Annotated in this window: 54 protein-coding genes (1 of these 54 running past the window's edge); 40 read left to right on the top strand and 14 right to left on the bottom strand. The window is 45.0% G+C overall.

Features of this window, described 5'->3' with window-relative positions:
• The 10 genes in view from AAAY30_RS03820 to AAAY30_RS03775 are tightly spaced (at most 28 nt apart) and all read left to right on the top strand, a layout consistent with a single transcriptional unit that may run on beyond the window.
• Positions 1-369, top strand: the end of a protein-coding gene (locus tag AAAY30_RS03820) for a VirB4-like conjugal transfer ATPase, CD1110 family (protein ID WP_499215835.1). It extends 2,034 nt beyond the left edge of the window; only the last 369 of its 2,403 coding nucleotides appear in the window; its start codon lies beyond the left edge, outside the window; it ends in the stop codon at positions 367-369.
• Complete coding sequence (locus tag AAAY30_RS03815; RefSeq protein ID WP_044024583.1) at positions 366-749, top strand: DUF3851 domain-containing protein; 384 nt, start codon at positions 366-368, stop codon at positions 747-749. The genes AAAY30_RS03820 and AAAY30_RS03815 overlap by 4 nt, the downstream gene beginning before the upstream one ends.
• A complete protein-coding gene (locus AAAY30_RS03810) occupies positions 742-2,478 on the top strand; it encodes a C40 family peptidase (RefSeq protein ID WP_499215817.1) in 1,737 nt (578 codons plus the stop codon). Before AAAY30_RS03815 ends, AAAY30_RS03810 begins: the two co-directional genes overlap by 8 nt.
• Before the next feature lie 28 nt (positions 2,479-2,506).
• On the top strand, positions 2,507-2,764 hold the full coding sequence (locus AAAY30_RS03805; RefSeq protein ID WP_002576231.1) for a DUF4315 family protein: 258 nt from the start codon (positions 2,507-2,509) through the stop codon (positions 2,762-2,764).
• Positions 2,754-3,518: a DUF4366 domain-containing protein gene (locus tag AAAY30_RS03800; protein WP_215650766.1), complete on the top strand. Its 765-nt coding sequence runs from the start codon at positions 2,754-2,756 to the stop codon at positions 3,516-3,518. Before AAAY30_RS03805 ends, AAAY30_RS03800 begins: the two co-directional genes overlap by 11 nt.
• On the top strand, positions 3,515-3,718 hold the full coding sequence (locus AAAY30_RS03795) for a hypothetical protein (RefSeq protein WP_009003368.1): 204 nt from the start codon (positions 3,515-3,517) through the stop codon (positions 3,716-3,718). Before AAAY30_RS03800 ends, AAAY30_RS03795 begins: the two co-directional genes overlap by 4 nt.
• Positions 3,705-5,813 carry a type IA DNA topoisomerase gene (locus AAAY30_RS03790; protein ID WP_499215818.1) on the top strand — a complete coding sequence of 703 codons (2,109 nt, stop codon included), beginning with the start codon at positions 3,705-3,707 and terminating at the stop codon, positions 5,811-5,813. Before AAAY30_RS03795 ends, AAAY30_RS03790 begins: the two co-directional genes overlap by 14 nt.
• Complete coding sequence (locus AAAY30_RS03785; RefSeq protein WP_097785476.1) at positions 5,810-6,088, top strand: immunoglobulin; 279 nt, start codon at positions 5,810-5,812, stop codon at positions 6,086-6,088. Before AAAY30_RS03790 ends, AAAY30_RS03785 begins: the two co-directional genes overlap by 4 nt.
• A 6-nt stretch (positions 6,089-6,094) precedes the next feature.
• Complete coding sequence (locus AAAY30_RS03780) at positions 6,095-9,379, top strand: YodL domain-containing protein (protein ID WP_499215819.1); 3,285 nt, start codon at positions 6,095-6,097, stop codon at positions 9,377-9,379.
• Position 9,380: 1 nt separating this feature from the next.
• The gene (locus tag AAAY30_RS03775; protein ID WP_055200194.1) at positions 9,381-9,596 is read left to right on the top strand and encodes a transposon-transfer assisting family protein; all 216 of its coding nucleotides are present in this window, start codon (positions 9,381-9,383) and stop codon (positions 9,594-9,596) included.
• A gap of 96 nt (positions 9,597-9,692) precedes the next feature.
• Here the strand turns inward: AAAY30_RS03775 and AAAY30_RS03770 are convergent, their stop codons facing one another.
• Positions 9,693-10,460: a hypothetical protein gene (locus AAAY30_RS03770; protein WP_227970470.1), complete on the bottom strand. Its 768-nt coding sequence runs from the start codon at positions 10,458-10,460 to the stop codon at positions 9,693-9,695.
• Here AAAY30_RS03770 and AAAY30_RS03765 point away from each other — a divergent pair.
• From AAAY30_RS03765 to AAAY30_RS03740, 6 genes are all read left to right on the top strand, one after another.
• On the top strand, positions 10,447-10,803 hold the full coding sequence (locus AAAY30_RS03765) for a TnpV protein (protein WP_242828620.1): 357 nt from the start codon (positions 10,447-10,449) through the stop codon (positions 10,801-10,803). The genes AAAY30_RS03770 and AAAY30_RS03765 overlap by 14 nt on opposite strands.
• Before the next feature lie 545 nt (positions 10,804-11,348).
• Positions 11,349-18,464 (top strand): helicase-like domain-containing protein, encoded by a 7,116-nt coding sequence (locus tag AAAY30_RS03760; protein WP_499222345.1) that lies wholly within the window; start codon positions 11,349-11,351, stop codon positions 18,462-18,464.
• Between the two features lies 1 nt (position 18,465).
• Positions 18,466-19,284: a DUF3848 domain-containing protein gene (locus tag AAAY30_RS03755; protein ID WP_066562204.1), complete on the top strand. Its 819-nt coding sequence runs from the start codon at positions 18,466-18,468 to the stop codon at positions 19,282-19,284.
• Positions 19,281-19,625, top strand: a complete 345-nt coding sequence (locus tag AAAY30_RS03750; protein ID WP_425518628.1) for a plasmid mobilization protein — start codon at positions 19,281-19,283, stop codon at positions 19,623-19,625. Before AAAY30_RS03755 ends, AAAY30_RS03750 begins: the two co-directional genes overlap by 4 nt.
• Positions 19,626-19,776: 151 nt before the next feature.
• Positions 19,777-20,079 carry a hypothetical protein gene (locus tag AAAY30_RS03745; RefSeq protein ID WP_007886654.1) on the top strand — a complete coding sequence of 101 codons (303 nt, stop codon included), beginning with the start codon at positions 19,777-19,779 and terminating at the stop codon, positions 20,077-20,079.
• Complete coding sequence (locus AAAY30_RS03740) at positions 20,076-20,375, top strand: CD1845 family protein (protein ID WP_499215820.1); 300 nt, start codon at positions 20,076-20,078, stop codon at positions 20,373-20,375. Before AAAY30_RS03745 ends, AAAY30_RS03740 begins: the two co-directional genes overlap by 4 nt.
• A 74-nt stretch (positions 20,376-20,449) precedes the next feature.
• Here the strand turns inward: AAAY30_RS03740 and AAAY30_RS03735 are convergent, their stop codons facing one another.
• Positions 20,450-21,862, bottom strand: a complete 1,413-nt coding sequence (locus AAAY30_RS03735; RefSeq protein WP_373595282.1) for an ATP-binding protein — start codon at positions 21,860-21,862, stop codon at positions 20,450-20,452.
• 126 nt (positions 21,863-21,988) lie between these two features.
• Here AAAY30_RS03735 and AAAY30_RS03730 point away from each other — a divergent pair, with 126 nt between their 5' ends.
• Positions 21,989-23,401, top strand: a complete 1,413-nt coding sequence (locus tag AAAY30_RS03730) for a relaxase/mobilization nuclease domain-containing protein (RefSeq protein WP_499215821.1) — start codon at positions 21,989-21,991, stop codon at positions 23,399-23,401.
• Between the two features lie 222 nt (positions 23,402-23,623).
• Here AAAY30_RS03730 and AAAY30_RS03725 read toward each other — a convergent pair whose 3' ends face one another.
• The gene (locus tag AAAY30_RS03725; protein ID WP_005335798.1) at positions 23,624-23,980 is read right to left on the bottom strand and encodes a helix-turn-helix domain-containing protein; all 357 of its coding nucleotides are present in this window, start codon (positions 23,978-23,980) and stop codon (positions 23,624-23,626) included.
• A 162-nt stretch (positions 23,981-24,142) separates the two neighbouring features.
• Between AAAY30_RS03725 and AAAY30_RS03720 the strand changes: the two genes are divergently transcribed.
• The 5 genes from AAAY30_RS03720 (at position 24,143) to AAAY30_RS03700 (ending at position 29,417) form a co-directional block, all read left to right on the top strand.
• On the top strand, positions 24,143-24,322 hold the full coding sequence (locus AAAY30_RS03720; RefSeq protein ID WP_005335797.1) for a hypothetical protein: 180 nt from the start codon (positions 24,143-24,145) through the stop codon (positions 24,320-24,322).
• A 32-nt stretch (positions 24,323-24,354) separates the two neighbouring features.
• The gene (locus AAAY30_RS03715) at positions 24,355-25,056 is read left to right on the top strand and encodes a response regulator transcription factor (protein WP_005335794.1); all 702 of its coding nucleotides are present in this window, start codon (positions 24,355-24,357) and stop codon (positions 25,054-25,056) included.
• Positions 25,053-26,084: a sensor histidine kinase gene (locus tag AAAY30_RS03710; protein ID WP_117461331.1), complete on the top strand. Its 1,032-nt coding sequence runs from the start codon at positions 25,053-25,055 to the stop codon at positions 26,082-26,084. The genes AAAY30_RS03715 and AAAY30_RS03710 overlap by 4 nt, the downstream gene beginning before the upstream one ends.
• A 141-nt stretch (positions 26,085-26,225) precedes the next feature.
• A complete protein-coding gene (locus AAAY30_RS03705) occupies positions 26,226-26,891 on the top strand; it encodes an ABC transporter ATP-binding protein (RefSeq protein ID WP_005335790.1) in 666 nt (221 codons plus the stop codon).
• 15 nt (positions 26,892-26,906) lie between these two features.
• Positions 26,907-29,417 (top strand): ABC transporter permease, encoded by a 2,511-nt coding sequence (locus AAAY30_RS03700; RefSeq protein WP_499215822.1) that lies wholly within the window; start codon positions 26,907-26,909, stop codon positions 29,415-29,417.
• Between the two features lie 65 nt (positions 29,418-29,482).
• On the opposite strand, the gene AAAY30_RS03695 is transcribed toward AAAY30_RS03700, so the two are convergent.
• Positions 29,483-29,677 carry a hypothetical protein gene (locus AAAY30_RS03695; RefSeq protein ID WP_443719239.1) on the bottom strand — a complete coding sequence of 65 codons (195 nt, stop codon included), beginning with the start codon at positions 29,675-29,677 and terminating at the stop codon, positions 29,483-29,485.
• Between the two features lie 323 nt (positions 29,678-30,000).
• Between AAAY30_RS03695 and AAAY30_RS03690 the strand changes: the two genes are divergently transcribed.
• The 12 genes from AAAY30_RS03690 to AAAY30_RS03635 all read left to right on the top strand — a co-directional run bounded on the left by AAAY30_RS03690 (position 30,001) and on the right by AAAY30_RS03635 (position 40,519).
• Complete coding sequence (locus AAAY30_RS03690) at positions 30,001-30,414, top strand: sigma-70 family RNA polymerase sigma factor (protein WP_014078571.1); 414 nt, start codon at positions 30,001-30,003, stop codon at positions 30,412-30,414.
• A 551-nt stretch (positions 30,415-30,965) separates the two neighbouring features.
• Positions 30,966-31,196 carry a helix-turn-helix domain-containing protein gene (locus AAAY30_RS03685; RefSeq protein ID WP_009321998.1) on the top strand — a complete coding sequence of 77 codons (231 nt, stop codon included), beginning with the start codon at positions 30,966-30,968 and terminating at the stop codon, positions 31,194-31,196.
• Between the two features lie 84 nt (positions 31,197-31,280).
• On the top strand, positions 31,281-32,498 hold the full coding sequence (locus tag AAAY30_RS03680; protein WP_044926716.1) for a tyrosine-type recombinase/integrase: 1,218 nt from the start codon (positions 31,281-31,283) through the stop codon (positions 32,496-32,498).
• 147 nt (positions 32,499-32,645) lie between these two features.
• The gene (locus AAAY30_RS03675) at positions 32,646-33,857 is read left to right on the top strand and encodes a tyrosine-type recombinase/integrase (protein WP_003526283.1); all 1,212 of its coding nucleotides are present in this window, start codon (positions 32,646-32,648) and stop codon (positions 33,855-33,857) included.
• A gap of 693 nt (positions 33,858-34,550) precedes the next feature.
• Positions 34,551-35,132: a xanthine phosphoribosyltransferase gene (locus tag AAAY30_RS03670; protein ID WP_186936139.1), complete on the top strand. Its 582-nt coding sequence runs from the start codon at positions 34,551-34,553 to the stop codon at positions 35,130-35,132.
• A 158-nt stretch (positions 35,133-35,290) separates the two neighbouring features.
• Positions 35,291-35,776, top strand: coding sequence for a pyridoxamine 5'-phosphate oxidase family protein (locus tag AAAY30_RS03665; RefSeq protein ID WP_249375779.1), 486 nt, complete (start codon positions 35,291-35,293; stop codon positions 35,774-35,776).
• A 27-nt stretch (positions 35,777-35,803) separates the two neighbouring features.
• Positions 35,804-36,280 carry an LURP-one-related/scramblase family protein gene (locus AAAY30_RS03660; protein ID WP_499215823.1) on the top strand — a complete coding sequence of 159 codons (477 nt, stop codon included), beginning with the start codon at positions 35,804-35,806 and terminating at the stop codon, positions 36,278-36,280.
• A 12-nt stretch (positions 36,281-36,292) separates the two neighbouring features.
• Positions 36,293-36,871: a DUF6434 domain-containing protein gene (locus tag AAAY30_RS03655; protein ID WP_499215824.1), complete on the top strand. Its 579-nt coding sequence runs from the start codon at positions 36,293-36,295 to the stop codon at positions 36,869-36,871.
• Positions 36,872-36,879: 8 nt separating this feature from the next.
• Positions 36,880-37,509 (top strand): hypothetical protein, encoded by a 630-nt coding sequence (locus AAAY30_RS03650; protein ID WP_499215825.1) that lies wholly within the window; start codon positions 36,880-36,882, stop codon positions 37,507-37,509.
• 144 nt (positions 37,510-37,653) lie between these two features.
• The gene (locus AAAY30_RS03645; RefSeq protein WP_195410421.1) at positions 37,654-38,415 is read left to right on the top strand and encodes a tRNA1(Val) (adenine(37)-N6)-methyltransferase; all 762 of its coding nucleotides are present in this window, start codon (positions 37,654-37,656) and stop codon (positions 38,413-38,415) included.
• Positions 38,412-39,236, top strand: coding sequence for a 16S rRNA (cytidine(1402)-2'-O)-methyltransferase (gene rsmI / locus AAAY30_RS03640; RefSeq protein ID WP_252558776.1), 825 nt, complete (start codon positions 38,412-38,414; stop codon positions 39,234-39,236). The genes AAAY30_RS03645 and rsmI overlap by 4 nt, the downstream gene beginning before the upstream one ends.
• The gene (locus AAAY30_RS03635; protein WP_186936124.1) at positions 39,236-40,519 is read left to right on the top strand and encodes a bifunctional folylpolyglutamate synthase/dihydrofolate synthase; all 1,284 of its coding nucleotides are present in this window, start codon (positions 39,236-39,238) and stop codon (positions 40,517-40,519) included. The genes rsmI and AAAY30_RS03635 overlap by 1 nt, the downstream gene beginning before the upstream one ends.
• Positions 40,520-40,566: 47 nt before the next feature.
• On the opposite strand, the gene AAAY30_RS03630 is transcribed toward AAAY30_RS03635, so the two are convergent.
• The 4 genes from AAAY30_RS03630 to AAAY30_RS03615 form a co-directional block, all read right to left on the bottom strand.
• Positions 40,567-40,752 (bottom strand): DUF4250 domain-containing protein, encoded by a 186-nt coding sequence (locus AAAY30_RS03630; protein ID WP_499215826.1) that lies wholly within the window; start codon positions 40,750-40,752, stop codon positions 40,567-40,569.
• Between the two features lie 12 nt (positions 40,753-40,764).
• Entirely contained in the window at positions 40,765-41,622 is an 858-nt protein-coding gene (locus tag AAAY30_RS03625) for a helix-turn-helix domain-containing protein (RefSeq protein ID WP_499215827.1), read from the bottom strand.
• Between the two features lie 335 nt (positions 41,623-41,957).
• A complete protein-coding gene (locus tag AAAY30_RS03620) occupies positions 41,958-43,868 on the bottom strand; it encodes a glycoside hydrolase family 31 protein (protein WP_499215828.1) in 1,911 nt (636 codons plus the stop codon).
• Positions 43,869-44,062: 194 nt separating this feature from the next.
• Entirely contained in the window at positions 44,063-44,470 is a 408-nt protein-coding gene (locus AAAY30_RS03615) for a DUF6465 family protein (protein WP_499215829.1), read from the bottom strand.
• A gap of 338 nt (positions 44,471-44,808) precedes the next feature.
• Here AAAY30_RS03615 and AAAY30_RS03610 point away from each other — a divergent pair, with 338 nt between their 5' ends.
• The 3 genes from AAAY30_RS03610 to AAAY30_RS03600 all read left to right on the top strand — a co-directional run bounded on the left by AAAY30_RS03610 (position 44,809) and on the right by AAAY30_RS03600 (position 47,959).
• Positions 44,809-45,735, top strand: coding sequence for an AEC family transporter (locus tag AAAY30_RS03610; protein ID WP_302186815.1), 927 nt, complete (start codon positions 44,809-44,811; stop codon positions 45,733-45,735).
• A 12-nt stretch (positions 45,736-45,747) separates the two neighbouring features.
• A complete protein-coding gene (locus AAAY30_RS03605; protein ID WP_482643445.1) occupies positions 45,748-46,764 on the top strand; it encodes a helix-turn-helix transcriptional regulator in 1,017 nt (338 codons plus the stop codon).
• 331 nt (positions 46,765-47,095) lie between these two features.
• Complete coding sequence (locus AAAY30_RS03600; protein ID WP_295053322.1) at positions 47,096-47,959, top strand: helix-turn-helix domain-containing protein; 864 nt, start codon at positions 47,096-47,098, stop codon at positions 47,957-47,959.
• A gap of 332 nt (positions 47,960-48,291) precedes the next feature.
• Here AAAY30_RS03600 and AAAY30_RS03595 read toward each other — a convergent pair whose 3' ends face one another.
• The 4 genes from AAAY30_RS03595 to AAAY30_RS03580 all read right to left on the bottom strand — a co-directional run bounded on the left by AAAY30_RS03595 (position 48,292) and on the right by AAAY30_RS03580 (position 52,110).
• Positions 48,292-48,996, bottom strand: a complete 705-nt coding sequence (locus tag AAAY30_RS03595; protein ID WP_186936111.1) for a DUF421 domain-containing protein — start codon at positions 48,994-48,996, stop codon at positions 48,292-48,294.
• Positions 48,997-49,153: 157 nt separating this feature from the next.
• On the bottom strand, positions 49,154-50,065 hold the full coding sequence (locus tag AAAY30_RS03590) for a dihydroorotate dehydrogenase (RefSeq protein ID WP_252558787.1): 912 nt from the start codon (positions 50,063-50,065) through the stop codon (positions 49,154-49,156).
• Complete coding sequence (locus tag AAAY30_RS03585; protein ID WP_418525761.1) at positions 50,065-50,817, bottom strand: dihydroorotate dehydrogenase electron transfer subunit; 753 nt, start codon at positions 50,815-50,817, stop codon at positions 50,065-50,067. The genes AAAY30_RS03590 and AAAY30_RS03585 overlap by 1 nt, the downstream gene beginning before the upstream one ends.
• Before the next feature lie 33 nt (positions 50,818-50,850).
• Positions 50,851-52,110 (bottom strand): transglutaminase domain-containing protein, encoded by a 1,260-nt coding sequence (locus AAAY30_RS03580; protein ID WP_295053326.1) that lies wholly within the window; start codon positions 52,108-52,110, stop codon positions 50,851-50,853.
• A gap of 144 nt (positions 52,111-52,254) precedes the next feature.
• Here AAAY30_RS03580 and AAAY30_RS03575 point away from each other — a divergent pair, with 144 nt between their 5' ends.
• A complete protein-coding gene (locus tag AAAY30_RS03575; RefSeq protein ID WP_295053328.1) occupies positions 52,255-53,469 on the top strand; it encodes a hypothetical protein in 1,215 nt (404 codons plus the stop codon).
• Positions 53,470-53,479: 10 nt separating this feature from the next.
• Positions 53,480-53,692 carry a hypothetical protein gene (locus tag AAAY30_RS03570; RefSeq protein WP_022234557.1) on the top strand — a complete coding sequence of 71 codons (213 nt, stop codon included), beginning with the start codon at positions 53,480-53,482 and terminating at the stop codon, positions 53,690-53,692.
• An 89-nt stretch (positions 53,693-53,781) separates the two neighbouring features.
• Here AAAY30_RS03570 and AAAY30_RS03565 read toward each other — a convergent pair whose 3' ends face one another.
• Positions 53,782-54,336, bottom strand: a complete 555-nt coding sequence (locus AAAY30_RS03565) for an adaptor protein MecA (RefSeq protein ID WP_295057081.1) — start codon at positions 54,334-54,336, stop codon at positions 53,782-53,784.
• 214 nt (positions 54,337-54,550) lie between these two features.
• On the opposite strand from AAAY30_RS03565, the gene AAAY30_RS03560 reads away from it, so the two are divergent.
• The gene (locus tag AAAY30_RS03560; RefSeq protein ID WP_499215830.1) at positions 54,551-56,086 is read left to right on the top strand and encodes an alpha-amylase family glycosyl hydrolase; all 1,536 of its coding nucleotides are present in this window, start codon (positions 54,551-54,553) and stop codon (positions 56,084-56,086) included.
• Positions 56,087-56,253: 167 nt separating this feature from the next.
• Here AAAY30_RS03560 and AAAY30_RS03555 read toward each other — a convergent pair whose 3' ends face one another.
• Positions 56,254-57,504, bottom strand: a complete 1,251-nt coding sequence (locus AAAY30_RS03555) for a sensor histidine kinase (RefSeq protein WP_499215831.1) — start codon at positions 57,502-57,504, stop codon at positions 56,254-56,256.
• Positions 57,505-57,671: the final 167 nt, after the last annotated feature.

Genomic DNA, 57,671 nt, shown 5'->3' with positions numbered 1-57,671 from the left:
AAGGAGGAGCAGACCGCCGCCTATACGGTGGAAATCTGGAAGCGATTCCGTAAATGGGGCGGTATTCCGACAGGTATCACCCAGAATGTCAAAGACCTTTTGAGCAGCCGCGAGGTGGAAAATATCTTTGAAAATTCCGACTTCGTGTATATGCTCAACCAGGCAGGCGGAGACCGTCAGATTCTTGCTAAGCAGCTGGGTATTTCCACACACCAATTATCTTATGTGACCCACTCCGGTGAGGGCGAGGGCCTGCTGTTTTATGGCTCCACGATCCTGCCGTTTGTGGATCACTTCCCGAAGAACACCGAACTTTACCGCATTATGACTACCAAACCCCAGGAACTGAAAAAGAAGGAGGATGAATGATGATGAATCCCAACATTTTGAATAAAAATCCGCTGATGTTTTTTGACAGGGCGGTAAATGCCCAGCGCAGCCAGCTGCTTACAGTCATGGCCGATGCGGTAAGTGAGTGTCGCACGGCGGCAGACCAGGCAGCCGAACTGAATGAGACCGGTCAGGTGGGGCTGCTCCGTCTGGCAGAGGTCTGGAGCACCATCCGTGCCAAGGAAGGTATGGGTGGTCTGGTTCTGGAAGGAACCGAAGCGAAGATCCTGTCCGATGTGGTGGCACAGTTTTATGCCTACCTGTCCGGCTGTATGTTCAACGATCCTGTGGGAATGGCCATTTATGCAGAGCTGCACTACATGATGTCCTCCCTCATGCTGGGAGAATGGTTTGAATAAAGAGCCGCGCCTGCGCTTTACTGATGAGGAATGGTCTGATCCTGCACTGGAAAAGCCGATCCGTAAAGCTGAGAAAGCTGCGGCCAGAGCAGATAAGGCGCAGGCCAATATCCCAAAGAAAAAGGTCAGGCAGACGGTCATTGACCCGAATACCGGAAAAAAGACCTCGAAGCTGACCTTTGAGGACAAGAAAAAGCCACCTTCCAAAGTTTCTCAAGGAGTCAGGGAAGCTCCCGTCCATCTGGTCGCAGGCAAGCTCCACAAAGAGATCCGGGAAACAGAGCAGGACAATGTGGGCGTGGAAAGCGCCCACAAGTCCGAGGAAGCGGTGGAGACTGGCGCTTATCTGGTGCGGGAGGGCTATCGCAGCCACAAGCTGAAGTCGTACCGCAAAGCAGCACAGGCAGAGCGCCAACTGGAAAAGGCAAATGTAAATGTTCTGTACCAGAAATCTTTGCAGGAAAATCCTCAGTTTGCCAGCAATCCGCTTTCCCGCTGGCAGCAAAAGCAGGCCATCAAAAGGCAGTATGCCGCCGCCAAACACGCCGGTCAGACTGCCGGAAATACCGCCCAGGCTGCATCCAAAACCGGAAAAGCTGCAAGGACGGTAAAAGAAAAGGTACAGCAGGCAGGGGCATTCGTCATGCGCCACAAGAAGGGTTTCCTGATGGCAGGGGTTTTGTTCCTCATTACCTGTATGCTGATGAATACCATGTCCTCCTGCTCCATGATGGCGCAGAGCATCGGTTCCGTTCTCTCCGGCACCACCTATCCGTCGGATGACCTGGAAATGCTGGCGGTGGAGGCAGATTATGCAGCCAGAGAAGTCCAGTTGCAGGAGGAAATCGACAACATTGAAAGCAGCCACCCAGGGTATGACGAGTATCGCTATGACCTTGGTATGATCGGTCATGACCCTCATGAGCTGGCAGCATTTCTGTCTGCCGTTTTGCAAGGCTACACCCGGCAGAGCGCTCAGGCAGAGCTGGCGCGTGTGTTTGCAGCACAGTATCAGCTGACGCTTACTGAGGAAGTGGAGATCCGCTACCGCACGGAGACCTCCACCGACCCGGAGACCGGCGAGACCACCTCAGAAGAAGTCCCCTATGAGTATTACATTTTGAATGTGAAACTCACCAGCAAGCCCATTTCCGCTGTGGCGTCGGAGATTCTGACCCCGGAGCAGATGGAAATGTATCAGGTCTACCGACAGACCATGGGCAATAAGCCGTTGTTGTTTGGCGGCGGTTCCCCTGATACCAGCGGCTCGGAAGATCTGTCCGGTGTGCAGTTCATTAACGGTACCCGCCCCGGCAATCCTCAGCTGGTGGAACTGGCCAAGCGTCAGGTGGGCAATGTGGGCGGCTATCCTTATTGGAGCTGGTATGGCTTTGACAGCCGCGTAGAGTGGTGCGCCTGCTTTGTATCCTGGTGTTATAACCAGGCTGGAAAAAGTGAACCGCGCTTTGCAGGCTGTGAGTGGCAGGGCGTTCCGTGGTTCCAGTCTCATGGACAATGGGGTGCAAGAGGCTATAACAATCTGGCTCCCGGAGATGCAATTTTCTTTGATTGGGATTTGGATGGGACAGCAGACCATGTGGGTATCGTGATCGGTACGGATGGCAGCCGTGTTTATACGGTGGAGGGAAATTCCGGCGATGCCTGCAAGATCAAAAGTTATGACCTGAATTATCAAAGTATTAAGGGCTACGGCCTGATGAACTGGTAACAGACTTTGTGGAAAGGAGTGAACGGTTATGGCAAAAAACAAAATTGAACGTATCGACCAGGAAATTGAGAAAACCCGTGAGAAGATTGCGGAATATCAGGAAAAGCTCAAGACCCTGGAAGCACAGAAAACGGAGGCAGAGAATCTGGAAATCGTTCAGATGGTTCGTGCGTTACGCATGACTCCAGCACAGCTGAACGCTATGCTTTCCGGTGGAATGAACCACGGCAGAGATACAGCACTGTCGGAATCAAATAATCAGGAGGCTACCGCTTATGAAGAATAAAAGAATTTGCAAAACACTTTCCGCCCTTTGCCTGACAATGGTTGTGGTATTTGGCTTTACGATCCCTGCTTTTGCACAGGGGTCAGAACAGGCTCCGGCGGCACCGGCAGAGGATTCTACCAATGACAGCAATGTGATTGTGGAAGAAACAGAACCGGCACCGGCACTTACACCAGATGGCAATGCCGCTCTGGTGGATGATTTTGGTGGCAATAAGCAGCTCATTACCGTTACCACCAAGGCTGGCAACTATTTTTACATTTTGATCGACAGGGCTAATGAGGATAAAAAGACTGCTGTTCACTTTCTGAATCAGGTGGACGATGCAGACCTTGCGGCGCTGATGGAAGATGGAAAACCCAAAGAGGAGATGCCTGCGGTATGCAGCTGTTCAACAAAATGTGAAGCAGGGGCAGTCAATACGGCCTGCCCGGTCTGCGCAACTGATAAGAGTAAATGTACGGGCAAAGCACCGGAACCTCCGGCAGAAACATCGGAGCCGGAAAAGGAGAAGCCTGCCGGATTGAACCCGGCTGCGATAGTCCTTTTGCTGGCTCTGCTGGGAGGCGGTGGCGTATTTGCCTACTTGAAGCTCGTTAAGAACAAGCCTAAGACCAAGGGCAATGACAGTCTGGACGATTATGATTATGGCGAGGAGGATTCCGAGGAATGGGAAACCGAGGATGAGGAGTCGGACGAGCCGGACGCTGACGGGGGCAGCACAGAAGAAGATGATGAGGACAGTGTGAAATGACCCGATTCACAGACAGTCCCTATGAACGCATGATGACACGCAGGCCGGAGGGCGGGAAGGAAACTTCCCGTCCTCCTTCTTTACCCCACAGCCACCCCTGCTATGGTTGCGGGAATTATGGAAGACCCTGCGTAGGTATCTGTCACCGGGAAATGTCCCGATGGCTCAAAGAGAGGAGGAACCATCATGGCTCAACATAAATTGGTAATTGCCGAAAAACCATCAGTTGCCCAGAATTTGGCGGCTGTGATCGGCGCAACCGTCCGTAAGGACGGGTATCTGGAGGGCAACGGCTGGCGTGTCAGCTGGTGCGTGGGCCACCTGGCCGGTCTTGCGGATGCAGACAGCTATGACCCAAAGTATGCCAAGTGGCGATATGATGATCTGCCTATCCTGCCGGAACATTGGCAGATGGTGGTAGGAAAAGATAAGAAAAAGCAGTTTGATATTCTCAAAAAGCTGATGAATGCCCCGGATGTGACGGAAGTGGTAAATGCCTGTGATGCCGGACGCGAGGGCGAGATGATCTTCCGCAGCGTCTATGAGCTGGCAGGTTGCAAGAAGCCGATGAAAAGGCTCTGGATTTCTTCGATGGAGGACTCCGCCATAAGGGAAGGCTTTGCAAACCTGCGCCCCAGTGCGGACTATGACGGACTTCGAGATGCTGCCCTCTGCCGTGCCAAGGCCGACTGGCTGGTGGGAATCAATGCCACAAGGCTTTTTTCCGTGCTGTATCACCGTACCCTCAACATCGGGCGCGTGATGTCCCCAACACTGGCGCTTATTGTCCAGCGAGAAGCTGAGATCGACACCTTTCAGCCGATTCCCTTTTATACCGTGGCGCTGGAGCTGCCCGGTCTTACCGTATCCGGGGAGCGCATGGCGAATAAGGCCGCTGCCGAGCAGCTGAAAGAAGCCTGTCAGGGTGCAAATGTCACAATCAAAAAGGTGGAGTGCAAGGAAAAGTCCGAAAAGCCGCCTGCCCTCTATGACCTGACTACCCTGCAAAGAGATGCCAACCGCCTGCTTGGATTTACAGCCCAGCAGACCCTGGACTATCTACAAAGCCTGTATGAAAAGAAGCTCTGCACCTATCCCCGTACTGACAGCCGCTATCTGACTGGTGATATGGCAGACAGCCTGCCGGTGCTGGTGAATCTGGTTGCCAGTGCTATGCCGTTTCGCAAAGGGATCGCCATTACCTGTGATCCGCATACGGTCATCAACGATAAGAAAGTAACCGACCATCACGCAGTAATCCCTACCAGAAATCTCAAGGATGCAGACCTTTCTGCCCTTCCTGCGGGAGAAAAAGCGGTGCTGGAGCTGGTGGCCCTGCGTCTGATGTGCGCCGTAGCCCAGCCCCATATCTATTCGGAAACTGTTGTGATTGCAGCGTGTGCCGGTGGGGAGTTTACCACAAAAGGAAAAACGGTGAAGCATCCCGGATGGAAAGCACTGGAGGACGCTTACCGTGCCAAAATGAAGGATGCAGAGCCGAAAAAAGAGGGCGCAGAGAAAGCCCTGCCGGAGCTGACCGAAGGACAGACCCTTTCGGTTGCTGCGGCAATCGTCAAAGAAGGCAAAAGCAGTCCGCCTCAGCACTTTACGGAGGATACCTTGTTGTCCGCAATGGAGACTGCCAGAAAAGAGAATATGCCGGAGGACGCCGAGCGAAAAGGTCTGGGGACACCGGCCACCCGTGCCGGTATTTTGGAAAAGCTGGTATCTGCCGGTTTTCTGGAACGAAAAAAGAGCAGGAAAACGGTGCAGCTTCTCCCTTCCCACGATGCAGTTTCCCTGATCACAGTGCTGCCAGAACAACTGCAATCGCCGCTTCTGACTGCCGAGTGGGAGTACCGCCTGGGCGAGATCGAGCGCGGGCAGCTTGCCCCGGAGGAGTTTTTAGACGGGATCAGCACCATGCTGAAAGATCTGGTGGGGACTTATCAGGTCATCAAGGGAACTGAGTATCTGTTCACTCCGCCCCGTGAGGTGGTGGGCAAATGCCCTCGCTGCGGCGGTGAAGTTGCAGAACTGCAAAAAGGCTTCTTCTGTCAGAATGATTCTTGCAAATTTGCAATCTGGAAAAACAACAAATGGTGGGCTGCCAAGAAAAAACAGCCGACCAAGGCTGTGGTGTCTGCGCTACTGAACGATGGCCGTGTCCGTGTGACGGGGTTATATTCGGAGAAAACCGGCAAGACCTACGATGCCACTGTGGTTTTGGAGGACGATGGACAGTATGCCAACTTCAAGCTGGAATTTGACCAGCGGAAAGGAGGCAGCCGATGAAGCTCTCTTTAGTGGAACGGGAAACCATTCTCCTCTATAACCAGGCAGAACCAATGGCTGAGGTCTACACCCACGATCCCCGTCTGATGGAAAAGCTGGAACTGCTGGCAAAAAAGCACCCCGACCAGATCATCCGAAAGGACGCCCATAACTTTACCGTCCCCAAGCGGTGTGTATCAGTCCGGGAGCCATACAGCGCCGAGCGTCGCAAAGCTGCCAGTGAGCGTGCGAAAGCCGCCGGATACCAGCCCCCTGTGAAAAAGTCCGGCAGTTAAAGGCACATGGCAGAGAATGTATTTGAAGCGGTCAAGCAGTCGGTCAGCACCAGAGAAGCGGCAGCGTTTTATGGGATCGAGGTCAAACGAAATGGTATGGCCTGCTGTCCCTTTCACGATGATAAGAACCCCAGCATGAAGGTAGACCAGCGGTTCCACTGCTTTGGCTGCGGTGAAGATGGGGATGTGATCGACTTTACCGCAAAGCTCTTTAACCTCTCCCCAAAAGAAGCGGCGGAGAAACTGGCACAGGACTTTGGCCTGATCTATGACAGTCAGGCCCCGCCCCGCAGGAGATATGTCCGGCAAAAAACCGAGGCACAGAAGTTTCGGGAGGATCGACAGCGCTGTTACCGCGTACTGTCCGATTACTACTATCTGCTGAAAAAATGGGAAGCCGACCGTTCTCCCAGGACACCGGAGGAAGAACCGCACCCCCGCTTTGTGGAAGCAATCCAGAAGAAAACCTATGTAGAGTACCTGCTGGACCTTTTTCTTTATGAAAGTGAAGAAGAACAAAAGGCATGGATTGCAGAACACACAGCAGAAATCACACACTTGGAAAGGAGATTGAAAATCATGGCTGAGAATAAACCCACCAACCGAGAACGGCTAAGGGAAATCACAGATGGCATCGAGCAGGGCATCAAAGAACTGTTTGAAAGCGAAAAGTATATGCGCTATCTGTCCGTCATGTCCCGATTTCACCGCTATTCGGTAAACAACACCATGCTCATCTATATGCAGAAGCCGGATGCCACTTTGGTAGCCGGATACAATAAGTGGAAAGACCAGTTTGAGCGTCATGTAAAAAAGGGCGAGCATGGCATTACCATCATTGCCCCGACACCGTATAAGAAGAAAATCGAGGAGCAGAAGCTGGACCCGGATACCAAGGCTCCGATTTTGGATAAAGACGGAAAGATCGTTACAGAGGAAAAAGAAATCGAGATCCCCATGTTTCGTCCGGTCAAGGTCTTTGATGTGAGCCAGACCGACGGGAAACCTTTGCCGGAGCTTGCTTCCTCCCTTTCCGGCAATGTGCCAAATTATGAGGCATTCATGGAGGCCCTGCGCCGCAGCGCACCGGTGCCGATTACTTTTGAAGCAATGGCCGCCGATACGGACGGCTATTTTTCTGCCGATCATCAGAAAATTGCCATTCGTCAGGGCATGAGTGAGGTTCAGACGGTTTCAGCCACAGTACACGAGATTGCCCACAGCAAGCTCCATGACCCTAAAAAATATGAAATGCTACCGTCATGGAAGGTTGTGCTGGAGAGTGAAGGTGGAACTAAGCATGATTTCAAGCTGGATTTTGCCACAGAAAAAGAAGCCGAACAGTTTGCTTCTGATATGGATTGGCGCTATGTGGACGAAAATCAGTTTGAATGGCGTCTTGCAGTTGAGGAAGATGCAACCGCAGAAAAACAGGCAATCAAAAACCGTCACACGGAAGAAGTGGAGGCTGAAAGCATCTCCTATGCAGTCTGCAAATATTTTGGCATCGAGACTGGAGAAAATAGCTTTGGCTATATTGCCAGTTGGAGTCAAGGCAAGGAGCTGAAAGAACTGAGAGCCAGTTTGGAGACCATCAACAAAACCTCTGGCACTTTGATCTCCGACATTGAGCGCCACTATAAGGAAATCTGCAAAGAGCGCGGAATCGACCCTCATGCAAAGGTAGAGCCGGAAACCGCCCCGATAGAGCAGCCAGCAGATGCCATTAAGGTATCTGATAGGCTGCCGACCGGCGATCTGACCTACTATGTAGCAGAGTGCATGGAATTTCCAAACCTCGGAGAATACCACGATAACCTGTCTTTGGAGGAAGCTGTCCGCATTTATCAGGAGATTCCAGCAGAGCGAATGAACGGGATCAAGGGCATTGGTTTTGAGCTGAAAGACGGAAGCGACTATGAAGGACCTTTTCCGATTTTGACCGGCCAGACCATTGACCTGGACACCATCCAGGCAATCGACTATTACCGTGATAATCCTCTGGTGCAAAAAGCGGTAAAGGAACTGGCTGCGGCAATGCCGGAAATGGAAGTGCTGGGGGCGGATGCCAACCAGCAGGAGGCTTTGTTTCTGATTGACGATGCCACCTATCTTCATATCCAGTCCTGTGACAGCGGCTGGGACTATACCCTTTACGATGCCGCGTCCATGAAAGAGTTGGATGGTGGTCAGCTGGATATGCCGGAGATTTCCCGCATGAAGGCAGTTCTCCAGATTTGTGATGACAACGATTTGGGCAGAGACTCGGTAAAATACGCACCGTTGTCCATGATTGAGACCTTGCAGGAAGCTGCCTACCAGCAGATGCAGGCAGAGGCCAGTCAGATGGCTGCTTCTTCTCAGCTGCCGGAAGCACAAGAGCAGGCGCTGGATGAATACCCTATGCCTGATGAGCAGGTATCCACACCGGATATGCAGGAATACGGCTACTTCTATGATGGGATGCTCCCTGTCACCAGAGAACGGGCGCTGGAACTGGATGCCGCTGGTTTGACCGTCTATGTGCTGCATGAGGACAATACGGAGAGCATGGTGTTTGACCCGCAGGAAATCATGGATCATGGCGGTCTTTTTGGCGTGGACCGTGAGGAATGGGAGAAAAGCCCTCAGTTCCACGAAAAGGTCATGGAGCGTCAGGAACATCAGCAGGAACGCGAACAGGCATTTCTATCCCAGAACAGAGATTGCTTTGCTATCTATCAGGTGAGCCGTGACGATCCGCAGAATGTGCGCTTTATGAATCTGGATTGGTTAAAGTCCCATGACATTTCCATAGACCGCAGCAATTATGACCTCATTTACACAGCTTCGCTGAGGGAGTCTGGCACGGTACCGGAGCAGCTGGAAAAACTATATGAGCAGTTTAATCTGCAAAAGCCGGCGGATTTTCACAGTCCTTCTATGAGTGTCAGTGACATCGTTGCGATCAAGCAGGACGGTAAGGTATCCTGTCATTACTGTGACAGTGTTGGTTTTACCCAGATCCCCGGATTCCTGCCGGAAAATCCGCTGAAAAATGCGGAGATGGCCGTGGAGGACGATTACGGCATGATCGACGGTATCATCAACAATGGCGCAAAAGAGCCTACGGTGGCAGAGCTGGAACAGCAGGCCCGCAACGGTCAGCCCATTTCCCTCATGGATTTGGCTGCCGCTGCCCATCGGGAGGAACGGGAAAAGAAAAAGTCCGTCATGGAGCAGTTGAAAAGCCAGCCCAAGGCAGAACACAAAAAGATAGCGCCAAAAAAGAGTGCGGAAAGGGAGATTTGATATGGGAAACTTTACTTTTGAGGAAATGAACCTGATGTGCATTTACAATACCGGCAGCCGCACCGGACTGATCGACAGCCTGCGTGATATGCGCGGCGAGCTGGCCCCGGAGGAAACCGAGCTGCGGGAGTTGACAGACAGCGCACTGGGCAAGCTCCAGGCCATGAGTGATGCCGAGTTTGCCGAGCTGGAGTTGTATCCGGATTTTGACCAGTAAACACCATAATCGCAGGGATGGGGTGGCAATATGCCACCCCACCTTTTTACCCCAAAACTGAAAGGAGGACAGAACACTATGCCAACCAAAGCTGAACTATATGCACAGATGGCGGAGAAGGTGACAACGCAGCTCACGGGGAGCTGGCAGGAATGGGCAGGGTTTCTCACCACTGCTTCCCGCCTTTACAAGTACCCGTTCCATGAGCAGTTGATGATCTACGCCCAGCGTCCGGACGCCACCGCCTGTGCAGAGTACGATTTGTGGAATGAAAAGATGGGCCGGTATGTAAGGCGCGGCTCCAAGGGAATTGCTCTGGTGGACGATTCCGGGGACAGGCCCCGCCTGCGCTATGTTTTTGATATTTCCGACACCGGAACCCGTGAACATTCCCGCACTCCCTGGCTGTGGCAGCTGGAGGAGCGCCATTTGGATTCGGTGCAGGCCATGCTTGAGCGCACCTATGATGTTTCCGGTGATGACCTTGCCGGACAGCTCACCGAGGTAGCCGGAAAACTGGCTGAGGAATACTGGACGGAGCATCAGCAGGACTTCTTCTATATCGTTGACGGTTCCTTTTTGGAGGAATATGATGAGTTTAACATCGGAGTACAGTTCAAGGCAGCAGCCACCGTCAGTATCACTTATGCTTTGATGTCCCGCTGTGGACTGGAACCGGAACGCTACTTCGACCACGAAGATTTCATGGCGATCTTTGATTTCAATACTCCGGCAACCATCGGAGCGCTGGGAACAGCGGTCAGCCAGATCAACCAGCAGGTGCTGCGGCAGATCGGCGTTACCGTCCGAAATGCAGAGCGCGAAGCCAACCAAGAAAGGAGCAAACAAGATGAACAATCCCATGACCTATATCCAGAACGGAGACTATCTGATTCCCGACCTGAAGCTGAGCCAGCAGCCGGAGAAACCCCTGGGCAAGTACGGCAGGATGAGGAAAACCTACCTGAAGGAACACCGTCCCATCCTCTACAACCAGATGTTGCTGAGCGAGAAGCTGTACCCGCACCTTCTGGAGATCGACGAGACCGCCCAGAGCAGACTGGAGCAGATGATGCCCCAGCTGACGAAGGAAGCGGGAGCCACCGAGGAACTGAAAGCCAGCGATCCCATGAAGTGGGTGGGGCTGATGAACACCTGCAAAGCTCAGGCCGAGGAAATCCTGATGGCGGAGCTTATCAACAGCTGACTCTAAACCTGTTCCTCTCCGAAGCGGAACAGATCCAATCCATAGATGAAGCAGAGAATGTAGCGCATACATCCTCTGCTTTTTCTTTTACCCAAAATGACATCGACCATGTGCTGCGTTTGGGCGGCAATACAGACCGTCAAAGGGAGCGTGTGGTTGCAGCCTTTGAAAAGCAGAAAACCACCGCTGAGATTGCCGAGATACTGAAAACGCTGTACCACGGCGGCAATGGCCTTGGCAGTGTGAGCGCATGGTATGCCGAGGATGGTATCCATCTTTCACATGGGAAGTCTGTCCGTTATGACAGGTCTGCCCAGGTCATTTCCTGGGAGAGTGCCGCAGAGCGTATCGGGGAGCTTTTGGAAAGTGGTCAGTTTGCCTCCAATGTGGAGCTTGCAGAAGCGGCAGGCTATGAACGCTCCCTCCTCTCGGAAAAGCTCTGGCATCTGTATCACGATCTCAGTGAGGACGCCAGAAAAGGCGGATATTTGTCCTGCCTGTCAGAGATCAAAGGCAATGGTTTCCCGGAGGAGACCCGCCGCCTGATGGAGCAGCTGAGTGAACCGGCTTTCCGCCAGACCCTCAAGGAAGAATACGCTGCCTTCTGGACTGCCTATCAGCAGGACCGTGACCTGTTGCGTTTTCACTATCATAGACCGAGGGAGATCTGGGAGAACCTGAAGGACCTTGACCTGCCCCGCAGGACCTTTTCTTCAGAGCTTTCCCAAGTTCCAACCGTCCAGCACTTTATTACCGAGGATGAGATCGACGCCGCCATGACCGGCGGAAGCAGTTTCGCCGGAGGAAAAGGCCGTATCTATGCGTTCTTCATGGCAAACCATACGGATAAGGAGAAAGTGAGATTCCTCAAAGACGAGTATGGCATTGGCGGACGCTCTCATGCCTTGTCCGGTGCAACACACAGCGGCGAAGATCACGATGGGAAAGGACTGCACTATAAAAAGCAGGACTGCCCGGATGTTCACTTGAACTGGGAAAAGGTTGCCAAGCGCATTACCTCACTTGTCCAGAAAGACCGCTATCTTACCGAACAGGAACAGGCGCAGTATGACAAAATCCAGTCTGAAAAGGAACTGGCCGAAGAAGATGCCATTCAAGCCCAGCAGCCAGAGATGGAAGAAGAAACGCCAAAGCCTATCCTTCGGGAGCAGTTTGAGCAGTATAAGCCTGTGGTGACTGCCGCTATTTCCGAGGATGCCGCATACCGCAATGCCTGTGGGCATTCTGACCGTGAAAATGCTGTCATCGAGGGTAATGCCGCTGTGCGCCGTGCGGTCCTTGGTTCTAAGGATATGGAGCTGATCCGACTCTATTCGGATGTGCCGGAGTTCCGCCAGCGTCTGCACCGGGAAGTGATCGACGAAACCTATCCAAAGCTCCATGAACTTCTGCGCCCTCTTTCTCAGGAAGATATTGATACTGCCCTTTGTGCATGGAACGGCAATATCGAGAGTAAACACGCTGTTATCCGCTATATGAAAGACCATGCAAGAGAAAAAGATACCGCCGCATGGCTGGCTCAGGAATACGGCGGCAGTAACAGCAACAGCCTGTTCGTTGTCCGTGCCGGCAGCCCGGAGGAAACGCAGCTGCCCTGGCCGAAGGTACAGCGCAGGCTTGCCCAGCTCATTCAGGAGGACCGGTTCTATACCGAAGAAGAACAGAACCGTTTTGACGACATCGACCCAATCGCCATCCGGGAAGCTCTGGAAGAAAGAGGGATCGTCAACGGGCAGGTGACAGACCCGGAAAAACTGGACAATGCTCCGTTTATCCAACAGGTGATGTCAGATGCCGAGCAGATCGCAGAAGCCGAGACAGAGCAGACTTCCAAAGTTTCCATTTCCGATGAGGAATATGACGCAGTTCGCCGCCCAATTCCGCAAAGAACCTCCTATGACCCAGCCGCCCCGGTCTATGCCGTGGGCGATACCGTGTATATCGAGGATGATGCCTATCAGATCACCGAGCTGCGGGAGGACACCGTACAGCTTCTGCCCACCGGGATGGTATATCCCATCTACCGGGCAGAGCGCAAAGAACAGTTCGAGCAGCTGCTTCGGGCAGACCGCCGCAATGCTTACTATACCGAGTTTCTTCCTATTGACCCGGACAAGGCAGAACAAGACTTGCGGGATGTATTGGCTCATGGACTGATGGATGAAGCGGATAAAAAGCAGATTTCCACGCTGCTGCAATCCGGCAGGAGCAACAGCGAGATCGCCTACTGGCTGAGCAGAGCCTATTCCGGTGAGATTGAGACACTGAATCTGGAGACCGGCGATATTGTCGATTACCGTACCACGGCACAGGGCATAGAACTGGAAGTCATGGATGCAGAGGAAAAGCGTCTGGCTATGCTGTATTTCCGCTGGGATGAGGTTGCGCCTTTGCTGCGCGGGATGTATGCCCGTCAGCAGGACGGTTTTGGACAGGAACAGCCCCAACCGGCTACCGAATCCCCGACCTTCCATTCCGAGACCATGGCCGTCTATCCGGGCGATAAGAACAATCTGCCTTATGATGTGGTGGTGGAACGACTGCATATCGAGGAGCCGGAGCCGCCAGCCCCTGTGACTGAGCCGGAGAAAACCTTTGAGGAAGTGCTGGACGAACACCCGGTTTCCATTCAGGTCAATGGCCAGTGGCAGACCTTTCCCAATGCCAAAGCTGCCGAGGAAGCATCTTATGAGGAATACAAGGCTAACCTGCGCCGCAATGCAAAAAACTTCCGCATTACAGATGAGCATTTGGGTGAGGGCGGTCCGAAAGCCAAGTTCCAGGCAAATGTCAATGCGATTCGTTTGCTGAAAGAGCTGGAAGCTGCCGGACAGCAGGCAAGCCCCGAACAGCAGGAGGTTCTTTCTCGATATGTGGGCTGGGGCGGTCTCTCTGATGCGTTTGACCCGGAGAAACCGGCATGGGCTTTAGAGTATGCCCAGCTAAAAGAACTGCTGACCCCGGAGGAATATGCCGCCGCCAGAACCTCTACCCTCAACGCCCATTACACCAGCCCTACGGTCATTCAGGCCATCTATGAAGCGGTGGACCGTATGGGATTTGAGACCGGAAATATTCTGGAGCCGTCTATGGGTGTGGGCAATTTCTTTGGTATGCTGCCGGAGAAAATGCGAAACAGCCGTCTGTACGGCGTGGAGCTGGACCCTGTTTCCGGGCGCATCGCAAAGCAGCTCTATCCCAAGGCGGACATCACAGTAGGTGGCTTTGAGACCACCGATAGGCGTGACTTCTTTGACCTTGCCATCGGCAATGTACCTTTCGGTCAGTATCAGGTCAATGACAAAGCCTACAACAAGCTGAATTTCAGTATTCACAACTACTTTTTCACCAAAGCACTGGACCAAGTGCGTCCCGGCGGCGTGGTGGCTTTTGTAACCTCCCGATATACTATGGACGCCAAGGATTCCACCGTGCGCCGCTATCTTGCCCAGCGTGCCGAGATGCTGGGAGCTATCCGTCTGCCTAATGACGCGTTCAAAAAGAATGCCGGTGCCGAGGTGGTATCGGACATCATCTTCCTCCAAAAACGGGACCGCCCGCTGGACATCGTGCCGGAATGGACTCAAACCGGACAGACGGAGGACGGATTTGCCATCAACCGGTATTTTATCGACCACCCGGAAATGGTGCTGGGCAGACAGGAGCCGGTAAGCACTGCTCATGGTATGGACTACACCGTGAACCCTATCGAGGGACTGGAGCTTTCCGACCAGCTGCATGATGCGGTGAAGTATATTCATGGCACTTATCAGGAGGCAGAGCTGCCGGAGCTGGGCGAAGGCGAAGCTATTGACACCTCCATTCCTGCCGACCCCAATGTGAAGAACTATTCCTATGCCATTGTAGACGGGCAGGTGTACTACCGGGAAAACAGCCGTATGGTGCGCCCTGACCTCAACGCCACCGCCGAAGCCCGTGTAAAAGGTCTTGTGGGACTGCGTGATTGTGTGCAGGAACTGATCGACCTTCAGATGGATGCAGCGGTTCCGGACAGCACCATTCGGGAGAAGCAGGCGGAACTGAACAGCCTCTATGACAGCTTTTCTTCCAAATACGGTCTCATCAATGACCGTGCAAACCGTCTGGCCTATGCAGACGATTCTTCCTATTACCTGCTCTGTGCGTTGGAAGTCATCGACGAGGACGGAAAGCTGGAACGCAAGGCAGATATGTTCACCAAGCGGACCATCAAGCCCCATCAGGCGGTGGCTGTGGTGGATACGGCAAGTGAAGCACTGGCGGTGTCCATCTCGGAAAAAGCCTGCGTGGATATGGACTATATGAGCCAGCTTACCGGAAAAACAAAAGAAGAACTGGCCGGAGAGCTGCAAGGCGTAATCTTCCGTGTACCGGGACAGCTGGAGAAAGACGGCACACCCCATTATGTGACTGCTGATGAATACCTCTCCGGCAATGTACGCCGCAAACTGCGTCAGGCGCAGCGGGCCGCACAGCAGGACCCGGTTTATGCAGTCAATGTGGAAGCCCTTACCGCCGCCCAGCCCAAAGACCTGGATGCGTCGGAGATCGAGGTGCGTCTGGGCGCTACCTGGATTGACAAGGAATATATCCAGCAGTTTATGTATGAGACCTTTAATACCCCGTTTTATCTCCAGCGCAGTATCGGGGTCAACTATTCGTCCTTTACCGCTGAATGGCAGATCAAGGGGAAATCTTCTGTATCCTACAACGATGTGGCAGCTTATACCACCTACGGAACCAGCCGTGCCAATGCCTACAAGATTTTGGAGGACAGCCTGAACCTGCGGGATGTCCGTATCTATGACACCATAGAGGACGCAGACGGAAAAGAGCGCCGCGTACTGAACGCCAAGGAGACCACCCTGGCGGCTCAAAAACAGCAGGCGATCCGGGAAGCCTTTAGGGACTGGATCTGGAGAGACCCGGAGCGCCGCCAGACTTTGGTGCGCCAGTACAACGAAGAAATGAACTCTACCCGTCCCCGCGAATATGATGGCAGCCATATCACTTTTGGGGGCATGAACCCGGCCATTACCCTGCGGGAACACCAGAAAAGCGCCATTGCCCATGTGCTGTATGGAGGAAATACCCTGTTGGCACATGAAGTAGGCGCAGGCAAAACTTTTGAGATGGTAGCTGCTTCGATGGAAGCCAAACGCCTGGGCTTGTGCCAGAAATCTCTCTTTGTGGTTCCAAACCATCTGACCGAGCAGTGGGCGTCGGAGTTTCTGCGTCTCTATCCTTCCGCCAATATCTTAGTCACCACAAAAAAGGACTTTGAAACCCATAACCGAAAGAAGTTCTGCGCTCGTATTGCGACGGGTGATTATGATGCCATTATCATGGGACACAGCCAGTTTGAGCGTATCCCCATCAGCCGGGAGCGTCAGGAACGGCTTCTCTATGAACAGATCGACGAGATCACTGAGGGGATTGCAGAGGTACAGGCCAGTGGCGGCGAGCGTTTCACCGTCAAACAGCTGGAGCGTACCAGAAAGTCTCTGGAAGCCAGACTGGAAAAGCTGCAAGCCGAGGGGCGAAAAGACGATGTGGTAACCTTCGAGCAGCTGGGTGTGGACCGTTTGTTTGTGGACGAGGCCCACAACTATAAAAACCTGTTTCTATACACAAAAATGCGGAATGTGGCTGGTCTTTCCACATCGGACGCGCAGAAATCCTCCGATATGTTTGCCAAGTGCCGCTATATGGATGAGATCACTGGAAACCGTGGCGTGATTTTTGCCACCGGCACCCCGGTCAGCAACTCCATGACCGAGCTTTACACCATGCAGCGTTACCTTCAGTATGAACGCCTGCAAGAACTGAACATGACCCACTTCGACTGCTGGGCTTCCAGATTTGGGGAGACCGTCACAGCATTGGAGCTGGCACCGGAAGGCACCGGCTACCGGGCAAGAACGAGATTCAGCAAGTTCTTTAATCTGCCAGAGCTGATGAACCTGTTCAAAGAAGTGGCGGACATCAAGACCGCCGACCAACTGAACCTGCCCACCCCGGAGGTGGAATACCACAACATCGTGGCGCAGCCTACCGAACATCAGCAGGAAATGGTGAAGGCACTCTCTGAGCGCGCTTCCGAAGTACACAGAGGCAGTGTGGACCCGTCGGTGGATAATATGCTCAAAATCACCTCGGATGGCCGCAAGCTGGGACTGGACCAGAGGATCGTCAACCAGATGCTGCCGGATGAACCTGGCACAAAGGTCAATCAGTGCGTGGACAACATCATGCAGATCTGGCGGGATGGCGAAGCTGACAAGCTGACCCAGCTGGTGTTCTGCGACATTTCTACACCGCAGGCAAAAGCTACTGCAAGCAAGGCGGCGAAAACGCTGGATAATCCACTGCTTCACGCACTGGAAGGTGCCGTGCCTCTGCCGGAGCAGGAACCGGCCTTTACGGTATATGACGATATTCGTCAGAAACTCATTGCTCAGGGGATGCCTGCCGACCAGATCGCTTTTATCCATGAAGCCAACACCGAAGTGCGGAAAAAGGAGTTGTTCTCTAAAGTCCGTACCGGTCAGGTGCGTGTCCTTTTGGGCAGCACCGCCAAGATGGGCGCAGGCACCAATGTGCAGGACCGTCTGGTGGCACTTCATGACCTGGACTGTCCGTGGAGACCGGGAGACCTTGCCCAGCGCAAGGGCCGTATCGAGCGCCAGGGTAACCAGAATCCTCTTGTCCATGTGTACCGCTATGTGACCGAAGGAACCTTTGACGCATACCTCTGGCAGACGGTGGAGAATAAGCAAAAATTCATCAGCCAGATCATGACTTCTAAATCGCCGGTACGCTCCTGCGATGATGTGGATGAAACCGCCCTCAGTTTTGCAGAGATCAAGGCTTTGTGTGCCGGAGACCCACGTATCAAAGAGCGCATGGATTTGGATGTGGAGGTATCCCGCCTGAAGCTGATGAAAGCCGACCACCAGAGCAAGCAATATCGTCTGGAGGACCAGCTGCTCAAATACTTCCCGGAGGAGATTGAAAAGCACAAAGGCTTTATCAAGGGCTTTGAATCCGATCTGGAGGTTTTGGCAGCGCACCCGCACCCGGAGGACGGTTTTGCTGGTATGGAAATCCGTGGCGATCTGCTGACCGATAAGGAGAACGCCGGCGCAGCCCTTTTGGATGCCTGCAAGGAGGTCAAAACCTCCGATCCGGTGCAGATCGGCAGCTACCGGGGATATGCCATATCCGTGGAATTTTCCGCTTGGAAACAGGAGTATACGCTCCTGCTGAAAGGACAGATGACCCATCGGGCAACCCTTGGTACAGACCCTCGCGGAAATCTTACCCGTATCGACAATGCCCTCGCTCAGATGCCCCAGCGTCTGGAGGCGGCAAAGGCCCAGCTGGATAACCTCTATCAGCAGCAGGCTGCCGCAAAGGAGGAAGTCGGAAAGCTATTCCTTTATGAAGAAGAACTGCGAAGCAAAAATGCCCGTCTGGTGGAGCTGGATACTTTGCTGAACATCGACGGAAAGGGACAGGCACACGCCGAGGCTGTTGTTGCCAAAAGCGCACGGCCTTCGGTGCTGGATCATCTGAAACGTCCGGCGACGCCCCGCAGTACAGACAAGAAACCAAAACAGCATGAGGAGGTGCGATAACATGAATACCAATAATCTGAATACAGCCCTTTATGAAAAGATGGCCACTGAGCAGGAAAAATATAGGGACTGGCTGAAAAGCCAGCCCCCGGAAGAAATCCTGCACCACACCTATGAATATACTGTCCGTGAGGATATTGTGATGGCGATGGAGGAGCTGGAGCTGACCGACGCACAGGCCCAGGCGCTTTTGGAATCTCCCTCGCCGCTGGCGGATGTGTACCGTTATTTTGAAAAGCTGGAGACCGGCTATATGGATATGATCCGGGACAGCATTGAGAACCGTGCCGACGATGTGTGCAGAGCTAAAGAGGAACTGCGAACAACACCAATCTATCCCCATTCAGCTGCCTATGCGAGAGAACATGGGGAGCTGGAGCAGTACCGAGCTTCCAACAATGTAAATCTCCAATGCAAGGAGTCCATTGAAGCGGCGGTGCGGGAACACTTCGACGGAATGTATCTCAGCCACGATGCGGCAAAGGGCGTGATCGAGACCTATGGCATGGAGCGTGTATCTATGGTTCTGTCTAACACGATCCAGCTTCAGGACTGGGATGGGCGCTACTCCCGACGCAACAAAGAATGGGCCAAGACCATTCCTAATGATAATCCCGAAACCGTCCGTTGTGGTTATGCCTTAAACAGCCACCCTGCTGTGCTGGATGGTTTTATTGATCTGGTGCGTGAAGAACAGCAGCGCAGCCGTACCCAGAGAGAAAAACTGGAACCGTCCCGTCCCTCAGTACGGGATAAGCTCAAACAGGAGCTGCCCGCCAATAAGTCTGCCGCCCCGAAAAAACGGGAGCTGGAGCGATAACCATGGCAAAGCGCAAGCGGGATGTGCCGGTTCTGTTTTGGGTGTCCGCAGAAGAACTGGAACTGATCCATCAAAAGATGCAGCAATACGGGACAGAGAATTTGAGCGCTTATCTGCGGAAAATGGCGCTGGATGGTTATGTGGTCAAGCTGGAACTGCCAGAGCTGAAGGAGTTGGTCTCCCTGATGCGCCGAAGCAGCAACAACTTGAACCAGCTGACCCGCAAAGTGCATGAGACCGGGCGGGTTTATAATGCTGACTTGGAGGATATATCCCAGCGGCAGGAACAACTGTGGGAGGGTGTGAAGGAAATCCTTACCCAACTCTCCAAACTTTCATAACAGGGATAGATACTCCATTTGCGGAGGGAGGAACGGCGTTTCTTCGCCGCACCTTCCTCCGCTTTTTCTTTTTGTCTGTATCCTTGTCTTTTGCCTGTCCGTACCGGATAATATGAGTAGAATAAGAAGCGTAGCAAAGGAGTGAAAACAGATGCTGACCTTTGAAAAGGTGCTGGAGATTTTTGCGGATTACCTGACCGCAGACGAGACCATAGAAGTTTATATCAGCCGCCATGGATGTGTAAGAGTTGAATTTGACCAAGATTTTCACTATTGCTCTGGCGAGGTGTGCCATACTCCCAAGGAACTATTCAATCTCTTAGCTGATGATTACCGGACTTATGTGGAGATTGAACTGACCAAAGGCAGACGGGAGTTGACGGAAGATGATGAGAGAGAAGCGGATGCCCTGTGCAAACGGTATCTGGAGCGTTGGAGGGAGGAACTGGAATGAAGATTTTGAAATGCTTGCTGATGATTGTAACTGCACCGGTCATTTTAGTGTTGACGCTTTTTGTCTGGCTCTGCATGGGGCTGATCTACATATCTGGTCTGGTGCTTGGTCTGCTCAGCACGGTAATTGCTCTAATTGGCGTGGCTGTGCTTATTACCTATTCCCCGCAGAATGGTGCAATTTTGCTGATTATGGCATTTTTGATTAGCCCGATGGGGCTGCCGCTGGCTGCGATCTGGCTGCTGGGAAAGGTGCAGAGTTTGAAATTTGCGATCCAGGATTGGGTGTATGGGTAAATGATGTGAATATAATTTGGAATGAAAAAGAAGCAGGACAATGGGAGATGAGACCCAATGCCCTGCTTCTCTGTTTATTCGGAACGAACTGTAATATATTTTTGATTGCGACTTTTAGGTTTATCGGGAATAGTCATTTCTAATTGCCCGGATTCTAAAAGCGGATTGATATGCTTCAAGGTGAAGTTTCTTAAATCTTTGAAGCCGCAAAATACTGCAAGCTCTTTCTTGGATTTTGGTGTTGTGCAAAAAGCCAAAATCTGTTTGGATACCGTTGATAGTTCAATAACTTGGTGGGTAACTTGGTGGATAACTTGGTGGGCGTCACCCTCTAAGTTGTAGTTTACATTTTTCAAGATGACTCTGAAATCTGTCGCTGTTGAGGAAAATTCGGGCTTATATGCCTCTGTGTATCCAGGCAGCTTTTCGGTTTCACTGACGATTTTGCGTAGGCCACTTCCACGGCGTTCCATGTACTTCATGCGGTGGAACAGGTCAGCAATCACAGGGTTTCGTCGCATCGAACGGATACTGTAAATATCGTATTCCTGAATTGAGCCGCCGCCAAACATACCGCCCGGAGATGTGATTTCCACCCGATCATCAAACATATCAATATGGATTTCGCTGCCAAGCACAATATAATCACGATGGATAAGCGCATTGACAAGAGCCTCTGTCACAGCTCGTTCAGCATAATCCGGCTTGTCTACACGATACTGTGCCTCTTTGACAAAACGGACTTTGGAATTATTGCGAATAAATTCACTGCCACTTTTCAGTAGATAAATCAGATTCCCTTCGTATTCTTTATCGTCCAATGCATCATCAAAGATAGAGCCTTTTTCCAAGCCATTCCACCGGGTACAGAACATACGGGAGTTATAGACTGTGTGCTGATCGGTCATGAGCTTTCCGGCATTGGTCAAGACCCCATTTTTGTCAGCCAAACCGAAGGAGACATAATCGGATGGCTCAAAGCGGAGACCAGTCCGTTCCAGATAGGTTGCTTCCAGAAGTGTAAAGCTGTAATCCTTTTTTACCGCATCTGTTGTTAGGGTATCAAAGGACTGATTGGTTCCCTTTAAGATCAGTTCATTTACAATGTAATCCGGGGCAATTACGCTTTCATTTCCAACACGGATATATGCTTCCATCACGCCGTCTGCCTTGTAATAATATGGGGTGCTGCGGCCGGGAGAAACCTCCAGAGCTAATAGATTTTTACCATCTTCCTGTAATGGTTTTAAGATAAACTGAGGTAATGGTGTGATACGTTCTTTGATTAAGCGGCTGATCGCTTCAGCATCCTTTTGAACATCGGACAAGCCGATAGGCTCCCGGTCATCGGAGACTCCGAAAAACAGAGTGCCGCCGATTCCATTGGAAAAGGCACTGACACTTTTTAACCAGCTTTTTGGCTTTTTTGTTTCGAGAGCAACTTTGAAATCACATTCGGTTGCTTCAGCAATGAGCTGTTCTATCATAGAAATCCCTCCTTTGAGGTTGTAGAATATTCTTTTTTATTATACCCAGCGGAGAAAGTTATTGCAACGATAGAAGCAAAGAGTTCAGCGAAAACAAAAATATTTATGAGAGGAGGACCTTCTATTATGGCAACTACAAGAATCATGCCGCTTCATGTCGGCAAAGGCCGCACAGAGAGTCGGGCAATCAGTGACATCATCGACTATGTGGCCAATCCAAAGAAAACAGATAACGGCAGGCTCATTACCGGCTATGCGTGTGACAGCCGGACTGCGGATGCGGAGTTCCTTCTGGCAAAGCGGCAGTACATTGCCGCTACCGGACGAGTGCGTGGTACAGATGATGTGATTGCCTATCATGTGCGCCAGTCCTTCCGCCCTGGTGAGATTACCCAGGAAGAAGCAAACCGGCTGGGCGTAGAATTTGCAAAGCGTTTTACTAAAGGCAATCATGCCTTTGTGGTCTGCACTCACATAGACAAGTCGCACATTCATAATCACATTATCTGGTCATCGGTCAGCTTAGAATATGACCGGAAGTTCCGAAACTTTTGGGGCAGCACCAAGGCGGTTCGTCGGCTAAGTGACACCATCTGTATTGAGAATGGACTGTCCATTGTAGAGAATCCGAAACTTCACGGAAAGAGCTATAACAAATGGCTGGGCGATCAGGCAAAGCCATCTCACCGAGAGCTGCTTCGTGTGGCGATTGACAACGCATTATCACAAAGTCCTGCTGACTTTGAAGAACTGCTGAAGCTGTTGCGAGAATATGGTTGTGAAGTCTCAAAGCGCGGAAAATCGTATCGACTGAAACTCTCTGGTTGGGAGAAAGCCGCCCGCATGGACAGTCTGGGCGAAGGATATGGATTGGAAGATTTGCGGGCAGTTCTCTTAGGGAAGAAAGCACATACCCCACGAAAGAAAACAGTCACACAGGCAGAGCCGCCGAAGGTCAATCTGCTGGTGGACATTCAGGCAAAATTGCAGGCTGGAAAAGGTGCTGGCTATGCGCGATGGGCTAAAGTTTTCAATCTGAAGCAAATGGCGCAGACCATGAATTACCTGTCAGAGAATAACCTGCTGGAGTATGCGGTTTTGGAAGAAAAGGCTGCGGCTGCCACGGCACATCACAATGAACTTTCGGCGCACATCAAAGCGGCTGAAAAGCGCATGGCAGAGATTGCTGTTCTGCGTACTCACATCGTAAATTATGCCAAGACCCGTGAGGTCTATGTGGCATACCGCAAGGCGGGCTACTCTAAGAAATTCCGGGAGGAACATGAGGAAGAAATTCTGCTCCACCAGGCTGCTAAGAATGCCTTTGATGAGATGGGCGTCAAGAAGCTGCCAAAGGTCAAAGAGTTACAGACAGAGTACGCAAAATTGCTGGAAGAAAAGAAAAAGACTTATTCCGAGTATCGGCGCTCCCGTGAAGAAATGAGGGAGCTTTTGACTGCAAAAGCGAATGTAGATCGAGTGCTGAAAATGGAGGTAGAACAGGATGTTGAAAAAGAAAAAGACCACGGCCAGCGGTAAGCTGGTCCTGGTCAAAAGCGTTCGCAGAACGCGCAGCCACAGAATGAAATTCTGTGTTCAAAGGGGCTTGGGGGCGCTGCCCTCAACAAGCAAGCGGAGAGGAAAATCACGGAGGGATTTTCTTCTCTGCGGGCCTGTGTGTATTAACACAGGCATTGCTTGCCTCTTTTCTCCGAAAATGAAAAGAGCCAGTGAGAGAATCTTTAAATTTCACTCACTGGCTCAATTCGTTTCAAATTTTTTTGACAACTCTGTCAGTTCTTTCACCGTTTCCTGGGTGTGATGCAGCAGGGTGTCACGCATTTCTGGCGGACAGCTGGAATAAAGCATTTTCATCTGATTGACACCTTCATCCTCCAGAGAAACATCTGGATTTATAAGTGTATCTAAAGAGATATGCAGGACCTTGGCCAATGCTCTCAAAATCAAATAAGAAGGATTCATTTTCCCCTTTTCGATATTGGCGATTTGCTTTACAGAAACATGGCTCAAATCAGATAGCTCCTGTTGTGTTAGCTCTTTATTCTTTCGGGCTTCCCGCATTTTCTGCCCTAAAGCAGTTAAATCATCAATCGGCATAATCGTTCACCTCAATAACATTGTATCGTTCTGGTTTATGCAAAGGAATAACCTAATTATGCCTGATGAACGGTAAGATTATGCTGATTTTTGTAGAGTAATAGGTAGGGATAAACTTGTATTCTTCGAGAAGACGAAATATAATATTTTAGGAGGTGCAAAATGGACTACATAACATTAAAAGAGGCAAGCCAAAAATGGAATGTTACGCCGCGCCAGATAAATTATTTGTGTACATCTGGGCGCATCCCCGGTGCTGTAAAAATGGCGACGATTTGGCTTATTCCTAAAAATGCAGAGAAGCCAGTAGACAGGCGGAGAAAAGAAAACAAATCTCAGTGAGGTTTCTGTGACATTTGGGTGATACACTGAAAATGAAGGAGTGTGATACCATGCGAATTTTAGTAGTCGAGGATGATCGACTTTTGAATAATACTTTATGCTATAACTTGAATACTGCGGGCTATACGGTTGATTCTGCACTGACAAAATCAGTGGCCAGTAGTTTCTTGACAAAGCAGGACTATGACCTGATTGTGCTGGATGTAAATTTGCCGGACGGGAACGGTTTTGACTTCTGCCGGGAAATAAAAGAGCGTCGCCCTGATACCGTTATTATTTTTCTGACCGCAAATGATATGGAAAGCGATATGCTCAAAGGGTATGAACTGGGCGCAGAGGATTATGTGACAAAACCTTTCCCTATGAGCGTCTTTCAAAAGAAATTAGCGGTAGTGCTGGGTAGGCTGACAAAACAATATGGTGGTGATACTTATGAGGATGGCACACTGACCATCAATTTTTCAGAAATGAGTGCTACTCTATCAGGAAAGCCACTTACATTCACCCCACTGGAATATCGACTTTTGAAAATCCTGATGAAAAATCCGCAGATTGTTTTGACCCGGCAAGTCTTGTTGGAAAAGCTGTGGGACGCAGACGAAAATTTTGTGGATGAACACGCTCTGACTGCGGCGATCAGCCGGGTACGAAACAAAATCGAAACACCTGACCGTCAGTATATCAAAACGGTATATGGTATGGGCTATATGTGGATCGGAGGAGCGCTGAAATGAATGTGCGAAAACTTTCCGTCAACAAAGCCTGTATCTTTTTTGCTGTTCTCCTGCTGGTGGCAATGGGGACGGTTTCAGCAGCTTTGTATGGGCTGACCCAAAATATAACCGCTGTCTGGTATGTATTATTGTTCGGCATTTTTGTGCTGGTTTGCGCTGTTTGTTTTATGGTGCTGGTTCGCCGCAAACTGGCAATGTTCTCCGATGCTTTTTGCAGTTTAATGGATGATATGTTATCCGGGAATATGCAGCCGAAACAGACTGTGGAAGAAGAAAGTCTTTTCTATAAAATTGAATATCGGCTGAACCGTTTATATGAAGTCATGCAGGAAAACAAGAACGGCATTGCACAAGAGCGGGCTGACCTGCAAGAACTGATTTCCGACATCTCCCATCAGGTCAAGACCCCGATTGCGAACTTGAAAATGATTAACAGCACTCTGCTTGAAAATGAAGTCCCTGTGCAAAAACAAAAAGAGTTTCTAACGGCACAGGCCAGCCAGCTTGATAAACTGGATTTTCTCATGCAGGCTATGATTAAAACCTCTCGTTTGGAAACAGGTGTTATTTCTCTGGAAAAGAAAAGCCAGCCGCTTTATGACACGCTTGCCGCCGCATTGGGAGGTATTCTTCTGAACGCCGAGAAAAAACAGATCAATGTTCAAGTGGACTGCCCGGAGAACTTGGTCGTTTCCCATGACAGAAAATGGACAAGCGAAGCACTGTTCAATATTTTGGACAATGCAGTGAAATATACGCCGGAGGGCGGTCAAATCCGTGTTTCGGTTGAAAGTTGGGAAATGTATGTGAAAATCGACATTGCAGATACAGGCATTGGCATTTCAGAACAGCATCAGGGAGCAATTTTCAAGCGTTTCTATCGAGAGGACATCGTACATGATGTAGATGGAATTGGTATTGGTCTATATCTGGCTCGTGAGATCGTAACCTTGCAAGGCGGTTATATCCGGGTAACATCCGAGGTTGGGAGGGGTTCAACTTTTTCCGTCTTTCTGCCTCGACAATAAAATAAGTACGCTAAAAAACAAAATGTCACAGGCCTATGACATTTGAGATTTAATTAAACAGAGGTATTTTGTTTCCCGTGACATTTCTGTGAGGTTTACCTTTTATGATAGAGCCATCAAAAAGAAAGGGTGGTGTTCTATATGAACATATTACAAACGACAGATTTGAAGAAATATTACGGCACCGAACCGAACATTACAAAAGCATTGGATGGCGTGACCCTATCCATTGAGGAAGGTGAATTTGTTGCCATTGTTGGTACTTCCGGCAGCGGTAAGTCTACTTTGCTGAACATGATGGGCGGGTTAGATACGCCAACTTCCGGCAGTATTAAAGTAAAAGGGAAAGAATTATCGAAACTCAAGGATGAACAGCTTACCATCTTCCGCAGACGTAACATCGGGTTTATCTTTCAGAATTACAATCTTGTTCCTGTGCTGAATGTCTATGAAAATATTGTCCTGCCGGTGGAGCTGGATGGTGATACCGTGGACAAGCGGTTTATGGATGAAGTCGTGAAAATGTTGGCTCTCGATGGGAAGCTGAACAGTATGCCTAACAATCTGTCCGGCGGCCAGCAGCAGCGTGTAGCGATTGCCCGCGCCCTTGTTTCCAAACCAGCTATTATACTTGCAGATGAACCGACAGGCAATTTGGATAGCCGGACAAGTAGTGATGTCCTTGGTTTGCTGAAAGTTACAAGTCAGAAGTTCCATCAAACGCTTGTAATGATTACCCATAACAATGAAATTGCCCAGCTTGCCGACCGAATTATCCGTATTGAGGACGGAAAAATCGCACAGTGACAGGAGGTGACATTGATGGATGATATTTTATTTGGGAACAATAATCAGGCAACAATCAATCGTCTTGCCAAAAGAAGCTACCGCGCTAATAAGCAGAGAAATGTTTTCGTTACCATCGCATTATTCTTGACCGCCTTTATGATTACATCTGTATTTAGTTTGGGGTGCAGTTATTTTGAAACCTATCAAATGCAGCAAATTCGTGCGATGGGCACGACTGCGGATGTGGCAATTACAAGCCTCTCAGAAGAACAATATGAAGAATTGAGCCGATCCAGCTTGGTATCCGTAGTTGGTGTCAGTCAGAGATTGGGCAGCATTGATACATCTGGAATGGACGATGCCCTGCTGAGTATTACTTGGATAGACGAAACAGAATGGCAAGAACACCGTGTACCAACAATTTCGGATATACACGGAGATTATCCGCAAGCAAAAAATGAAATTATGCTCCCTACATGGGCTTTGCGTGCAATGGGGATTGATGATCCACAGATAGGGATGAATATTTCCCTTTCCTATCAACTCGGAACGGATTATCAATATATCTCCGATGAATTTGTTTTGTCGGGCTATTACACAGATTATTCGGCTTCACGTGCAGGCAACCGTGGTGCCGCTTATGTTTCGGAGCTTTTTGCAACACAAACAGGGCTTCCCTTTGATAGTGTGTCTACCGCAATGATTTCTTTTTCTGATGACAGTAATGCCCTGCGATCCTGTGAAAAACTAAAACGGAAGATTTCGTTTACAGAAAGTCAGTCCTTTGAAATTGTACCTATTGCTCAGAGCAATTCCACCACCATTGTTCTTCCACTGGCTGCTATTATCGTCTTTATCATTATCAGCGGCTATTTGCTGATTTATAACATTCTGTATATCTCAATTTCAAGAGATACACAATTCTATGGACAGCTTAAAACGATAGGCACGACAAAAAGACAAATCAAGCAGATCGTGCGTTCTCAAATATTCAGAACGGCGGTGATCGGTATTCCCAGCGGCCTGATTGTCGGTGGTATTGTTTCGCTTGGACTTGTTCCGTTTGCCATGAATATGATGTACTCAAGCGATACAGACCTTGGGGAGATAGTGTCCTTTTCCCCCATTATTTTTGCGGGTGCCGCAATCTTCACATTTTTTACTGCAATCATCGGCAGCATGAAACCAGCGAAAATAGCTGCAAGTATTTCTCCTGTTGCGGCTTCACGCTATACGGAGGCAAATACAAGGAGTTACCGAGATCATAAGAGCCATAGAACAAAATTATCTCGGATGGCACGAGATAATATTTTTAGAAACCCTAAAAGCGCTTTCCTTACTTTTGCGTCCTTATTTTTAGGCTTAATATTGTTTTTGGTTTCTGCTGGTCTACTATCAAGCCTAAGTCCCGACAATTTTGTAAATCAATGGGGAGAAAGTGATTTCGCATTGACTTACAGCATTTTCGAAGAAGGAAACCTGCTCTCTGATGAAATGTTGCAGCAAATTGAAACAATGCAGGGAATTGAAAATCTGCGCGTCACTTATTCTGCTTCACCGTGGCCCACTATGGATGTCATTTACGACGAAAATGTATTCGGGAAATATATTGATTCCTTGGATGGCGTATCAGGTCTTGATTTTTCAAATGCGGAAACACGAAAAAACTATACAGATAATTTTTGGAGCGGCGTTTACGGAATAGATTCCAGATATATCGAAGAACTTAATAAAACGCTTGATAAGCCTATTGACTTAACCGCCTTTGAAAAGGGAGAGTTGGTGGTTTTGTCCGCTATGACGGATGATGAGGGAAAACTATTGATTCAGCCAGGGCAAGCAATCACCGTTGTCGGTGAGTCCGGGGAACAGGTCTTTACAGTGGCAACTGGCTTTCTGGACGCTGATTTTCAGAGTGGTCGAGGAAATGAGAGAGGTACTGCCCCTGATTTGTATATCAGTGAGCAGGCAATAGAGAAGTTGTCTGGAGAAACCAAAATCTTTCGGATTGCTTTTGATACGATTGATAGCAGTTATGACAAAGGGATTATGGAGCAGCTTCAATCCATTACTGCTTCGTCACCGGGCATTACGATTCTGTCACGATATGAAAAGCAGCAAGAAATGGCCGGATATTTGCTGACCTCAAGGATTATAGCCGCAGGGTTGTCCGCTGTATTTTTGCTGATAGGAATTATGAATTTCATTAACACAATGGTTGTTAGTGTAAATACTCGGAAACATGAATTTGCAACACTTGAAAGTATAGGAATGACGAAAAAGCAAATTAGAAATGTATTGCTTTGGGAAGGCGGGTATTATTGGAGTATTTCTTTCCTACTGCTTGCCACACTGGGAACAGCGATATATATTCCAATATACTCAGCCTTTAGAAGAATGGTTCCTTATGCAGCTTTTCACTATCCTGTAATTTCTCTGTTGGTTGTCGCAGCTATTGTTTTGCTGGTCTGCTTGGCAACCCCCGTCATAACTTTCATGCAAAATGTTAAGCAAAGCGTTGTAGAGAGACTGCGGCAGAATTAAATATTTGCGATGAAAACCGGGAGATTATTCTCCCGGTTTTTCAAATCTCACAGGTTCGTGAGATTTCAGCCCATTATTCTGTCGAAACAGCGTGTGTCAGTGACATTTCTGTGAGGATTGCTTGTTAAGATAAGCGCAAAAGGAACAAGCTGCCGCACGACGGCAAAAGAAAAAAAGCCGTCGTACAGCAGCCTATCAACACGCCCATTTGAAACGGCGGCTTTGATTTTCAGAGCCGCCGTTTCTTTGCGATTGCACAAACCAATGACGACTTGCAGGGACACGGTAGCCGATTGGAGGTTAATTTACCGTGTCCCGTTTGCTTTTTCAAAGCTCACATGATCTACATCAGTTAAAAAAAGCATTGCTCCTCCTCCGGGCAAGTATAATATTGTATCGGCATTATCGTTCTATGTAATTCGGTATAATAGTGGTTGTTTTTGGCGCGCCAGTTTTCCATCGCGGAAATCTGGCGTTTTCTGTTGCCATTTTTTCGGAGACGATCCGGTTGTTTGCCGGTGCCGTTCCCCGCCTCCATTCGATTCACCCGTTAATCACCCGTGAATCGAAATGGAGGTACATAATGAAGAAAATTAACCTTCGGGAACTTTATCCTGATGTTTATACAACAGACTTTTTTGTAGATGTGACAGAGGAAGTAATAGAGACTATTCGGGCAGCTGAACGTGCGGAGGCTGCGTATGAGCGAAAGATGTATCGTTATAAATCACAGTATTCTCTGGATTGCGAGAATGGCATTGAAAATGCGGTGCTGTTGAAGCCGCAAACACCGGAGATGGTTCTGGAGGAAAAACAGTTCCAGGAGCAGGTCTATGCCGCTGTGATGAAACTGCCAGAGAAACAGGCAAAGCGGATTTATGCCCGATACTACCTGGGAATGACGGTAAATGAAATTGCCGAAGTAGAAGGTGTAGACCCAAGCCGTGTTCGCGACAGTATCCGCCGTGGATTAAAGCGGCTTGGAAAATATTTTTGATAAAATTTCATTTGATGCGCCTGTTTTTTGCCTTTTTTGTCAGTGTTAATAAGAAGGACAAGTTTTCCTCCTTCATTCGTACATTGACAATCGAATAGACAGCACAACAGGTACATAACCCATGTACGAGCGAATATGAAGCGCCGCGAAGATGGAGCAGTCAGGGAGGTGATGAAAAGACTGCTTCGGAGCGATCTACGATTTCATAAAACGGATTGTGGCAGATTCGGCGCGATGACTGCATGGGGGCTTAAAGATACTTCCTCACGGCCCGCCAAAGACTTGGGGGGAACCCTGCGGCGCACGAGTAAAACGACGCCGCGGAGTTATGACAACCGCGCCAGCGGAGACCTGTTATGTTCCCATCGTCAGGGTTGCGTGGCAAATGTGACGAGAATTGAGTCATATTGAAATAGGAAGCGACTGCTCTTTTGGGTGGCCGCTTTCTATTCAAAATCAGATACCATGCGCTGGCAGTTTCGGCTGCCAGCGTATTCATGTGATTTTGAAAGCACGATGATAACCTTGACAGATTGGAGGGAATATAGTCTATGGAAAAGCTCATTACACGAAAAGAAGCTGCTGAAATCTTAGGAATCAGCATAGCAACGCTGGATGCCGCCCGTAACAACGGCTTGATCTCTTATGTGCAGTATGTTCAGAATGGCTGTGTGTATTTTACTGCGGCAGGTCTCCAGGAGTATATCGCAAAATGCACGCACAGAGCAAAACCAGTTGAGAGAAGCGCAACTTACCGTAAACCTCGAAGCGGAAGATCGTGAGCCGGTCCGTATCCTTGATGGAATCAGAGAGGTCTGATAAAACAAAGGTACAGCGCTGGAGATTATTCTTAGGAGGTGGAGGAATTGGCAAATAGAAAAATAATACTTCCTCAATATGGCACAGTCATGAAAAGAGGTGTCCTATATTATAGGACCAGAATCAAAGACGCGAATGGTAAGCTCGTAGCTATCTACGCAAAAACACCTGAAGAACTATATAACAAAGAAACGCTTGCGTTGGAACAGATTGAGAATGCTACTTTTCATCGGAAAACGCCCACAGTTGCAGAGTATTGTGAAAAGTGGCTGCTGATGCAGTCGGTTCATGTACGAGCCACTACCTTGACGGATTACACCTCAAAGGTCAGGCGGCATATTATAGCGGAATTGGGAGATAAACGGATGGGAGAGGTTAGTCTGGATGATATTCAACTTGCCCTTGTTCCGGTTTCCAAGAAATCTGCATCGGTTTATAAATCTGTGGTGATCCTTTACAAGTCTATCTTTCGCGCAGCGATGGAAAGCAGGATCATTGACCATAACCCAACGATTTATCTGACAACAAAAGGTGGCGGTGTTCCTCAAGAGGAGCGTCAGGCTTTGACAGATGAACAGGTGGAGCGACTTTTGGATGCTATCCGAGATTTGCCGCCTTATGTCTTTGTCATGATCGGTTTGTATGCGGGTCTGCGCCGGGAAGAAATTCTTGCTCTGCAATGGGATTCAGTATATCTGGATACGGATACTCCATATCTGACGGTAAGGCGGGCATGGCATACAGAACACAACAGACCGGTGATTTCGGATGAATTGAAAACCAAGGCTGCGGAGAGAAATATCCCCCTTCCTGTTTGCTTGGCTGAGTGTTTGAAAGCAGCAAAGGAAACTTCGACTTCGGAGTACGTGGTTTCAAACCGGGATGGCGAACCGCTGTCCTACACGCAGTTTAAGCGACTTTGGCAGTATATTGTTACGAGGACGGTCAAGGAGCGGAGCTATTATCGGTATGAAGATGGAAAAAGAGTAAAGCATACTGTCACACCTGTCTTGGGAGAAAAGGCTGCTCATAACGGAAAAGTGGTTTACAGTCTGGACTTTGAAGTAACACCCCATCAGCTGCGGCATACTTACATTACCAATCTCATTCATGCATCGGTAGATCCCAAAACGGTTCAATACCTGGCAGGCCATGAAAGCAGCAAGATTACCATGGACATTTATGCAAAGGTTAAGTACAACAGACCAGATGAGCTGGTCAGATCAATGAACTGTGCGTTTGCAAGCTGGGATGCAGCACAGTAATAACAAATAGGAAATGAAGAAGGAGCGAGGCAAGGATGTCTCGCTCTTTGTTTTACCTCAGCCGTATCTTTGATTAAATCGGGGCTTTCTGATAAAAAGAGAGTGTAGATACGGAGACTACACATTATCAAGAAAGGACGATCAAAGATGGCAAAAAAGAAAACACAGATCCCGAAGTACGGGACCATTACATTGAAAGGAATCCAGTATTACAGAACCAGGATTACGGATGCAGATGGCAAAGAGTTGAGTTTGTATGCCGCAACTTGTGAAGAATTGTATGAGAAGCAGTTAGAGGCCCGGAAGCAGGTGGAAGAAATTATCTTTCACCGGCAGCACCCGACAGTAGCCGAGTATGGCGAGAAGTGGCTGCTGATGCAGTCGGCAAAGGTGTCTGCGTCTACACTCAGAGGTTATACGAGGGATATGACAAACTATATCATCAAACCTCTGGGAGAGATGTATATGGAAGAAGTGACTGCTGACGATATTCGGCTGGCGCTTGTTCCATTGTCAAAGAAATCGGAAGGCTTATACAATAAGGTCAATATGCTACTCAAGTGCATTTTTTATGCGGCAGAGAGAAACCAAATTCTTGAACACAATCCCTGTGCGGGAATATCCGGTAAAGGCGGAAAACCGACAAAAAAGAAGGAGGCATTGACAGATCAGCAGGTAGCCGTGCTTCTGGATACAGTCAAGGGACTTCCTCCATATTTGTTTATTATGCTCGGTTTGTATTCCGGTCTGCGTCGGGAAGAAATTCTTGCACTGCAATGGGATTGTGTATTTCTGGACGAGGATACACCTTATCTATCGGTGAGGCGGGCATGGCGTACAGAGCATAACAGACCCGTGATTTCTACGGTGCTAAAGACTCCGGCGGCAAAAAGGGATATTCCGATACCGAAGTGTTTGGTGGATTGTCTGAGAGAAACGAAAGAAAATTCCATATCAGATTATGTGATTGCTGACAGCAAAGGGGAGCCGCTGGCTGCTTCGCAGTTTCAAAGAGTGTGGCAGTATGTCGTTGTCCGCTCCACTAAGCCCCGGAACTATTATAAGTATGTGAATGGGCAGAGCATCAAATACACGGTTACCCCAACGCTGGGCATGACCCAGAAAAATCAACCCAAAATCAGATATACGCTGGACTTTGATGTAACCCCGCATCAGCTGCGGCACACTTACATTACCAATCTTCTCTATGCTGGTGTTGATCCAAAGACCGTCCAATACCTTGCCGGACACGAAAACAGCAAAACAACTATGGACATCTATGCAAAAGTGAAGTACAATAAACCAGAGGAGCTGTTTGGGGTAGTAAATGGTGCGTTTCATCAGGCTATTGCTGAATGAAAAAATGCCGTTTTTTATGGTCCGCACACCGGATAACTGAGAGGCAGAAAGCCGGAAAATCCCGGAGTATCAAGGGAAAACAGCTCAAAAACTCGCGCAATACGGTCTTAAAGCAGCTCGTAGAGCACCACAGTTCTCAAAGAGATAATCTTTGTTATACTCGCTTTTTACAGCCTTTGCAATTTGCAAGGGCTGTTTTCTTTTGCCCCACAGTGGTATCCTCACAGCTTAGCTGTTGCGGTAAAAGCTAAAAACAGTCCACCGGACTGTTTTCTTTACGCTTTCACAGTTCTCAAAGAGATAATCTTTGTTATACTCGCTTTTTACAGCCTTTGCAAATTTGCAAGGGCTGTTTTCTTTTGCCCCACAGTGGTATCCTCACAGCTTAGCTGTTGCGGTAAAAGCTAAAAACAGTCCACCGGACTGTTTTCTTTACGCTTTCACAGTTCTCAAAGAGATAATCTTTGTTATACTCGCTTTTTACAGCCTTTGCAATTTGCAAGGGCTGTTTTGTTTTATTAAATACCTTTTAGGTCTTTTTAATGTTAGGGATTAATTATGGATTATCCCATTTGAAATTTATTTTTTAGGTCTTTTATTTTCTTAGAAATAAGTATATAATTTATAATATTATGCATTAAAAATTTCTTTGCTGACAAGGCAAGGAAACATAAAGGAAAGAGATGAAATGCTATGAATTTTTTGGAAGAGAGAATTGTAAAGGACGGAATTGTTAAAGAGGGCAATGTTCTCAAGGTTGACAGCTTTTTGAACCATCAAATGGATATTGATTTGTTCAACCGAATGGGTGCGGAATTTAAGAAAAGATTTGCGGGAAAAAATATAAATAAAATAGTTACCATTGAGGCATCGGGCATAGGTATTGCCTGCGTTGCGGCTATGCATTTTAATGTGCCGGTTGTTTTTGCGAAAAAAGCGAAAAGCATTAATATTGACGGCGATATGTACATAGCAGAGGTTGAGTCTTTCACACACAAATGCAAAAATCAAGTGATTGTTTCTAAGAAATTTTTAAGCGAAAACGACCATGTTCTTATTATTGATGATTTTCTTGCCAACGGTTGTGCTTTGCAAGGTCTTATTTCTATTATAAATCAGGCAGGCGGCACGGTAGAGGGCATTGGAATTGCAATTGAAAAAGGTTTTCAGAACGGCGGCAATATAATTCGCAATCTCGGCTATCAGCTTGAATCCCTCGCAATCGTAGATTCGATGGACGCAGCAACAGGCACTGTTAAATTCAGGGAACAATAAATAAAAATCCAACCCCGACAGGCGATTAAAATACAGCTTGTCGGGGTTAAGTTTTTTCAGCACCAAGTGCCTACAAAATAAATAATAAGAATACATTATATTTGTTGATTTGCAATAAAGAAAATTTTTGTTATAATAGTAGCAACGGAGGCGGTAAAATGTTTCGTAAAATGAGAAGATTTAAACAACAGCTTAGTAACGATGAGGCTTTGGAAATATTAAAAAACTGCAAAAGCGGTGTGCTTGCCGTGAGCGGTGATGACGGCTACCCATATACTGTTCCGTTGAACTTTGTATATAAAGACGGCAAGATTTACTTTCACTGTGCAAAAAACGGACATAAACTTGACGCAATTAAGCAAAACAAGAAAGTTTCTTTCTGTGTTATTGAAAAAGATGAGGTCGATTCGGAAAAATTGACAACTTTGTTTAGGAGTGTTGTAGTTTTTGGTAAGGCCGAAATTATGGAAAATGAAGAGAAAATCAATTCGGCTATGCTCTCTTTCGGCTTAAAATATAACAATGATATTAATGCGGTGAAAAAGGAAATTGAGCGTGAACGGAGCGGACTTTGCTGTGTCGAAATCACGATTGAACATATAACGGGAAAACAGGCGATAGAGTTTTTGCGTAAAAATATGTGACCTTAATCGGAAAGACAGGTATTTAAAATGAAACTGTTAATTAAACAAAGAGTTTTTTCGTGGACGGATACTTACGATGTTTATGATGAGTATGACGAGCCGAAATATTTTGTTAAGGCTGAAATGTTCAGACTTACGCATCAGATTCATATATATGACAGAGATCGCAATGAAATCGGTATGATTAAACAGCGATTTTTTACGCTTATGCCGACTTTTGATATAGAAATAAACGGACAGCCGTTTGGCAGTATTGAGAAAAAATTTACCTTTTTTAAACCGAAGTATAACCTCGACTACAACGGTTGGCGCTGTGAGGGCGATTTTATGTCTTGGAACTACAGCGTTTACGAGGCTTGCAGTATGGTTGCGCAGATTTCAAAAAAGCTGTTCCGTTGGGGAGATACTTATGTTATCGACTTTGCAGACCCGAGAAACGAAATTTTGGTGCTTATGCTCGCAATTGCAATAGACGCCGCAAACTGCACGCAGAATAATAATTAAGTGAGGTATTGTATGAGCGATGGACCGAAGCTCGACAAAAATCTTGACGGCAAGACATTCAGAGAGTTTTATTATTTAAAGGAAGAACTTGTCGATTTTTGTCGTCGATACGGTTTACCGACATCGGGCGGAAAACTTGAAATAACACAGAGAATAGCACATTTTCTTGATACAGGCGAGGTTATCGCCGCAAAGAAAGTGCAGAAAAAGGCACAGATAATCGGCAACATTACAACTGACACGGAAATTGAGCCGAATTTTGTTTGCTCGGAAAAGCACAGAGCGTTTTTTAAGGAACATATCGGCAACGGATTTTCTTTTAATGCTGCATTTCAGAAATGGCTTAAAAGCAATACGGGCAAAACTTATGCCGATGCGATTACTGCGTATTATCGAATACTTGAAGAAAAGAAAAACGGTAAGACAAAAATTGACAAGCAGTTTGAATACAATACATATATAAGGGATTTCTTTGCCGATAATCGGGGCAAGAGCCTTGACGAGGCTATTAAGTGCCGGAAATATAAAAAGCAGTTGCCGGGACATAATCGTTATGAAAAAAGCGATCTTGATGTATTGGAAAAGGAGTAATTATATTTATGGAATTTAATGCTTATTGGGAGTTACTTTTAGAAATAAAAGAAAATTCAGATGTTGAGCAGTATTACGATGAGATGCTACGACCCCTTTTTAAAGATGTAATAAAGCATATAAATAATGTTAAAGTTGTACCTACATATGATACCCGTAATTATAGAAAAGAGAATAATAAGTATGATGTAATAACCGGTTCAAAAGAAAATTTTGTATGGGCTGATTATATATTTGTTCCCGCGAAATATACTCATCTAAATCCTTTAAAGCCGTATGTGAAAGTTGAGTTTAAAAGACCTAATTTTATTATCGATAAAAATACTAAGAAAATACAGTATTGTTCAATTATTGATACTGCAAGAAATTTAGGTTTAAACAAATTTAAGAATGAAATAGAGGGAGAGTTAGAAGAACCCCCGTTGATTCTTACTGATGGAATAGAGTGGTATTTTTTAAAATCAAAAGTAGATTTATTAAAAAATAACAATGATAATAAAATATCACTTTTAAAAAAGGAAAATATTATAAGAAAAGGCAGTAGTATTTTTTACGCAAAAATAATTGAAAATCCTAGTGAGAAATTTACTATGCTAAAAAACAACTTGGCATCATTTATAGAGAAAAACATAAAATAAAAATTATAATATAATACTGTTCCGTAGAAAAAGCAATTTTTGCTTTTTATTGAAGTTTTACCCTTACAGTAGTATAATAAAAATGTTAAGCTAAATTTTACAAGGAGAGGGCAGAGGGCAAAGCTTTCCTTTGCCGATTGTATAATGGAGAATTTGCACCTTGAGCCGTTGGGCAACGGCATTGAAATATATGTTACCAAAAGCTACAGATATTCGACAGACACTATTTTGCTTGCGAATTTTTCAAAGCCCGCAGGCAGTAAAAAATGTGCGGAACTTGGCACAGGATGCGGTACAATTCCGCTCTTGTGGTGCAGGGACAATAAAAACTTAAAAGTAGACGCTGTTGAAATTCAGGAAAATGCCTGTACGCTTGCTCAAAAAAGCGTTGAACACAACGGACTTTGCGATAACATTAACATTATAAACGCTGACTTATGCGACCTTAAAGGCAAGCTGAATTTTGGCTGTTATGATGTTGTTGTGTGCAATCCGCCATATAAAATCGGCGGAGGAGGAATCAAAAATCCGACTTCGGCAAGGCTGATTGCAAGACACGAAAGCGAATGTACGCTTGATGACATTTGCTCGGCGGCATCAAAGCTGCTGCAGTTTGGCGGCAGATTTTATATGTGTCAGCGCCCCGAAAGATTAGGCGATGTTATGGAGTCTATGAGAAAATTTGACATAGAGCCAAAGACCTTGCGACTTGTACAGCAGAGAGTGTCAAAAGCGCCGAAACTGTTTTTGCTTGAGGGCAGACGAGGCGGAAAACGGGGTTTTTTAAATGTATTGCCCACACTTTTTATAGAGGACGAAAGCGGTAATTTTTCAAAAGAAATGCTTGAAATTTACGGAAGCTACAAATCAGATCATTTAGAAAATACAGAGGACAACAAGCTATGAGCGGAATTTTATATGTTACGGGTACACCGATAGGCAACCTTTCCGACCTGTCGCCGAGAGCGGTGGAAACTCTTGAATCGGTAGATTTTATTGCGGCGGAAGACACAAGGGTTACGCTGAAACTTTTAAATCACTTTGGCATAAAAAAGCCGATGGTCAGCTATTTTGAGCACAATAAAAGAGAGCGTGGAGAGATTATCTGCGCAAGAATAGAGCAGGGCGAAAACTGCGCCATCGTTACAGATGCGGGTATGCCGTGTATTTCGGATCCGGGCGAAGATTTGGTAAAGCTCTGCGAAGAGCGTGGCATAAAGACGGTTGTAATTCCCGGCCCGAGTGCGGTTATTTCTGCGCTTGCCGTTTCGGGCCTTAGCACGGGAAGATTTACTTTTGAGGGCTTTTTGAGCGTAAATAAAAAGAGCAGATCAGATCATTTGAAAAGCCTTGCAAACGAGCACAGAACAATGATTTTTTACGAAGCTCCGCATAAATTGCCGCAGACTTTGCGTGATTTGTATGCGAGTTTTGGCGACAGGAAACTTACAATTGTGCGTGAGATTACAAAAATTCACGAGGAAGTTATCCGTACCACAACCAAAAATGCGGCGGAAAATCTAAGCGACGGCAGTGTTAAAGGTGAAATTGTGCTTGTGCTTGAGGGTGCGCCGCAGGTTGACGATACCGAAGAGCTTACACTTGAATATGCGGTTGAAACCGCTAAGAAGTTGATTGAAAACGGTGCAAGGGCAACAGATGCCGCAAAAGAGGCGGCGGCGCTGACAGGCTTTAAGAAGAACGAAATTTACAAGGAGCTGATCTGATGACATACGAACAGGCTATTGAAAAAATACATTCACTGCTGACATTCGGTTCTCGCCCCGGACTTGACCGAATGAGAATTTTTCTCGAAAAACTCGGCAATCCGCAGGATAAACTAAAGTATATTCACATTGCGGGTACCAACGGCAAAGGTTCGGTTTGTGCAATGCTTTCGGCTGTGCTTGTTGAGGCAGGTTACAAAACAGGTCTTTTTATCTCTCCGTATATAACGGATTTTCGAGAGAGAATACAGATTAATAACCGTATGATTTCAAAGGAAATGCTCACCGAGGCGGTGGAGAAAACATTTCCGATTATTGAGGAATTGCGTAATGACGGCGTTATTATTACAGAGTTTGAGTATGTAAACGCTTTGCAGTTTTATATTCACGCAAACGAGAAATGCGACATTGTTGTGCTTGAAACAGGTATGGGCGGACTTCTTGACTGTACAAATACAATTTTGCCGCCGCTTTGCTCGGTAATAACAACTATCGGACTTGACCATACGGCAATTCTCGGCAACACTATCGAAGAGATTGCGTGGCAAAAGTGCGGTATTATAAAAAACGGCTCGATTGCCGTTACTTCCAAGCAGGAAGAAAACGCAATGAGCGTGATTGAATGTACTTGTAAAAGCAGAAATGTTGAACTTTTCAAAAGTGAAAGTGCAAAAATAAAAGTGATTTCAGAAAGCCTTGAAAGCACTGTTTTTGAATATGACGGTACAGAGCTTGAACTGCATTTGATTGGCGAACATCAGTTGGAAAATGCAAAAACCGCATTGACCGCATTAAAAGCACTTTGCGACAGCGGTAAAATCATTGTAAGCAAAAATGCATTAAAGGCAGGTATGGCAAAGGCGGTAAACCCCGCAAGACTTGAACTTATGGGCAAAAATCCTGTAGTTTTGCTTGACGGAGCACATAATCCGAACGGAATTGAGGCGCTTAGCAAGGCGGTCAAAAAGTATCTGCCAAATCAAAAGCGGCTTTGCCTTATGGGTATGCTTGCCGATAAGGACAGTGCAAGCTCAATCAATCTGCTTGAAGGACTTTTTGAAGAAGTGTTTACGGTAACGGTCAACAATCCGAGAACTTTATCGGCAGAAGAACTTGCCGAAAAATGCAAACAGCATTTTCCGAAAGTTGAGGCATTCGATAATAACAAAAAGGCTCTCGAAACGGCGCTTGATAAGGCAAAAAATGAAAATATGCCGCTCGTTATCTGCGGTTCGCTTTACCTTGCAGGCGAGCTAAGACCGTATTTATCGGAGAACGGTTAAAAAAACGCCCGACTTCGGCTTTCGCTGAAATCGGGCGTTTTTTAGTTTTATACAAATTTATTAAGCTCTGCGTTGTAGGTATAATCTATGGCGGAGAGCTTTTTTACGATTTCATCTTTACTGATGTTTGCGTCTTCGCAAAGAGCATCAAGCAACGGATAGAAATCTCTTAACTTTGTGTTAATAAAACTTAATAAAATCATTGGGTCTGACGGTAAATTTAATTCTGACATAATGTCCTCCTGTTAATCGTTTTTATTTTTAAAGAATGAGCATATCCAATAGTAAAGCGGAATGGTGAGAAAAACTACCCAGCCGACTGTCCATCCGCCGAATATGTTAAAGTATCCCATAAGAATGTATGCCATTGCCGCAAGCACGGGAAAGGCAAAGTGGTCTGCCTTGCGTTTGTAAATTGCATCAACAAGCGAATAGTAAAGCGGTATTGTCAGCAAAACTATCCAGCTAAGCGCCCAGCCAAAGCATAAACCGCTGAATCCCCACCAAAGGAATACAACAAGCGCTATAGCGAAAAAGGGAAACGAATTCCAAAATTTTTTATGCTTTCCTCCTGTAAATATTTCGTCGGTCATATCGGCATCGTGCATTATATGACCGTCTTTATCGGTATAAACTCTCTGTTTTCCGTTTTCGTTTACAAACACTCCGTCCTTGCCTATATCAACCTTAGTGCCGTCTTTGTCTTGTACATGTATTCCGTCTGCAAAGCTGATGTGTACCTTGTCGCCGTTTTTCGCATCAACATGGATTCCGTTTTTAAAAGATACTTTATCCGCTTTTATATACTCTGTGCCCTCATCGCCTGTGGGGATTTGTGTGTTGTCTGCGCTTTCCTCCGATACGGTTTCCTGCTCGGCTTCGGATTTTGAGGAATTGTTCGCTTCTCCTTTTAAAAGTTCGTCAAGCGATACTCCGTAAATTTCGGCAAGCAATATTAGGTTATCAGTGTCGGGAGATGCCTCTGCCCGTTCCCATTTTGACACCGCCTGTCTGCTTACTCCTATTTTATTTGCAAGTTCTTCCTGACTTAAGTTGTGTTTCTTCCTGTATTGTAAAAGTCTGTTTGCTGTTTCTATGTCCATATTTCCTCCTTTGAGAGTTTATGACGATCGTTTTGCCTCTCACTTTATCCAAATTATACACCGCAACCACTGTTTTTTGCAATACATTTTAGTTTTCATTTCCGCAACCTACGGTTGCATAGAGAGTTTTGTGTGCAATATTGCGTTAATAATGTATATAGTTGCTAATATGTCAATATTGTTAGCTTGACATAATTAATAATATTGATAAACGATGATTGCTCGTTTTATTGGCGCTCACCGCCACAAAGGGAAGACTTAGCAATCGGAAAAAAGACTATACAAACAACAAATGACAGCTATCAATAAATAATAGCTGTCATTTTTATTTTAAATCAACCTATATAAGTAAGGTCTTCGGTGTTGAGTTCGCTTGTACGCATTGCAGGTTTGCAAAGCGGAATTTGTTTGCCTTTCTTAATAAAGAGAGGTACTTCGTTAAGTGCAACTTCAATGAAGTGTACGCCCTTTTCCATAGGCTTGGTTTCTACATTTTCACCGCTTAGTTTAACAAAAGTCATATCTTCAGGGAGATATACATATCTGCCGCTTACATTCTGCTCATAAACAGGGCAAATCATACATTCGTTACCGAGCATAACCTGAGTTTCACACTCTCTTGCCATTTTATCGTTGGGATAATCAAAAGCAAGCGGGCGGAAAATCATATCGTTGTTTTCGCTTGCTTTTTTAAATGTATCGTAAATATAAGGGATAAGTCTGTAGCGGACGGTTACAACATCTCTGAAATCTTCGGAGTTTTCAAAGTTGTAACATTCCTGGTTTACTGTGCCGAGTGCCGAATGGTTACGCATAAGCGGAGTAAATACTCCGAGAGCAAGGAAACGCAGAACAAGGTCACGGGTTGCGTTTTCGTTAAATCCGCCGAGGTCGGCGCCGCAGTAGAGGAAACCGCACATATTTGCGGACGGGAGCATCTTAAGATTTAAGAGAATGTGTGACCACCATGAATGGTTGTCGCCAAACCAGATACCGCTTGAACGGTGTGCACCGATGTAAGAGGCTCTTGAGAACATAAGAATTTTGCCGTCGCCGAATTTCTTTGCAAAGTGTTCTCCTGCGGCTCTTGTCATATTTGCGCCGTAAATGTTATGAACTCTGTCATGGCAAACAGGCTTGCCGTCAATCATATGATAGATGCTTGAGTAATCCTCGGGGCTGTTGGAAAGTCCGAGGAAAGTATCTTTGAGGTTAAAGAATTTTGAAAGGTCGAGGTTTTCGCCCTCAAGTGATTTTGCTTTATTAAGCGCTTTTTCAAGTCCTTTTGTTGAATAGAAAATAGCCGGCTCGTTCATATCGTTCCAAAAACCGTCAATGCCTGCGTCTGTAAGTCTGTCGTATTTTGCGCCGAACCAGTCACGAACTTCTTTCTGCATAAAGTCAGGGAAACCTACAATACCCGGCCATACGCCGCCTTCAAAAATCTCGCCGTCCTCGGTTTTGCAGAAGTAATCGTTTTCAACGCCTTCTTCGTAAACATCGTAGCCTGCTTCTTTTTTTACACCTGCATCAATGATAGGGATAAGGTGAATACCTTGCTCTTTCTTTTCTTTTACATATTCTGCAAAATTCGGGAATTTGTCTTCGTCAACTGTGAAGTCCTTGTAGTCTTTCATATAGTCAATGTCAAGATATACGCAGTCGAGCGGAATCTTTGCATCATTATAACCTTTGATTACGCCGTCAACGGCAGCTTTGTCGGGATAACTCCAACGGCTCTGCTGATAACCGAATGCCCAGAACGGCGGAATGTAACTCTGACCGATTGCACTGCGGAACTCTTTTACAATGTCAATCGGCTTATTGCTCTCGTTTTCGATAATGTAGATGTCAAAATCTGTACCGTCAACAGTGATTTCTGTGCGGCTTGGTTTTGTGTAACCGATGTCCCAACGGATTTTTGCGGGGAAATCAATAAAAATACCGAAAGTCTTGCTGCCGTTTAACATAAGAAAGTTGTGTGCGGCGTAGAGTGAACTTTTTGTTTCTGTGTGGAATGGGTCATCGCTGCAAAAACTTTCGTAAATCCAGCCACGCTTGTTAATTCCTCTCGGCGCTTCGCCAAGACCGAAAACTATGTCGCTGTCCTGCATATCAAAGCTAAAAATGAATTTGCCGTCAACGATTTTGTAATCAACCGGGAATTTATTTATGTCGATTCCGGCAAAATCTTTTACAACAGCGTCTGTACGGATAGGGGTGCCGCTTGTGTACTTTGTAATCATTTAATATCGCTCCTTTGTAATGAAATTATTACCTCGGTATGACCGTCTGTGCCAAGGATTTGATACATTTTCATTATATAGGCAGAATGGTAAAAAATCAATCTAAATATTAAATATTCACTAAAATATTAAAGAAAATACAAAAAAAGAGCCATACCTAACAGTATGACTCCTAAAATTTCAGTAATTTTTAATTAGCAGAAGAATACATCCATTGAACTTTCTTCGCCGTCGGCAACAAAATATGCTTTGTTTTCGTCAGGCTTGAGGTAAATTGAAATTTCCTTTGCATCTTTACCGTATGTAGCTTTAACATTATTAATAATGTCTTCTACCGAGTTCTGCTTGTTGTTAAACTCAACAATAAAGTTTACCTTTGTTTCAGTTTTAACTTCTGCAGGAGCTTCAGCCTTTGTCTTAGCAGCCTTTGCTGCGGCAGCTACGGCAGCAGGTTTCTTTGGAGCAACCTTTTTAGGTGCGGTTTTCTTTACAGGAGCTTCCTTTACGGGAGCAGTTTCTTTTACAGCAGTTGCAGTAGCCTTTGTTTCTACCTTAGCATCCTTGGCAGCTGCCGATTTTGTAGCAGTTCTTCTTGTTGCCATTGTAAAATCCCTCTTTCTCAAAATATAAATAAATACATAAAATCACTGTGAAATAACAATAAAAACAACTATTTTTATTTACATATATTATACAATTCAAAGTACAAAAAGTCAATAAAAGCAAATAATTTCAGCGGATAATACATATTTGTAAAATTATTTTCTTTTCATTGGTTAGTTTGCACCATATGCTCGACATAATTTTGTACAAAATGATATTTTTCTATGATATTAATTTTTATATACCTCCAAAATTCAGCTGTATTACTGCGTAAGCATTGAAAAAATGAGTTATTGTGCTATACTTAAATGTGTTTTATTTTTAGGGGGAAAAGGAAATGTTAGAAAACTTTATTGTAGTTGCACAACAGGTACTTGTGCTGTTTATTTTGATTTCGTTGGGCTTTGTTTGCGGTAAGAAAAAAATCATTACCGATGTATCCGCAAAGCATATAAACAACCTTGTTTTGTACTTTGTTACACCGTGCGTTATGGTGTCTGCTTTTCAGCGTGATTTTACACCCGAACTTTTGGGCGGACTCGGAATTATGGTGATTTGCGCAACAGCCGTTATGGTTGCAACCATACTTTTGGTAAGCCTTATTTTTAAGGGTAAGGACAGCAAAAAAAGAGTGTTGAGATTTGCAACAGTTTTTTCAAACTGTGCGTTTATGTCGTTCCCGTTGCAGGAGGCTGTGCTCGGTGATGACGGTTTGTTTTACGGCGCAGTGTTTGTAGCTGTGTTCAACATTCTTGTATGGACATACGGACTTGTATGTATGAGCGGAGATATTAAAGAAATTTCTGCCAAAAAGCTGATTACAAACCCGGGTATTATCGGTGTTGTAATTGCGATAATTATTTTTGTGCTTAACATAAGGCTTCCGTATATGGTAGGTCAGCCTGTTGAATATATGGCGGCTTTAAATACACCGTTGCCGATGATGATTATAGGTTACTACCTCTCCGAGGCAGACCTTAAAAAAGCATTTTCAAATGTATCTGTTTATGTTGCAATGGGATTAAGACTTGTTTTGGTACCTGTTATAACCGCAATTGTGCTTTATCTGTGCAAGGTGGAAACAACTCTTGCGGTTGCCTGCGTAATCGCATCTGCCGCACCGACTGCCGCTACAACTACAATGTTTGCGGTAAAATACAATAAAGATACCGAACTTTCGGTAAGTATTGTGGCGGTTACTACAGTATTTTCAATCATAACTATGCCGCTTGTAATTGCGTTTGCGCAAACACTGACAGCATAAACGGAGGATATTATGCCAAAATCATCGGGACAAAAGCTTAAGCTTTTATATCTGCGTGACATTCTTCTAAAGAGAACCGACGATAACCATGGAATGACTGCGACTGAAATTATTGACGCATTAAGTGAATTTAATATAAAGTCCGAGCGAAAAAGTCTTTACGATGATATCAGCTCTCTCCAAACGTACGGACTTGACATTGAAAAAATCAAATCAAATACCACAAGGTATTATGTCGCTTCAAGAGATTTTGAGCTTGCGGAGCTTAAACTGCTTGTCGATGCAATTCAAAGTTCAAAATTTATTACACGCAAAAAAAGTATGGAGCTTATCGAAAAAATTGAGGGACTTGTAAGTAACTTTCAGGGAAAAGAACTTAAGCGTGATGTCTTTATTACAAACAGGGTAAAAGGTCTTAACGAAAAAATATATTATGTTGTCGATACACTGCAAACTGCGATTTCCAATGACCGAAAGGTCAGCTTTTTGTATATGAAGTGGGATATAGGGCAGGGTGCAAATATTGTAAAAACCGCAAGGCGTGACGGCAAGAGATATGTAATTTCACCGATATGGCTTTGCTGGGACGACGAAAATTATTATATGATAGGTTACGACAGCGAGGCGGATAAGATAAAGAATTACCGAGTAGATAAGATTGAAAGCGTTGAAATACTTGAAGACAAGCGTGAACCTAATGACGAAATACAGAAATTTGACGGCGCCGAATATACAAGAAAGATTTTCTCGATGTACGGCGGAGAGGAATTTGAAGTTACAATGCTTGTTAATAACGAACTTGTAGGCGTAATTGCAGACAGGTTTGGTGACGATATTTTTATTGTAAAAGAAAACGATAATCAGTTCAGGTTCAGTGCAAAAATTTCAATAAGCAGTCAGTTTTATGCCTGGGTATTCGGACTGGGCGGAGGTGTTAAAATCTTGTCACCGCAAAGGGTGGTAGACGGATTTAAAGAACATCTTAATTCTGTAAATAATAATTATTCGGCAGATAATAATGACAACTGACAATGTCTGATTTTTAAGCTTTATATATACAAAGTTGTTTTTATGGCAGTGATTTTTGTTTTATTGAAAATCACTGCCGCTTTTTGATATAATAATAATCATACGCACAAAATATAAAATTTTATTATAGTAAAATTTTATCTTATTAAAGATATTGAGTATAATTAATTAAAAATTATGATAATAAAAGATAACAAAAAGTAAAATTTTACATTCGGATGAATAATTTGTATAATTTTGCTTTATTTTGTTCTGTATTGTATTGACAATAAAACATTTTTGTATTATTATATTTGTAAAACAAAATAATATTATTAAAGGGGTAATATCAGTGGCAATAAGATTTTTGAACTCTGTAACATCTACAAGTTCAAGCTTTCGAGTTTCGTGCGGAGAGCTTGTTGTGGATGATTTATGGAGCGTTCATCACGAAGTAGAGATGGGTGTTGTCAGGAGCGGTTCTATTACAATTGAAACCGCAATCGGTGTTGAACAGCTCAACAAAGGCGATATTTTCTTTATCGCACCAAACCAGAAGCACAGATTTGACAACAACAACAATGTGTATATTGAGATTATGCTTTTAAATCTTAATGACGGCGCAAATCTTACACAGCAGTATATTCCGAATGTAATTATAAAGAGCATAGTAGGCGGAAACTGTACTAAGTTTTTCTCTTTTAAGCCGGGGGAGGATTACTACAATAATGTTTCCGAATGTTTTGAATCTGCTTTTAGGGCAGAGGTTGACAAGCCGAGAGGATTTTATCTTCTGGCAACAGGTAAATTTTATGAACTTTACTATTATTTGTTTGCGTCAGAAAAGTTAGAAATTTACGATATTGAAACACAGGGCAAAAAGGATAGGGCTTTGCGCAGAGTTACAGAGTATATCAACGAGAATTTCTGCAATCTGCTTACTCTCGACATTATTGCAGAGCACACAAACTTGAGCAGATATTACATTTCGCATCTGTTTAAAGAGCTTTTGAACACAACTTTCATTAATTATCTTAATGAACTTCGTTTGTCAAGAGCGGCACTTTTGCTTACAACAACCGATACTCCTGTTATTGAAATCGCAGGAAAATCAGGTTTTAATAATATTTCTAACTTTAACAGAGCGTTCAAGATGTACTACGGCATTACACCGTCAAAGTACAGAAAATCAGAGCGCAGTAAAGCTAAGGTTTAAAATTTTAATTTAACAGGCAGTCAGTCTTATGGGGTTATAGAAACTGACTGCCTGATTTTTTGTGTTTTTTATTAAAAATTGGGGTAATTTATGGTTTAGCGGAATATTCGTAAAACAATTATAAAAGTTAGGTCAACCTTTAAAAAGGCTTGACCTAAAATTTTTAATTATTTTCCTGTCATTTAGAAAATATCTATGAAAAAAAGAGTTATTAGCTTTGTAATGTAAGTTTTATCAGTAGTTACCTTACACATATATAATACCATACGAACAGTGACAACAGTGTGACAAAATATTGGTAGTTTTCCGAAATTTAAACATTTTTTTAGAAATTAATCAAAAATATCGTTTGTCGGGTTAGATTTGACCTTTTTGTGTACTTTCAGAGTGTTGTTATTGTCGCAAAAAGCAATGAAAACTTCGCTTGTTTTTATATTTTGCTTTTTGAGTTCTTTTTTTAACCACTCAATATTATTTCCCGTGGCTTTAAGATTTCTTTCCAAAACCTTGCCGTCCTGTATAACTACCGCCTCTACACCGGATTGAAGAACCGTAATTTTCATATCATCGGGAGTGAGCGGTCGATTTTTGTCTTTCGGTAAAATTGAAAGCTGACCGTTGCTTTCAAGGATAACGGTTTGTATCTCATCAAAATTAAAATATCCCTTTGAACGGCACATTACCAAAATTTCATTTATATCTATCTTTGCGGTACTTAAGTTTTTGTTGTAAAATTTGCCGTTATCGTAAATTATAATAGATTTGCCCGTAATGAATCTTCTTAGAAGAAGCGACTTTTGCGATAGGAAAGTCAACATAATTGCTATAAGCGAGTAAATAACCATAGCCATTACACCGTCGTAAATATCGGTAAATTCGCCTGTCGCCAGTTCGGCGGCGATTGAACCTATTGTAATACCGTTGATGTAGTCAAACATATTAAGCTCTGACATCTGCTTATTTCCCATCAGCTTTGCAAGCAAAAACAGGACTGTAAGCGAGATCGGTGCGGTTATAAATACTCTGAAAAAATCCATAATAACCTCCTGTGCTATGGTTATTATGGATTTCTTTTTTTATTTTATTCGTTTTTGAATTTTATGTTAGGCGATTTATGATTTAGCTGAGGAATTTCGTTTAAATGATTTAAAAATTCAGGTCAAGGTTGACCAAACTTTTATAAAACCTTACCGATTACCAAGGCTTGATTGTGCCTGTGAGTTCTGTAACGCTCTTCATACCGTTTTTATCAAGGTATTCATTAATTCCCTCGGCAATTTTAATCGGTGCGTATGGGTCAGAGAAGAATACTGTGCCAATCTGCAATGCGCTTGCGCCTGCAATCATCATTTCAACTGCGTCTTGCCATGTGCTGATGCCGCCCATACCGATAATCGGAATTTTAACGGCATTAGAAACCTGCCAAACCATTCTTACTGCAACGGGGAACACTGCAGGGCCGCTCATTCCGCCTGTATTGTTGCGGATAATCGGGCGCTTTGTGTTTATGTCTATTCTCATACCTGTTAGTGTGTTAATCATCGAAATTGCGTCTGCGCCATTTGCCTCTGCCGACTTAGCAATCTCGGCAATATCCGTAACATTCGGACTTAGCTTTACAATAAGCGGTTTTGTGCAGTGCTTTCTTACCGCACTTGTAATTGAACCTACCGATTCACAGCTTGTACCGAACTGAACGCCGCCGCTCTTTACATTAGGGCAGGAAATATTCATTTCTATCATATCAACATCAGTTGAAGAAAGTTTTTCTGCCATTTCGCAGTATTCTTCCGGAGTGTTGCCGGCAATATTTGCGATAACTCTTGTGTTTTGCTGTTTAAGCCAAGGAAGATCGTCGTTTATAAATACATCTACGCCCGGATTTTGAAGTCCGACGGCATTTAAAATACCCGACGGAGTTTCTGCGATTCGTGGCGGCGGGTTGCCGTCACGCCTTTTTAAGGTAATTCCCTTGCACGAAATACCGCCAAGTTTTGAAAGCGGATAAAATTCGCCGTACTCCTTACCGAATCCAAATGTGCCCGAAGCGGCGATAAGCGGATTTGAAAATTCTACTCCGTCAATTTTTACAGATAAATCAGCCATTAAAATACAACCTCCTCTGCGTTGAATACAGGTCCGTTTTTGCAGACATGCTGCATAATTTCTTCACCGTTTTTGCGTACCTTAACGGCGCAGACAAGACAAGCGCCGATTCCGCAAGCCATTCTTTCTTCAAGTGAAATCTGACAAGGCTTTTTAAATTCTTTGCAAACTTGAGCAATTGCCTTAAGCATCGGGGTAGGACCGCAGGCGCAAACCTCGTCAACTTCATTTATCTTTTCTTTAAGTACATCTGTAACAAATCCGTGTACGCCTGCACTGCCGTCATCTGTTGTAAGTACAAGCTCGGCGCCTGCATTTTTAAAATCATCTTGTAATATAATAAGGTCTTTGTTACGGAAACCCGTGATAACAAGCGGATTTTCGGTTTGCTTTGCTGTATAGAGCATAGGAGGAACACCGATGCCGCCGCCGATAAGGCAGTAGCGCTTGCCTTTTTCAATATTAAAGCCGTTGCCAAGCGGAGCAAGAATATCTACAGCTTCACCCTTTTTCATTTCGGACATAATCTTTGTGCCCTCGCCCTTAACCTGATAAACAAGGCGGAGTACGCCGTTTTCGCTGTCGCACACCGAAATAGGTCTGCGCAGAGTTTTTGACGGAACATATACATGGGCAAACTGACCGCATTTTGCAAGCGGTGCAAGTTCGTCATTTTTTACACGCATATCAAAAATTCCGTCTGCAATTTCTTCATTTGACAAAAGCTCAAAGGCTTTAACATCATATTTCATATATTTCTCTCCTTTTGCAACAGAATGATTTATTTAATTAATATAGTTTAATACTATGGTAATAACACGCAGGGTATCGTTTTTATATGCATAGCTTGAGGTGTCAAGCTCGACTTCTCCCCAAAGCATATTGTTGGCGCTTTCAATGTAGTTTACTACATAACCGTCTTGTACAAGTGTTGAATAAGCGTCTTCAAAGTCAAGACTGTCATCAACAATTATGTTGAAATAATTGTCACCGTTTACGGCGGAATTTGCAAGTGCATTTGAAATTGTATTGTCATTTTCTTCATCAAACGCATAGAGGATAGGTGCAGTTTGATTATAATAATTGTACTCGGTAGAATTACATTCGGGCACATAGAGGTTGCCGATAAGGTTTTCGTCGTTATTATAATTATCGGGTTCTATTTCATCAAAAAGGTCATCTGCCCTGTGCGAGGAATACATTTGCTCGTCTGTAAGATTAAAGTAGTAGTAGTTGGAAAAATCATCTTGCGAGTCGTTCCATGTTACATCGACCTGATACCAATTACCGTCAATTTTTGCGCAGTTCCATTCGTGTCCGACATCATCGGTCATTCCCGCAATACTTACACATTCAATGCCGAGCTTGTTGCACAAAAGCTGAAATGCCCTGGCATATCCTTCACATATGGCTTTGCCGTCAACAAGAACTCCGTAGGCGGTACTGACATTTCCTTTTGTGTTATTGTTGTAGGCAGCCTCGTCATCATATACGCAATTTGAAATAATATAATCGTTGACATACTTTTCACGCTCATACTCCGAAGAATACATAGTTGCGTTGTTTACAAAGTTGTTGAGCGCCTCGTTAAATTTTTCTTTTTGTGTTTCAAGCGTTGTGCCTGAAGAAATATAGAAAAGTTCTACATATGTTGAACCGTCGTAATCGTAGTAAGAAAATGTGTTTTTTATCCAGAATATATCGGGGTGGTCGTTTTTAAAAGCTATTATTGCCTCGTAAATATCTTTTTGCGTAAGCGTGCCCGTACATTGTATTTCTGCGGGAACGGGTTTTTGACATTCGTTTTCAATTTGTGCGTAAAGATTTTTAATGTGTTCGTTTGTTATTGCCGAATAGCTGTACGATGTTTGCTTCGGCTCCGGTATCTCTGACAAAAGCGCTTCACTTTCGCTTGTCGGCTTAAAATCAGAATTGTCGAAAATCTTAAATTTAAGAGAACAGCCGGCAATTGAAAAACATAGCGCCAAAGGCAAAGCAGCCGCAAGTGCTTTCTTTGCAACAGTCTGTATTTTATGGATGTTCAAAAAATCATCTCATTACATATAATATATCATTTATAATTTTACTTTATTTTGGCTTTATAGTCAATTCAAAATTTATTTTTTGAAAAATTGTTGCAATTAGTGCAACTTTTAGGATTTTTTTATGCATAGTTGGAGGTGAATAATTTGATTATTTTTAACAAAGAAAAGTACGAGGGTATTGCCGCAGAAGATAATGCGGGGATTGTGGGCGAAAACCTTGTGAGTAAAGTTGAATTTACAGTGAATGATTTTGTCGGCAAAAATACGATTGCCGCAATTCATTTAAGATTTAAAGACGGCAGTGTAAACACGGTTGCACCGCAAACCGTAAAAACTGTTAACAACAGCACATATATAATGTGGAAAATCGGGAAAAACGATATTTTCTGTCACGGCTGGGTTGAGATTCAGCTTGAATTAAGAGAGGAGGAAACCACTTTGCAGACTGATATTGTAAGATTGTTTGCGGGAGAATCCATACCGATTGAGGACAAGGGATTCACCAATCCAAACAGCGAAACGCTTGCATTGAGAGATGAGGCAAAAAAATGTTGGAATAAAATTGCAGAGCAAAATAAGCAGATTGAAAACAATATAAAAGTTATTGCCGACAGCGACATTACTCTTAAAGAAGAAAAAGCAAATAAGGTTACGCTTAAGGCCGATGTTACGGAAGAAAGCTATCCGAGTGTTGCATATCTTGAAAACTATTATTATGATTATGATGATGTTGATGATGAGATACAAAACCTTAAAAGCAGTGTCGACACAAAGCTCAATTTAAAAGCGGATAAGGCGGATACTCTTGCCGGTTACGGAATTACCGATGCTTACGACAAAACATATATAAATAGATCGTTAAACAATAAACTTAACAAAATGCCGTTTGATACCGTGCCTGCGGCAAACAGCCCAAATTATGTTACAAGCGGCACTGTGTATAACAGTGTTAATTCGCTTAGGCAGACCGTTGTGCAGAACAAAGCCGATATAGAAAAATCGCTTGCAAACAAATATGATGCGGCGAATAACGAAATCGGTTCGGGAGAATTATCTCCGGCGCAGACAATTTATGAGGGCAGTGAGGGAAACTTCGTTTACGCAAAGAACGGCGACGCAGTTACTGTGTCTGTAAATATTACAAGTATGTTGGCGGATAAAAACTATTTGCAAATGTCGGGTTTGCCGTTCCCGTCAAAAGCAGAAAGTAGACTTGCAAGTATTGCCGTATATTCTACAAAGAATAACTTGCGTAATGTGAGAATAGACGGTTCGTGGATTTACATAAGTGCACCGTCCGATAAATTTGTTGAAGATGAAAAAATGAATTTTGTTGTTACATATATTATTCGCAGATAGGAGGATTAAAATGGAGGTTACAGAAAAAATTACGCTTGATATGCTTACAAAAGAGGGAGTGAGCGTGTTAAGACAGAAATTTATAAACATTAACGATGTTGAGGTACAGGTTGGTGAAAATGTCCGCAATGCTTTTACAAACTGTGAAGATGACAGAAAAATTTTAAAAGAACAGCTTTCGGAAGATTACTACAACGCAGTTATGGCAGTCTGGGGACTTTAAACATCACAAAAGCGCAATCGTGTTGCAGACGATTGCGCTTGCTTTTTTTGTTTGAGTGATTTTGTTTAGCAGGTATGCATAGTATAATTTTACAAACATTTTCCAATAACGGCAATTGCGTTTGAACGACAGATTTCTTGTGCATTTTCCCGCAGATTTGCGGCAAAAATATTATCGCCGCACCGTACACCGTATTCGTGCAAAATACGCTTAAATCTTTTTGGTATTGCCGGATAATCAAAAATAAGGTAGTAAACTCCGTCTTTTTCATAGGCAGAATTTTTGTTGCAGCACACATTCTGTTTGTAAAGCAACTGAATTACATCAAGAAAATTCTTGCTGTTGCCCACATCGTAGCAGCTGCATTTTTTACCGTTTTGCAGTCTGTATTTTTTCCTGTTTTTATCCTCAACCGTCAGCAGCAGCATACAACCGTCAACAGTCGGAAGCGCCTCCACAATCATTCGTTTATCTTTTATTTCTATATCTGTTTTAAAACAGGCTATCTGCAAAATTCGCATAAGTATCTTTCTGGAATGGCTGTCATACAGGCTTAAAGTATCATAATCAAGCGAAAAATCTCGCATATCTTCATCGCAGAGAGTTATCAGTATTTTATTGCTTTTTATTTTATCAATCGTCAAAAAATCTCCCTCCTCACATTGTGCTTTGCCGCAAAATTATTCTTATATATATTATGATGAAATGCCGTTTCCTGCAAGTAATTATTTTTGGAAATATACCAAGCAAATTATAGTAATATTTTTGTTAAAACGCATAATATGCTTGTCAAAAATCCTCAATAATGTTACTATGTTATTGTAATAATAAAAATTAACAAAAGAAAGGATGCTTTCTATGCCACAATGGCTCAACGATTCGGTTTTCTATGAAATTTACCCGCAAAGCTTTTATGACACCAACGGTGACGGTATCGGTGATATTAACGGTATCATCGAAAAACTCGACTATGTAAAAGGGCTCGGCTGTAACGCAATCTGGCTCAACCCCGTTTACGATTCACCGTTTATGGACGCAGGTTATGATGTTCGTGACTACAAAAAGGTTGCTCCACGCTACGGCACAAACGATGACCTCGTAAGACTTTTTGACGAGGCTCACAAAAAAGGAATGAAAATTCTCCTTGACCTCGTTCCCGGCCACACATCGGACACTCACCCTTGGTTTTTAGAGTCTAAAAAAGCTCAAAAGAGTGAGTATACAAACCGTTATATCTTTACAAAATCAGTATGGGACGCACCGCCGCAGTACAGAATGATGTGCGGTATCTGCGAGCGTGACGGTAACTATTTGGTAAACTATTTCAGCTCACAGCCTGCTCTCAACTACGGTTTTCACGAAATCACACATCCGGAGTGGCAGCTGCCGTGCGACCATCCGGACTGCCTTGCTACAGTAGAGGCAATCAAGGGCATTATGCGTTTCTGGCTTGATAAGGGCGCAGACGGTTTCAGAGTTGATATGGCAGACTCGCTCGTAAAGAACGATGATGAAAAGGTTGCGACAGCAAAAATCTGGCGTGGTATCCGTGAAATGCTCGACAAAGATTATCCTGAGGCTGCAATGGTAGCCGAATGGTGCAATCCCGAAAGAGCAATCAACAACGCAGGTTTCCATATGGACTTCTATCTTGACCACCACGGCAACGGTTACAGCAGACTTTTCCGTTACGGTGATGATGACGGCAATAAGGGTATTTTTAATCCAAACGGCAAGGGCGATATTAAGAACTTTACAGACGAATATCTCCCTGCTTATGAGCTTTCAAAGAATAACGGCTACATCAGTTTTATGACAAATAACCATGATATGCCGAGAATGACACACTACTTTGGTATGGATGCAATTAAACTTGCGTATGCAATGATTTTCACTATGCCGGGTGTTCCGTTCCTTTACTACGGTGACGAAATCGGTATGAAATATCAGGAAAACCTTGTAAGCAAAGAGGGCGGTTTCAGCCGTACAGGTTCGCGTACACCAATGCAGTGGAACAGCGGTAAAAACCTCGGCTTTTCTGCAAGCGATACACCTTACCTCCCTGTTGATACTGACGAAAATGCACCGACTGTTGAAAATCAGCAGAACAACCCTGACAGTATTTATAAGGTTGTTACAGACATTATTGCCATTCGTCACGCAAACGATGACCTTCACGGCAACGGTGATTTTGAAATGATTTTCGAGCCGGGTAAATTCCCGTTCGGATATAAGAGAGGCAAGTTTGTAATGCTCTTTAACCCACTCGGCAAAGACAGCGAAATCGAAATCAATGCTAAGGGCGCTAAAAAAGTATATGAAATCGGTACAACAGAGGTTGCTGACAATAAGGTAAAAATGTCGGCACAGAGTTTTGCTATGCTTGAATTTTAATAGATTTATTTAAAAGTTACGGCGGCAATCCTATTCGGATTACCGCCGTTTTTGTTGATGATTATTTGTCAAAGTCGGAGTAAATTATAGTTTAGCAAATTGCTTAAAGTTATCCCAATATTTAGAATAGAACATTGTTAATTAGACTGTCCGGCTTGAATTAAAATTTATGCATTAACATCTGCATATTTTAATGTCATATTAACGCAAAACTTATTGTCGACATCAACAGCTTCAAAATATCCGCCATAAACCTCTGCCATATTTCTCATTGAACGCAGTCCAATTCTTCCGCCTTTATGTTTTGTGGACTCATAGCCTCGGTCACTTTTCTTTAAATCTCCGCAAAAATTATTCGTTGCAGCAATATAAATATAGTCGCCCTTATAGTCGATTGACAAATCAAAATATTTTCTGCCCTCGCTTATTGTTTTGCATGCGGAAATTGCATTTTCACTTAAGTTTCCTAAAATACCGCAGAAGTCAACTTCGGGTATTTCGGATTTAGGAGGCATATTTATTTTCCAAGTAATATCTATTTCATTGTCAATTGCGCTTTGGCGATAATAATTCAGCACTGCGTTTATAGCGTTACTGCTGCATAATCTTACGGGAGCAGTAATATTAAGTGCCTGATAGTACTTGCAAAGGTATTTTCTCAATGAGTCCAAATCGCCCTCGTCAAGCAAACACTGTGCAAGATGTACCGAGTGTTTTAAATCGTGTCTGGCTTTTGTGGTTTGATTAATATATGTTTGCAGAGATTCGTTATAGCTTGTCTGTATTTCAAGCATAAAGTTCTGTTCTTCAAGCTTGGTCTTTTCAATTGTAGTTTTACTGAATATGTAAAACAGCGCAAATACCAATATATACAGCAAAAATATAATACTGTTAATCATTAACGCCTTTATGCCAACCATTCCCACACGCAAATTCAAATATGTGATCGGTATGGAGTAAATATTTAACAGAGTTACAATAATCGGTAAAACCATAAATGAATACCAAAGCTTTTTATATTTAATGTTATCTATCATCCAGGAATAATATTTCAGCATAGGATACGCAAGTATTGCCATAAAGAACAAACTTATTCCCATAAACAGCAAATCAAACGAAAAACTTATTCCGTAATCCATTTCCGGCTTATAAAACGATTCAATTTCATAAGTAAACAGTGAGAAAGTCGAAAACAGACATATAACGCTCAAAAACACAAACAGAGTTTTGGCAAAATCTGTTTTTACCGTATACCGTAACAGTAAAAAGCAGATTATCATATCGGGCATAAGCATCGTGTTTATCGTACGAATGTTAAAAAGTACCGTTATTAAAGAAGATACCGTTGCAATAATTACAAAAGCCCCCGCCAAAAGCAAAGCAATTTTTTTAACCGAAAATTTAAGCTGATTTTTCATCGGCAAATAACACATTATACTTGCGGGAATGATTATAGAAAAAGAAAAAAGTCCCTTTAAAAATGACCCGACCCCCAAAAGTTAGACCTAAAAAATCTAACTTTGGAGGTCGGTATTTTTATGTCAAAATACAGTTATGAATTCAAGAAGAAGGTAGTAATGGACTA

The sequence above is a fragment of the Ruminococcoides bili genome (assembly GCF_040093295.1).
In the GTDB taxonomy this organism is placed as follows: domain Bacteria; phylum Bacillota; class Clostridia; order Oscillospirales; family Acutalibacteraceae; genus Ruminococcoides; species Ruminococcoides intestinale_A.
The sequence above is the reverse complement of the archived record's forward strand: the minus strand, read 5'-3'. Positions and strand labels throughout refer to the sequence as shown.

Excerpts from the sequence above, each read along its gene's own strand:
- AAAY30_RS03815 (WP_044024583.1), top strand. The coding sequence starts at position 366 with ATGATGATGAATCCCAACATTTTGAATAAAAATCCGCTGATGTTTTTT.
- AAAY30_RS03805 (WP_002576231.1), top strand. The coding sequence starts at position 2,507 with ATGGCAAAAAACAAAATTGAACGTATCGACCAGGAAATTGAGAAAACC.
- AAAY30_RS03800 (WP_215650766.1), top strand. The coding sequence starts at position 2,754 with ATGAAGAATAAAAGAATTTGCAAAACACTTTCCGCCCTTTGCCTGACA.
- AAAY30_RS03795 (WP_009003368.1), top strand. The coding sequence starts at position 3,515 with ATGACCCGATTCACAGACAGTCCCTATGAACGCATGATGACACGCAGG.
- AAAY30_RS03790 (WP_499215818.1), top strand. The coding sequence starts at position 3,705 with ATGGCTCAACATAAATTGGTAATTGCCGAAAAACCATCAGTTGCCCAG.
- AAAY30_RS03785 (WP_097785476.1), top strand. The coding sequence starts at position 5,810 with ATGAAGCTCTCTTTAGTGGAACGGGAAACCATTCTCCTCTATAACCAG.
- AAAY30_RS03780 (WP_499215819.1), top strand. The coding sequence starts at position 6,095 with ATGGCAGAGAATGTATTTGAAGCGGTCAAGCAGTCGGTCAGCACCAGA.
- AAAY30_RS03775 (WP_055200194.1), top strand. The coding sequence starts at position 9,381 with ATGGGAAACTTTACTTTTGAGGAAATGAACCTGATGTGCATTTACAAT.
- AAAY30_RS03765 (WP_242828620.1), top strand. The coding sequence starts at position 10,447 with ATGAACAATCCCATGACCTATATCCAGAACGGAGACTATCTGATTCCC.
- AAAY30_RS03770 (WP_227970470.1), bottom strand. The coding sequence starts at position 10,460 with ATGGGATTGTTCATCTTGTTTGCTCCTTTCTTGGTTGGCTTCGCGCTC.
- AAAY30_RS03760 (WP_499222345.1), top strand. The coding sequence starts at position 11,349 with ATGGAGCAGCTGAGTGAACCGGCTTTCCGCCAGACCCTCAAGGAAGAA.
- AAAY30_RS03755 (WP_066562204.1), top strand. The coding sequence starts at position 18,466 with ATGAATACCAATAATCTGAATACAGCCCTTTATGAAAAGATGGCCACT.
- AAAY30_RS03745 (WP_007886654.1), top strand. The coding sequence starts at position 19,777 with ATGCTGACCTTTGAAAAGGTGCTGGAGATTTTTGCGGATTACCTGACC.
- AAAY30_RS03740 (WP_499215820.1), top strand. The coding sequence starts at position 20,076 with ATGAAGATTTTGAAATGCTTGCTGATGATTGTAACTGCACCGGTCATT.
- AAAY30_RS03735 (WP_373595282.1), bottom strand. The coding sequence starts at position 21,862 with ATGATAGAACAGCTCATTGCTGAAGCAACCGAATGTGATTTCAAAGTT.
- AAAY30_RS03730 (WP_499215821.1), top strand. The coding sequence starts at position 21,989 with ATGGCAACTACAAGAATCATGCCGCTTCATGTCGGCAAAGGCCGCACA.
- AAAY30_RS03725 (WP_005335798.1), bottom strand. The coding sequence starts at position 23,980 with ATGCCGATTGATGATTTAACTGCTTTAGGGCAGAAAATGCGGGAAGCC.
- AAAY30_RS03720 (WP_005335797.1), top strand. The coding sequence starts at position 24,143 with ATGGACTACATAACATTAAAAGAGGCAAGCCAAAAATGGAATGTTACG.
- AAAY30_RS03715 (WP_005335794.1), top strand. The coding sequence starts at position 24,355 with ATGAAGGAGTGTGATACCATGCGAATTTTAGTAGTCGAGGATGATCGA.
- AAAY30_RS03710 (WP_117461331.1), top strand. The coding sequence starts at position 25,053 with ATGAATGTGCGAAAACTTTCCGTCAACAAAGCCTGTATCTTTTTTGCT.
- AAAY30_RS03705 (WP_005335790.1), top strand. The coding sequence starts at position 26,226 with ATGAACATATTACAAACGACAGATTTGAAGAAATATTACGGCACCGAA.
- AAAY30_RS03700 (WP_499215822.1), top strand. The coding sequence starts at position 26,907 with ATGGATGATATTTTATTTGGGAACAATAATCAGGCAACAATCAATCGT.
- AAAY30_RS03690 (WP_014078571.1), top strand. The coding sequence starts at position 30,001 with ATGAAGAAAATTAACCTTCGGGAACTTTATCCTGATGTTTATACAACA.
- AAAY30_RS03685 (WP_009321998.1), top strand. The coding sequence starts at position 30,966 with ATGGAAAAGCTCATTACACGAAAAGAAGCTGCTGAAATCTTAGGAATC.
- AAAY30_RS03675 (WP_003526283.1), top strand. The coding sequence starts at position 32,646 with ATGGCAAAAAAGAAAACACAGATCCCGAAGTACGGGACCATTACATTG.
- AAAY30_RS03670 (WP_186936139.1), top strand. The coding sequence starts at position 34,551 with ATGAATTTTTTGGAAGAGAGAATTGTAAAGGACGGAATTGTTAAAGAG.
- AAAY30_RS03665 (WP_249375779.1), top strand. The coding sequence starts at position 35,291 with ATGTTTCGTAAAATGAGAAGATTTAAACAACAGCTTAGTAACGATGAG.
- AAAY30_RS03660 (WP_499215823.1), top strand. The coding sequence starts at position 35,804 with ATGAAACTGTTAATTAAACAAAGAGTTTTTTCGTGGACGGATACTTAC.
- AAAY30_RS03655 (WP_499215824.1), top strand. The coding sequence starts at position 36,293 with ATGAGCGATGGACCGAAGCTCGACAAAAATCTTGACGGCAAGACATTC.
- AAAY30_RS03650 (WP_499215825.1), top strand. The coding sequence starts at position 36,880 with ATGGAATTTAATGCTTATTGGGAGTTACTTTTAGAAATAAAAGAAAAT.
- AAAY30_RS03645 (WP_195410421.1), top strand. The coding sequence starts at position 37,654 with ATGGAGAATTTGCACCTTGAGCCGTTGGGCAACGGCATTGAAATATAT.
- rsmI (WP_252558776.1), top strand. The coding sequence starts at position 38,412 with ATGAGCGGAATTTTATATGTTACGGGTACACCGATAGGCAACCTTTCC.
- AAAY30_RS03635 (WP_186936124.1), top strand. The coding sequence starts at position 39,236 with ATGACATACGAACAGGCTATTGAAAAAATACATTCACTGCTGACATTC.
- AAAY30_RS03630 (WP_499215826.1), bottom strand. The coding sequence starts at position 40,752 with ATGTCAGAATTAAATTTACCGTCAGACCCAATGATTTTATTAAGTTTT.
- AAAY30_RS03625 (WP_499215827.1), bottom strand. The coding sequence starts at position 41,622 with ATGGACATAGAAACAGCAAACAGACTTTTACAATACAGGAAGAAACAC.
- AAAY30_RS03620 (WP_499215828.1), bottom strand. The coding sequence starts at position 43,868 with ATGATTACAAAGTACACAAGCGGCACCCCTATCCGTACAGACGCTGTT.
- AAAY30_RS03615 (WP_499215829.1), bottom strand. The coding sequence starts at position 44,470 with ATGGCAACAAGAAGAACTGCTACAAAATCGGCAGCTGCCAAGGATGCT.
- AAAY30_RS03610 (WP_302186815.1), top strand. The coding sequence starts at position 44,809 with ATGTTAGAAAACTTTATTGTAGTTGCACAACAGGTACTTGTGCTGTTT.
- AAAY30_RS03605 (WP_482643445.1), top strand. The coding sequence starts at position 45,748 with ATGCCAAAATCATCGGGACAAAAGCTTAAGCTTTTATATCTGCGTGAC.
- AAAY30_RS03595 (WP_186936111.1), bottom strand. The coding sequence starts at position 48,996 with ATGGATTTTTTCAGAGTATTTATAACCGCACCGATCTCGCTTACAGTC.
- AAAY30_RS03590 (WP_252558787.1), bottom strand. The coding sequence starts at position 50,065 with ATGGCTGATTTATCTGTAAAAATTGACGGAGTAGAATTTTCAAATCCG.
- AAAY30_RS03585 (WP_418525761.1), bottom strand. The coding sequence starts at position 50,817 with ATGAAATATGATGTTAAAGCCTTTGAGCTTTTGTCAAATGAAGAAATT.
- AAAY30_RS03570 (WP_022234557.1), top strand. The coding sequence starts at position 53,480 with ATGGAGGTTACAGAAAAAATTACGCTTGATATGCTTACAAAAGAGGGA.
- AAAY30_RS03560 (WP_499215830.1), top strand. The coding sequence starts at position 54,551 with ATGCCACAATGGCTCAACGATTCGGTTTTCTATGAAATTTACCCGCAA.
- AAAY30_RS03555 (WP_499215831.1), bottom strand. The coding sequence starts at position 57,504 with ATGAAAAATCAGCTTAAATTTTCGGTTAAAAAAATTGCTTTGCTTTTG.